46 protein-coding genes, 1 tRNA gene and 8 pseudogenes (2 of these 55 running past the window's edge) are annotated in these 57671 nt (G+C 64.6%); 33 read left to right on the top strand and 22 right to left on the bottom strand.

Annotation, left to right across the window (positions count from 1 at the left end; genetic code table 11):
* The 5 genes from CKW46_RS22480 to murI all read left to right on the top strand — a co-directional run.
* On the top strand, positions 1-953 hold the 3' portion of the coding sequence (locus tag CKW46_RS22480) for a P1 family peptidase (RefSeq protein WP_011741603.1). Its footprint begins 136 nt before the window's first position; only the last 953 of its 1089 coding nucleotides appear in the window; the start codon falls outside the window, past its left edge; the stop codon is at positions 951-953.
* On the top strand, positions 907-1368 hold the full coding sequence (locus CKW46_RS22475; protein ID WP_015356681.1) for a M67 family metallopeptidase: 462 nt from the start codon (positions 907-909) through the stop codon (positions 1366-1368). The genes CKW46_RS22480 and CKW46_RS22475 overlap by 47 nt, the downstream gene beginning before the upstream one ends.
* A gap of 21 nt (positions 1369-1389) precedes the next feature.
* Positions 1390-1662, top strand: a complete 273-nt coding sequence (locus CKW46_RS22470) for a MoaD/ThiS family protein (protein WP_012395650.1) — start codon at positions 1390-1392, stop codon at positions 1660-1662.
* A 138-nt stretch (positions 1663-1800) separates the two neighbouring features.
* Positions 1801-2511, top strand: coding sequence for a rhomboid family intramembrane serine protease (locus CKW46_RS22465; protein WP_482052423.1), 711 nt, complete (start codon positions 1801-1803; stop codon positions 2509-2511).
* Positions 2508-3323: a glutamate racemase gene (gene murI, locus CKW46_RS22460; RefSeq protein ID WP_117435502.1), complete on the top strand. Its 816-nt coding sequence runs from the start codon at positions 2508-2510 to the stop codon at positions 3321-3323. Before CKW46_RS22465 ends, murI begins: the two co-directional genes overlap by 4 nt.
* Positions 3324-3365: 42 nt before the next feature.
* Here the strand turns inward: murI and CKW46_RS22455 are convergent, their stop codons facing one another.
* From CKW46_RS22455 to CKW46_RS22420, 8 genes and pseudogenes are all read right to left on the bottom strand, one after another.
* Positions 3366-4097 (bottom strand): Rv1363c family protein, encoded by a 732-nt coding sequence (locus CKW46_RS22455; RefSeq protein ID WP_015356680.1) that lies wholly within the window; start codon positions 4095-4097, stop codon positions 3366-3368.
* Entirely contained in the window at positions 4064-5521 is a 1458-nt protein-coding gene (locus tag CKW46_RS22450; protein ID WP_482052422.1) for an MCE family protein, read from the bottom strand. Before CKW46_RS22450 ends, CKW46_RS22455 begins: the two co-directional genes overlap by 34 nt.
* A gap of 1 nt (position 5522) precedes the next feature.
* A pseudogene (locus CKW46_RS22445) lies at positions 5523-6668 on the bottom strand (virulence factor Mce family protein).
* On the bottom strand, positions 6665-7996 hold the full coding sequence (locus CKW46_RS22440; RefSeq protein WP_482052421.1) for an MCE family protein: 1332 nt from the start codon (positions 7994-7996) through the stop codon (positions 6665-6667). The pseudogene CKW46_RS22445 and the gene CKW46_RS22440 overlap by 4 nt, the downstream one beginning before the upstream one ends.
* Positions 7993-9309, bottom strand: a complete 1317-nt coding sequence (locus CKW46_RS22435; RefSeq protein WP_015356676.1) for an MCE family protein — start codon at positions 9307-9309, stop codon at positions 7993-7995. Before CKW46_RS22435 ends, CKW46_RS22440 begins: the two co-directional genes overlap by 4 nt.
* Positions 9306-10337 (bottom strand): virulence factor Mce family protein, encoded by a 1032-nt coding sequence (locus CKW46_RS22430; protein WP_482052420.1) that lies wholly within the window; start codon positions 10335-10337, stop codon positions 9306-9308. Before CKW46_RS22430 ends, CKW46_RS22435 begins: the two co-directional genes overlap by 4 nt.
* A gap of 79 nt (positions 10338-10416) precedes the next feature.
* On the bottom strand, positions 10417-11877 hold the full coding sequence (locus CKW46_RS22425) for an MCE family protein (RefSeq protein ID WP_482052419.1): 1461 nt from the start codon (positions 11875-11877) through the stop codon (positions 10417-10419).
* A gap of 4 nt (positions 11878-11881) precedes the next feature.
* Positions 11882-11998 (bottom strand): annotated as a pseudogene (locus CKW46_RS22420) (ABC transporter permease); the annotation flags it as partial.
* 143 nt (positions 11999-12141) lie between these two features.
* Between CKW46_RS22420 and CKW46_RS22415 the strand changes: the two are divergent.
* Positions 12142-13344, top strand: a pseudogene (locus CKW46_RS22415) (ISAs1-like element IS2404/ISMul1 family transposase).
* A gap of 18 nt (positions 13345-13362) precedes the next feature.
* Here the strand turns inward: CKW46_RS22415 and CKW46_RS22410 are convergent.
* Both CKW46_RS22410 and CKW46_RS22405 read right to left on the bottom strand, forming a co-directional pair.
* Positions 13363-14222: pseudogene (locus tag CKW46_RS22410) on the bottom strand (ABC transporter permease); the annotation flags it as partial.
* A gap of 623 nt (positions 14223-14845) precedes the next feature.
* A pseudogene (locus tag CKW46_RS22405) lies at positions 14846-15121 on the bottom strand (CAP domain-containing protein); the annotation flags it as partial.
* 492 nt (positions 15122-15613) lie between these two features.
* Here CKW46_RS22405 and CKW46_RS22400 point away from each other — a divergent pair.
* Positions 15614-16816 (top strand): annotated as a pseudogene (locus CKW46_RS22400) (ISAs1-like element IS2404/ISMul1 family transposase).
* A 47-nt stretch (positions 16817-16863) separates the two neighbouring features.
* On the opposite strand, the gene CKW46_RS22395 reads toward CKW46_RS22400, so the two are convergent.
* Positions 16864-17352 carry an Lrp/AsnC family transcriptional regulator gene (locus tag CKW46_RS22395; RefSeq protein ID WP_012395638.1) on the bottom strand — a complete coding sequence of 163 codons (489 nt, stop codon included), beginning with the start codon at positions 17350-17352 and terminating at the stop codon, positions 16864-16866.
* Positions 17353-17490: 138 nt separating this feature from the next.
* On the opposite strand from CKW46_RS22395, the gene CKW46_RS22390 reads away from it, so the two are divergent.
* Entirely contained in the window at positions 17491-19818 is a 2328-nt protein-coding gene (locus CKW46_RS22390) for a thiamine pyrophosphate-binding protein (protein WP_482052418.1), read from the top strand.
* 266 nt (positions 19819-20084) lie between these two features.
* Here CKW46_RS22390 and CKW46_RS22385 read toward each other — a convergent pair whose 3' ends face one another.
* Positions 20085-20816, bottom strand: coding sequence for an Rv1363c family protein (locus tag CKW46_RS22385; RefSeq protein ID WP_012395636.1), 732 nt, complete (start codon positions 20814-20816; stop codon positions 20085-20087).
* A 198-nt stretch (positions 20817-21014) separates the two neighbouring features.
* Between CKW46_RS22385 and CKW46_RS22380 the strand changes: the two genes are divergently transcribed.
* The 5 genes from CKW46_RS22380 (at position 21015) to rdgB (ending at position 24438) form a co-directional block, all read left to right on the top strand.
* The gene (locus tag CKW46_RS22380; RefSeq protein WP_012395635.1) at positions 21015-21194 is read left to right on the top strand and encodes a hypothetical protein; all 180 of its coding nucleotides are present in this window, start codon (positions 21015-21017) and stop codon (positions 21192-21194) included.
* A complete protein-coding gene (locus CKW46_RS22375) occupies positions 21194-21967 on the top strand; it encodes a cyclic nucleotide-degrading phosphodiesterase (RefSeq protein ID WP_011741585.1) in 774 nt (257 codons plus the stop codon). Before CKW46_RS22380 ends, CKW46_RS22375 begins: the two co-directional genes overlap by 1 nt.
* A gap of 101 nt (positions 21968-22068) precedes the next feature.
* A complete protein-coding gene (gene rph, locus CKW46_RS22370) occupies positions 22069-22848 on the top strand; it encodes a ribonuclease PH (RefSeq protein ID WP_117437069.1) in 780 nt (259 codons plus the stop codon).
* Positions 22849-23137: 289 nt separating this feature from the next.
* The gene (locus CKW46_RS22365) at positions 23138-23671 is read left to right on the top strand and encodes a DUF4395 domain-containing protein (RefSeq protein ID WP_117437093.1); all 534 of its coding nucleotides are present in this window, start codon (positions 23138-23140) and stop codon (positions 23669-23671) included.
* 152 nt (positions 23672-23823) lie between these two features.
* Positions 23824-24438 (top strand): RdgB/HAM1 family non-canonical purine NTP pyrophosphatase, encoded by a 615-nt coding sequence (gene rdgB, locus CKW46_RS22360; protein WP_482052417.1) that lies wholly within the window; start codon positions 23824-23826, stop codon positions 24436-24438.
* A gap of 19 nt (positions 24439-24457) precedes the next feature.
* Here the strand turns inward: rdgB and CKW46_RS22355 are convergent, their stop codons facing one another.
* The gene (locus CKW46_RS22355; RefSeq protein ID WP_012395630.1) at positions 24458-24820 is read right to left on the bottom strand and encodes a DUF3817 domain-containing protein; all 363 of its coding nucleotides are present in this window, start codon (positions 24818-24820) and stop codon (positions 24458-24460) included.
* The gene (locus CKW46_RS22350) at positions 24817-25209 is read right to left on the bottom strand and encodes a hypothetical protein (protein WP_015356666.1); all 393 of its coding nucleotides are present in this window, start codon (positions 25207-25209) and stop codon (positions 24817-24819) included. The genes CKW46_RS22355 and CKW46_RS22350 overlap by 4 nt, the downstream gene beginning before the upstream one ends.
* Before the next feature lie 149 nt (positions 25210-25358).
* Here CKW46_RS22350 and CKW46_RS22345 point away from each other — a divergent pair.
* The 4 genes from CKW46_RS22345 (at position 25359) to CKW46_RS22330 (ending at position 31478) form a co-directional block, all read left to right on the top strand.
* Positions 25359-25442 (top strand) — tRNA-Leu (locus CKW46_RS22345).
* Between the two features lie 503 nt (positions 25443-25945).
* The gene (locus tag CKW46_RS22340) at positions 25946-28570 is read left to right on the top strand and encodes an ABC transporter ATP-binding protein/permease (RefSeq protein ID WP_482052416.1); all 2625 of its coding nucleotides are present in this window, start codon (positions 25946-25948) and stop codon (positions 28568-28570) included.
* A complete protein-coding gene (locus CKW46_RS22335) occupies positions 28567-30306 on the top strand; it encodes an ABC transporter ATP-binding protein (protein WP_482052415.1) in 1740 nt (579 codons plus the stop codon). Before CKW46_RS22340 ends, CKW46_RS22335 begins: the two co-directional genes overlap by 4 nt.
* 53 nt (positions 30307-30359) lie before the next feature.
* Positions 30360-31478, top strand: a complete 1119-nt coding sequence (locus CKW46_RS22330; RefSeq protein ID WP_482053461.1) for a phosphotransferase family protein — start codon at positions 30360-30362, stop codon at positions 31476-31478.
* Here CKW46_RS22330 and CKW46_RS22325 read toward each other — a convergent pair.
* Positions 31430-32593 (bottom strand): acyl-CoA dehydrogenase family protein, encoded by a 1164-nt coding sequence (locus tag CKW46_RS22325; RefSeq protein ID WP_482052414.1) that lies wholly within the window; start codon positions 32591-32593, stop codon positions 31430-31432. The two genes, CKW46_RS22330 and CKW46_RS22325, sit on opposite strands and share 49 nt — an antisense overlap.
* A gap of 118 nt (positions 32594-32711) precedes the next feature.
* On the opposite strand from CKW46_RS22325, the gene fabG reads away from it, so the two are divergent.
* From fabG to CKW46_RS22295, 6 genes and pseudogenes are all read left to right on the top strand, one after another.
* Positions 32712-33458 carry a 3-oxoacyl-ACP reductase FabG gene (fabG, locus tag CKW46_RS22320; protein ID WP_015356660.1) on the top strand — a complete coding sequence of 249 codons (747 nt, stop codon included), beginning with the start codon at positions 32712-32714 and terminating at the stop codon, positions 33456-33458.
* Positions 33455-34678, top strand: a complete 1224-nt coding sequence (locus tag CKW46_RS22315; protein WP_117437074.1) for an acetyl-CoA C-acetyltransferase — start codon at positions 33455-33457, stop codon at positions 34676-34678. The genes fabG and CKW46_RS22315 overlap by 4 nt, the downstream gene beginning before the upstream one ends.
* Before the next feature lie 2 nt (positions 34679-34680).
* Positions 34681-35937, top strand: a complete 1257-nt coding sequence (locus tag CKW46_RS22310) for a CoA transferase (RefSeq protein WP_482052413.1) — start codon at positions 34681-34683, stop codon at positions 35935-35937.
* A pseudogene (locus CKW46_RS22305) lies at positions 35907-37101 on the top strand (acyl-CoA dehydrogenase family protein). Before CKW46_RS22310 ends, CKW46_RS22305 begins: the two are co-directional and overlap by 31 nt.
* Before the next feature lie 13 nt (positions 37102-37114).
* Positions 37115-37828: a GntR family transcriptional regulator gene (locus tag CKW46_RS22300; RefSeq protein ID WP_012395620.1), complete on the top strand. Its 714-nt coding sequence runs from the start codon at positions 37115-37117 to the stop codon at positions 37826-37828.
* Between the two features lie 200 nt (positions 37829-38028).
* A complete protein-coding gene (locus CKW46_RS22295) occupies positions 38029-38394 on the top strand; it encodes an Rv1352/Rv1906c domain-containing protein (protein ID WP_015356655.1) in 366 nt (121 codons plus the stop codon).
* A 316-nt stretch (positions 38395-38710) separates the two neighbouring features.
* Here the strand turns inward: CKW46_RS22295 and CKW46_RS22290 are convergent.
* The 6 genes and pseudogenes from CKW46_RS22290 to CKW46_RS22265 form a co-directional block, all read right to left on the bottom strand.
* Positions 38711-40237 (bottom strand): annotated as a pseudogene (locus tag CKW46_RS22290) (class I adenylate-forming enzyme family protein).
* The gene (locus CKW46_RS22285; protein WP_117437096.1) at positions 40230-41828 is read right to left on the bottom strand and encodes a class I adenylate-forming enzyme family protein; all 1599 of its coding nucleotides are present in this window, start codon (positions 41826-41828) and stop codon (positions 40230-40232) included. Before CKW46_RS22285 ends, CKW46_RS22290 begins: the two are co-directional and overlap by 8 nt.
* Positions 41818-43299 carry a class I adenylate-forming enzyme family protein gene (locus CKW46_RS22280; RefSeq protein ID WP_482052412.1) on the bottom strand — a complete coding sequence of 494 codons (1482 nt, stop codon included), beginning with the start codon at positions 43297-43299 and terminating at the stop codon, positions 41818-41820. The genes CKW46_RS22285 and CKW46_RS22280 overlap by 11 nt, the downstream gene beginning before the upstream one ends.
* Positions 43299-44114, bottom strand: a complete 816-nt coding sequence (locus CKW46_RS22275) for an enoyl-CoA hydratase/isomerase family protein (RefSeq protein WP_117437078.1) — start codon at positions 44112-44114, stop codon at positions 43299-43301. The genes CKW46_RS22280 and CKW46_RS22275 overlap by 1 nt, the downstream gene beginning before the upstream one ends.
* Complete coding sequence (locus CKW46_RS22270) at positions 44105-44917, bottom strand: enoyl-CoA hydratase/isomerase family protein (protein WP_117437097.1); 813 nt, start codon at positions 44915-44917, stop codon at positions 44105-44107. The genes CKW46_RS22275 and CKW46_RS22270 overlap by 10 nt, the downstream gene beginning before the upstream one ends.
* A gap of 2 nt (positions 44918-44919) precedes the next feature.
* On the bottom strand, positions 44920-45738 hold the full coding sequence (locus CKW46_RS22265; RefSeq protein WP_015356650.1) for an enoyl-CoA hydratase-related protein: 819 nt from the start codon (positions 45736-45738) through the stop codon (positions 44920-44922).
* A gap of 119 nt (positions 45739-45857) precedes the next feature.
* Between CKW46_RS22265 and CKW46_RS22260 the strand changes: the two genes are divergently transcribed.
* Together CKW46_RS22260 and CKW46_RS22255 are read left to right on the top strand one after the other, a co-directional pair.
* Complete coding sequence (locus tag CKW46_RS22260) at positions 45858-46532, top strand: hypothetical protein (protein WP_015356649.1); 675 nt, start codon at positions 45858-45860, stop codon at positions 46530-46532.
* The gene (locus tag CKW46_RS22255) at positions 46529-47425 is read left to right on the top strand and encodes an enoyl-CoA hydratase/isomerase family protein (RefSeq protein WP_482052411.1); all 897 of its coding nucleotides are present in this window, start codon (positions 46529-46531) and stop codon (positions 47423-47425) included. The genes CKW46_RS22260 and CKW46_RS22255 overlap by 4 nt, the downstream gene beginning before the upstream one ends.
* A 12-nt stretch (positions 47426-47437) precedes the next feature.
* Here CKW46_RS22255 and CKW46_RS22250 read toward each other — a convergent pair whose 3' ends face one another.
* Positions 47438-48241, bottom strand: coding sequence for a TetR/AcrR family transcriptional regulator (locus CKW46_RS22250; protein WP_117437081.1), 804 nt, complete (start codon positions 48239-48241; stop codon positions 47438-47440).
* Between the two features lie 953 nt (positions 48242-49194).
* Here CKW46_RS22250 and CKW46_RS22245 point away from each other — a divergent pair.
* The 8 genes from CKW46_RS22245 to CKW46_RS22210 form a co-directional block, all read left to right on the top strand.
* On the top strand, positions 49195-49839 hold the full coding sequence (locus CKW46_RS22245; RefSeq protein ID WP_117437083.1) for a hypothetical protein: 645 nt from the start codon (positions 49195-49197) through the stop codon (positions 49837-49839).
* The gene (locus CKW46_RS22240) at positions 49836-50393 is read left to right on the top strand and encodes a GNAT family N-acetyltransferase (RefSeq protein ID WP_252872571.1); all 558 of its coding nucleotides are present in this window, start codon (positions 49836-49838) and stop codon (positions 50391-50393) included. Before CKW46_RS22245 ends, CKW46_RS22240 begins: the two co-directional genes overlap by 4 nt.
* A gap of 541 nt (positions 50394-50934) precedes the next feature.
* Entirely contained in the window at positions 50935-51771 is an 837-nt protein-coding gene (locus CKW46_RS22235; protein ID WP_020786595.1) for an enoyl-CoA hydratase, read from the top strand.
* Positions 51772-51799: 28 nt separating this feature from the next.
* Positions 51800-53005, top strand: coding sequence for an amidohydrolase family protein (locus tag CKW46_RS22230; protein WP_117437085.1), 1206 nt, complete (start codon positions 51800-51802; stop codon positions 53003-53005).
* A 19-nt stretch (positions 53006-53024) separates the two neighbouring features.
* The gene (locus tag CKW46_RS22225) at positions 53025-54659 is read left to right on the top strand and encodes an acyl-CoA synthetase (RefSeq protein ID WP_482052410.1); all 1635 of its coding nucleotides are present in this window, start codon (positions 53025-53027) and stop codon (positions 54657-54659) included.
* On the top strand, positions 54656-55492 hold the full coding sequence (locus CKW46_RS22220) for an amidohydrolase family protein (protein WP_015356642.1): 837 nt from the start codon (positions 54656-54658) through the stop codon (positions 55490-55492). The genes CKW46_RS22225 and CKW46_RS22220 overlap by 4 nt, the downstream gene beginning before the upstream one ends.
* Positions 55489-56553: an acyl-CoA dehydrogenase family protein gene (locus CKW46_RS22215; protein WP_015356641.1), complete on the top strand. Its 1065-nt coding sequence runs from the start codon at positions 55489-55491 to the stop codon at positions 56551-56553. The genes CKW46_RS22220 and CKW46_RS22215 overlap by 4 nt, the downstream gene beginning before the upstream one ends.
* Positions 56554-56567: 14 nt before the next feature.
* Positions 56568-57671: the 5' portion of an acyl-CoA dehydrogenase family protein gene (locus CKW46_RS22210; RefSeq protein WP_482052409.1), read on the top strand. It continues 78 nt past the right edge of the window; the window shows 1104 of its 1182 coding nt (coding positions 1-1104); it begins with the start codon at positions 56568-56570; its stop codon lies beyond the right edge, outside the window.

The following is a 57671-nucleotide window of genomic DNA, read 5'->3' as shown; positions in this document are numbered from 1 at the left end:
ACTGTCGCGGTGGCGCGCCCGGAACCCGTGAGACCGATTTACTGGACCCGGTCAACAGCGTGCGCTTCGTGGACGCGGTGCTATTGGCAGGTGGCAGCGCCTACGGTCTGGCGGCCGCTGACGGTGTCATGCGCTGGCTGGAGGAACATCAGCGCGGTGTGGCGATGGGCACCGGTGTGGTGCCGATCGTTCCGGGCGCAGTAATTTTCGATCTGCCCGTCGGCGGGTGGGGGCAGCGTCCCACCGCCGAATTCGGCTACTTGGCCTGTGACGCGGCGGTCAGCGATCAGGACCCGGGCGCCACTGCGTCGCTGGCGGTCGGGACAGTTGGCGCGGGCGTGGGGGCGCGCGCCGGCGTCCTCAAGGGTGGCGTGGGGACCGCGTCGGTCAAGCTGCCCTCCGGTGTGACAGTCGGTGCCGTGGTGGTGGTGAACTCCGTCGGCAATGTCGTGGATCCGGCCACCGGCCTGCCGTGGATGGCGGAACTTTCCGGCGAGTTCGGTCTCACCCGGCCACCGGCCGATCAGCTCGATGAGCTCGCCCGGCTGCCTTCTCCGCTGGATCCGCAAGACGCGCCCCAAGATCGGCCGCTGAACACCACCATTGCGGTGGTCGCCACGGATGCCGCGCTGAGTCCGGCGGGTTGCCAGCGGGTGGCGATCGCCGCCCAGGACGGGTTGGCCCGCACGATTCGTCCCGCGCACACACCGTTGGACGGGGACACCGTTTTCGCGCTGGCCACCGGCGCGGTGCAGGTACCCCCTGATCCCGCCATTCCCGCCGCGTTGTCTCCCGAGACCGGGCTTCTCACCGCGGTGGGGGCTGCCGCGGCTGATTGCCTGGCCCAGGCGGTGCTGGTCGGTGTGATTGCCGCGGAGTCCGTTGCCGGAATACCGAGCTACCGCGATGTGTTGCCCGGAGCGTTGCAAACATCGGGAACAGAAAGCCGCTGAGGTGTTGGTGGTCCGTGCCGACCTGGTCGATGCGATCCTCGCCCATGCGCGCCGCGATCATCCCGACGAGGCGTGCGGAGTGCTGGCCGGGCCGCAGGGATCCGACCGTCCCCACCGGCACATTCCGATGACCAACGCCGAGCGCTCGCCGACCTTCTACCGTTTCGACTCGGGCGAACAGCTTGCGGTGTGGCAAGAGATGGAAGGCGCCGGCGAGGTGCCGGTTGTGATCTACCACTCGCACACGGCCACCGACGCCTACCCGAGCCGCACTGATATCGATCTGGCCGCCGAGCCGGCGGCGCATTATGTTCTGGTCTGCACGCGCGATCCCGACCGCGATGAGTTGCGCAGCTATCGGATCATCGCTGGTGCTGTGACCGAAGAACCCGTCAATGTCGTCGAGCGGTATTGAACTGTCCCTGGAGAGGCCGTCATGAGCGTCACCGTGTCCATCCCGACCATCCTGCGACCGCAGACCGGTGGCCAAAAGCGCGTCACGGCCAGCGGTGACACCCTGGGGGCGGTCATCGACGACCTCGAAGCGAACTACTCGGGTATCGCTGAGCGGCTGATCGACAACGGCAAGTTGCACCGGTTCGTGAACATCTACGTCAATGACGAGGACGTGCGGTTCTCCGGCGGCTTGGACACCGCGATCGCCGACGGTGACACGGTCACCATCCTGCCGGCCGTGGCAGGTGGATGAATCGCAGACCACGGTGCGATACGACTCGCTGCTGTTTGGCGGGCATCGCCACCGGCGCGGTGCTGCAGGCGGCGCTCCGACGGTGGGTGGGAGTATCTGTCCACCTGGGTCTACGCAGGTAGCCTGGATGAGGCCGGAATGCTCTGCAAGGGCACTAAGCGACGAGGAGGAGCGGCGGGTATGGCTAGACATCCGCGCACGCCAGCGACGCAGCCCGAGGAGCGGCCGCGCTGGGTGACCGGCGGAGCGACAATTCTGACCTTTGTCGCACTGCTGTATCTCGTTGAATTGATCGACCAGCTGACTCGGCATTCCCTGGACCTCAACGGCATCAGACCGCTGCAAACCGATGGCCTCTGGGGGATCATCTTCGCGCCGCTGCTGCACGCCAACTGGGCGCACCTGATGGCCAACACGGTTCCGCTGCTGGTGCTGGGTTTTCTGATGACGCTGGCCGGGTTGGCCCGGTTCGTCTGGGCCACCGCGATCGTGTGGATCCTCGGCGGGTTTGGCACTTGGCTGATCGGCAACGTCGGCAGCAGCTGCGGGCCCACCGATCACATCGGTGCCTCGGGTCTGATCTTCGGCTGGCTGGCTTTTCTGTTGGTCTTCGGATTGTTCGTCCGCAAGGTGTGGGACATCATCATCGGTCTGGCGGTGTTGTTCTTCTACGGCGGCATCCTGCTCGGCGCGTTGCCGCGGCTGGGAGTGTGCGGTGGCGTCTCCTGGCAGGGCCATCTGTGCGGTGCGCTCGCCGGCGTCGTGGCGGCGTATTTCTTGTCCGCTCCGGAACGCAAGGCTCGGGAGCTGAAAAAGGCCGGTGAACGGCCGTCAAGCCCGAAGACATGAGCTCGCCGCTGGCGCCCGTCGGAATCTTTGATTCCGGCGTCGGCGGACTGACGGTCGCACGGGCCATCATCGACCAACTGCCCGACGAAGACATCGTCTACGTGGGCGATACCGGCAACGGCCCGTACGGTCCGCTGACCATCCCCGAGGTTCGCGCACATGCCCTGGTCATCGGTGACGACCTGGTCGGCCGGGGCGTCAAGGCGCTGGTGATTGCCTGTAACACGGCATCGGCAGCGTGTCTGCGCGATGCCCGGGAGCGATACGACGTGCCCGTCGTCGAAGTGATCCTGCCGGCGGTACGCCGTGCAGTGGCCACCACCCGCAACGGTCGCATCGGGGTGATCGGCACCCGCGCGACCATCACCTCGCACGCCTACCAGGATGCGTTTGCCGCCGCGCGCGACACCGAGATCACGGCGGTGGCTTGCCCACGGTTCGTCGATTTCGTCGAGCGGGGCGTGACGAGCGGTCGTCAGGTGCTGGGATTGGCGGAGGGCTATCTGGAGCCGCTACAGCGTTCCGGGGTCGACACCCTGGTACTCGGCTGCACGCACTATCCGTTGCTGTCCGGGTTGATACAACTGGTGATGGGGGACAACGTCACGCTGGTCTCCAGCGCCGAGGAGACCGCCAAGGAGGTCCTGCGGGTGCTGACCGAGCGGGACATACTGCGCCCGCACGATGCGCCGCCGGCCACTCGATTGTTCGAAGCCACCGGCGATCCGGAGGCGTTCATGGCGTTGGCGGCGCGCTTCCTCGGGCCGGCGCTAACCGGGGTGCAGCCGGTTCGCCCCTCGGGCATGCACTAGCTTCGCGGCATCACCCTGACGGAGCCGCACCCGTTGAGCGGGTTACGGCACGAACTCCACGTTGGCTACCTTGGCCTCGTCGCCGACCTGCTGCACGGTGATGCGCATGCGCCACGCACGAGGCCGTTGTTCGGGCGCTGCGGCCGTCGTCGTCTTGACGCTCACCGCCACCAGGACCTGTGCCGCGTCGTCGGACTCCGACTCCAGTGCGGCGGCGGTGATCGTTCCCACGGATTTCGACTGGAAATGCTGAACGACCTGGATGAACGGCTTGGATCGGCGTTGGAAGTCGTCGTAGAAAGTGCCGGTGGCCGAGTTGAGGATGCGCTCGATATCGGCGTCGACATGCTCCCAGTCGATGGTGGTGAGGTTGATCGCGCCCTGTCTGGCGACCTGAACATAGAGCTTGCGCTGTTGGTCGGCCTGATGCGATTGGTAGGCGTGGAACCCGAACCAACTCGCCAACGCCGCCATGGCCACCACCGCGGCCAGCCCCACCACGATCGCCAGCCGCACCTTTGAGGGCGCTGGCTTGGGCGACTCCTGCTCGCCGTCGCTGGCTTGCGCGTCGTCTTCGCCCGCCTCGGGATCCGCGTCGGCGTCTTCCTGGGTCTCGTCCGCGGTCTCGTCTTGGTCTTCGTCGCGCGGCTGGGCCTCGGGCACGCCTGCTTGGCCGGATTCGCCTTCGGGCTCAACGACCTCGGCAGGCTCCGGTTGCTCCTCGAGAGTCGTGGAATCACTCACTTCTTCGGGGGCAGCAACATCGTCTGCCATGTTTGCTCCTCTGGGACGGTCTGGCCCAGATTAGCTTGCGTGTACAGGTGTCCGTCGGGGCCCATATAGGTGCCGGTTGCCGGGTCGTACTCGGCGGCGGCAATCGGGGCTGGCGGTGCCGGACCCGGCGGGGCGCTCTGTTCGAGCGGCGGCTCCGGGGGCAGTTGCGGAATCGGTTGCCCGGACAGCGTGGAGTTCGGATCCCCCTTCCAGTTGTAGCCGTCGTTGAGCGGCACGTAGACCTCGTTGCTCTCGCACAGCTTCGCCGTCGGCGCGCGCTTTCCTGGCACGGTCACGCAAGGCAGATTTCGTGCGCCGCGGACGCTGAAGGGCGCATCCTGTGGCACTCGGCAGTACAGGTCACCCGGCGCACGGTTCGGGTAGTCCTCGAAGGTGGGTACCCGCTGCTGCTGGGCCGGCAGGAAGCCGGTGGTGCACGGCGGCGGCAGGTTCAGGTTCAGGTTGAAGACCAGATAGTCGCCCTTGTAGTCCTGGATGGTGTTGCGCTTGGCAACGCCGACGGCCTGCGTTACGGCAGTTCCCTGAGGAAACAGCACCAGCAGTTGCTCGAGACTCGGGTGGTAGGCGACGGCCACCTCACCGACGCTGACCAGGTTGGCCAGCACGATCGGCAGTGTGGGGCGTAGTCGGTTGAACAGCGCGCGCACCTCATCGGCTGCCCCGGGACCCTGATCCAGCAACCCGGCCAACGACGAGTCCTGGCGCTGCAGCTGGTCGGTGATGCTGGCCAGATTCGACGCCCACGAGCGGATGGCGCCCGCGGTGTCGGTCTGGGTGTCCAACACCGGCTTGGACTGGTCGATCAACAGGGTCAGCTCGTCCAGGTTCGCGCGGGCGTCGATGGCCAGCTTGCTGCTCCCGGTGATCAACCGCCGAAGCTCGGGCCCCAGTCCGCCGACGGCGACGGCCGCCTCGTCGACAACCGTCTTCAGGTTCTCGCGGGGGATCGCCTGCAGGCCGCGGCTGGTTTCGTCCAGGATCGTGTTGATATCGGTTGGAACGCGGGTGCGGCTACTCGGGATCACGTCGCCGTCCTTCAACGACGGACCTTGGCCGCTACGCGGAAGCAGCTGAACGTACTGCTCGCCGACCGAGGACACGCTGTGCACCTCGGCCTCCACATCGGCGGGAATCTTGACATCGGAGTTCAGCGACAGGACCGCGGCCACACCCGTGTTGGTCAAGTGGACGCTCTTGACGGTGCCGACCTCGACGCCGCGATAGGTGACGTTGCTGCGCGGGTAGAGGCCGCCTGCCTCGGGCAGCTCGACGGTCACGCGGTACTGCCCGATGCCGACCATGGCCGGCACTCGCATGTACCCGAAGACCATGATCAACAGCGCGGTGGTGGCCACGATGGCGAAGATCGCCATCTGGATGAAGATCTGCCGAGTCAGACGCATGTCACGGCCCCTGGTCCCATCGGTACGGAACGATCAACGGGTTACCCACGGTGTAGGGGCTGGGCATCTGCCCGATGGTGCGGCCCCACTGCAGCTCGAGCTCGGTCAAGTCGCCTTCCCATCGCGTTCCGGTGAAGAATCCGGCGTCGATACGGCTCAACGTCATATCGATGATGAGGGTCAGGTTGGCGTAGTCGCCGCGCATCCAGTTGGTCAGCGTCTCCTTGGGAAATGGGTAGGTGGGTAGGAAGCTCAGCGCGCGCGTTAGCGCCGGACCCGCGTTGGCCAGTGACTCCAGCGTCGGCCCAAGATCTTTGAGCTCTTGCACAAGCGCGTCCTTGGTCTGGTTGACCGAGTCGGCGGCCAGCGCGCTGAATCTGCCCAGCTGGGTGAGTGCATCGGCCAGGTTCTCGCGCTCGTTCTTGAGCACGGCGAGTGCATCCGGAATCGTCCGCAACGCCTTGTCCAGTACCGGCCTTTGTGCGGCGAGCTGAGCCATCAGGTTGTTCAGGCTCTCGGCAGCGGCGATGATGTCGCCTTTTTGGTCGTCGAGGTGTCCGATGGCCTCGTCGAGCTGCTCGATCAGGCTGCGCAAGTCGTTCTCGCGTCCGGTGAAGGCGGTGCTCAGGGCTTCGGTGATGTCGTAGATGTCCCCGATCCCGCCGCCATTGAGCAGCATCGCCGTTGCGGCGAGTGCCTGTTCGGTGTTCGGATATGCCTTCGATCAGGACAACGGGATCAACGAGCCCTCGCGTAGGTTGCCCTCAGGCGGCACGTCGGTAGGCGGTGCCAGCTCGATATGCAGCGACCCCAGCAAGCTGGTCTGACCGAGTGTGGCGGTGGCATTTGCCGGCAGCTCGACATTGCCGTTGAGTTTCATCGTGACCAGCGCATGCCAGCCCTGGCGCTCGATCTTGGTGACGGTACCGACATTGACGTCACCCACCCGGACGCGCGAATTCGGCTCGATGTTGTCGACGTCGGGCATCTGAGCCTGGATGGTGAACGAGCCGGGTCCGCCGCCCTGAACACCTGGCAGCGGAAGCGAGTTCAGGCCGCGCCAGCCACTGCAGCCCGATACGGCTACCGCTAGGGCGGCGATTCCCGCCGCGATGCGTATCCGCGTGGTCCACCCGGCCCGCATCATGAGCCCACCCCTTGGGGCACCATGATCCCGCGAAGGCCGGCAGCCGGGTCGGGTGTGGCGGGCGCTTCGGCCGGCAGCGGGAGGCCCACGGCGGGCGGCGGTGCTTGCGCCGGAGGCGCCGCGGCCGGCGGTGCTTGCTGCGGCGGAATGGCTTGCGGTGGAATGTAATCCGGGCGTAGCCAGTCTTCGCTGTAGGTCAGCTCATTGGGTCGCGCACTGGCGCCGACGAAGAGGTTCTGGCCAAAGGGCAGGAAGTTGTACTGACGGTTCTTGATTATCGGTGCCAGGTATTGCACGCATAGCTTCGCGGACTGTTCATAGCCCAGTCGCGATGCGGCCTGAATGGCGCCGCACAGGAAGGAAATCGGATTGGCGAAGTTGTTGAGCATCGGCACGGCACTCACCGCGCCCTGGGCCGGCTGCCAGATGTTCACATAGTTCTGCAAGGTGTTGGGCGCCACGTGCAGGAACTGTTTGACGTCGTCGAGGCTATCGTTCAAAGCCTGGCTGACCCCCGCCAGCTTGTCCGATGTGGTGCCCAGCGCTTCGCGATTGTCGGCCACAAATCGCTGCACCTCACCGACCGTGTCGCCGAGGTTGCGCACGGCGTTGGCGACCTCGTTCGGGTCGTTGGCCAGCAGGCCGGTCACCGTCGCCAGGTTCTGGTTCAGCTGGCGCATCAAGTTGGTGCTGTCCTGCAGCGCCGACACCAGAATCGCGAGATTCTTCACGGTCGAGAAGATGTCCGTGCTGTGGTCGCCGAGGACAGAAAAGGCCTGAGACAACTTGATCACCGTGTCGCGGATGTTGGCGCCCTCGCCGCGGAGGTTGTCTGCCGCGGTATTGATCACCGACCCCAGGGGGCTGACGCCGCCGGGCTCGGTCGGCTGCAACTCCTTGGTCAGCTTCGCCAATTGCGCACGGACGTCGTCCCACTCGACCGGAACGGCGGTGCGCTGCCGTGGAATGACCGCGTTGTCGGACATCGCGGGCCCGCCGGTGTAGGCGGGGGTGAGCTGAATCGCCCGTGAGGTCACCAGGGTCGGCGACAGGATCGCGGCTTTCGCGTCCGCCGGCACTATGCACTTGCTGTCGTACCAGAATGAGACCTTGACCGACTCGGGCTGCGGTTCGATCGAGGTGATCTTGCCGACGGGCACACCAAGGATGCGAACTTCATCCCCGGTGAAGACGCCGTTGCTGTTCTCGAAGTACGCGACGACATTGGTGCGGTTGACCACTTCGGTGGTTCGCAGCAGCACCACCACTCCAGCGGCCAATAGTCCGACCAACAGCACGGCCAGCCAGGTCTTGGTGCGCCGGATCATCGTCCGGCCCCCGCGGTCTGGGGTGCTGAGACCTCGCCCGGCGCGGGCACCAATACCGATGACGGCGTTGGCTGCGGGATGGAAGCCAACTCGGGAGGCGCCGGCGCGGGCGGCCCCGGTGGTGGCCCGCCCGGGGGTGGGGCGGGCAGCGGCTCGCGGTAGGGATACCGCGGGTCATCGGGGTTGCCGGTGATCGCGTCGGGAAGCTTCAGATGTGGTTCGCCGCCTTGGCCCGTCCGCGGGAAGGGCAACGGCAGCGGCGGTGTGCCCGGCTGGCCGATCGGCGGGTCGGTGCGTTGCGACGGGAGCAGCACATTGGGATCCAGGCCGAGGTCGGAGAATGCCGCGTCGATGAATGGCTGCACGAATTGTCCCGGCGCCAGGTTGGCGACGTAGGTCTTGAAGAACGGACCGGAGGACACCGATTCACCCAGCGACATCGTGTAGTCGTCGAGCAGCTTGATCGCCTTCTGCAGCCGTTCCTTGCGGTTGTCCAGGATGGTCAGTACGCCGTTGAGTTTGTCGAGCGCGGGTCGCATCGTCGCCTCGTTCTCCGCGATCAACCCATGCAGTTGTTGACCGAGTGCGGCGATGTTGCCGGAGATGTGATCCAGGGCGGCGCGTTGGGTTGTCAGCTCGGCCAGCAGCGCGTTGGTGTTGGCGATCAGGCTGACGACTTGGTTGCTGCGCTCGGCCAGCACGGTCGTGGCCTTGTTGGCGTTGGTGAGCAGACCGCGCAGCTGCGCGTCGCGCTCGTCGAGGGTCTGCGAGAAGCGTGCCACTCCCTCGATCGCGACGCGTAGTTGTGGCGGGGTGTCGGAAAAGGTGTCCGCCAGTACCCGCAGCGAGTCCGATAGCTGGTTGGTGTTCAGGCCGCTGATCGTGGTGGCCAGGTCACCCAGCGCGTCGGGTAGTTGGTACGGCGACCGGGTGCGGTCGAGCGGAATCGTGCCCTGCAGCTGGCCGTCCCCGCGGGAGATGACCTCGAGCATCTTCGTGCCCAGCAGGCCCCGCGTCTTGATCGCCGCCTCGGTATGGTCGCCGAGGCGGATGTGCTTGTCGACAGTGAACTTGACCAGCACCCGCGGTCCGTCCAACTCGATGGACGAGACCTCACCCACCCGGAATCCCGAAACTTGCACGCGCACGCCGGTTGTCAGCCCACCCGCATCAGCGAAGTAGGCGGAATACTGCTTGCCGGATTGGAAGAACGGCAGCTTGTCGTACTGCAGCGATTCGACCACGATGCCGATGGTGATCGCCAATCCCACTGCACCGACGACGATCTGGTTGCGTTCAGCGAAGGATTTCACCGCGGTGCGCACCCCCCGGTGGGCTGACCGGCGACCTTGACGTACACCGGCTGGCCACCCCTGCCGTTGAGCTTGAGCACGACATCGCAGAGATAGAAACTGAAGAAGTCACCGTAGATGCCTTGGCGCGACAGCGCTTGATAGGCATCTGGCAGCGTGTTGATCAGATTGTCGAAGTATTCGTGGTCTGCCAAGACAATTGCCGATGCGCGATCCGTCTCCTGGACGGTCTTGGCCAGTGGCGGGCGTGCCTGCGACAACAGGTCCGCGATGCTCGAGGCGGCGGCATTGGTGTAAGCCACGCCCTTGGTGATGTCTTCCTTGCGGGCCTGCAGGCCTTCCATGAGTTCGGCGAGTGCGTCGACCGCTTTGGCGAATTGCTTGTTTTGGTCGCCGAGCGAACCCAACACGACGTTCAGATTGATGATGACATCCCCGATCAGCTGATCGCGATCGGCCAGCGTCGTCGTCAACGCGGCGGTCTGGGCAAGAAACGAGTTGATCGTCGCGCCTTCGCCCTGCAGCGCCCGAATCAACTGGCCGGACAGGGCATTGACCTGGTCGGGATCCAGCGCCTTCAGCAGCGGACGGAACCCGCCAATCAACGCATCCAAGTCCAGGGCGGGCGAGGTGTGTGTCATGGGAATCGTGTCACCGGGCTTGAGCTGTTTGGGGCTGCCGGCGCCTTCCTCGAGTGCCAGGTATCGGCCACCGATCAGGTCGTCATAGCGGATCACGGCCCGGCTGCCCTGGGTCAGCACCACCGAACTATCGGCCGTGAACTCGACCAGCGCCGTTGTGTCGGGCTGAATCGCAACCTTTTTGACTTGTCCGACCTCGACACCGGCGATGCGCACGAAGTCGTTTTGCTCCAGTCCGGTCACATTGCTGAACTCGGCTTTGTAGGTGCTGGTTTTCTCGCCGAAGCGCAGCTGCCCGAAGACCGCGAACAAGCCGATGACGCCCAAGAAGCAGACCAGCAAGAAGGTGCCCAGTCGGATCGCATCACGGATGAGCCGGGCTCTCATGCGCGGTCACCTTCGTTGGCCCAGCGGTCGGCCGAAAGGTCGGTCGAGGGCCGGCTGAGGGGAGGTCGGTACCAGGTGTTCATGGTGACGGAGCGACCTCCTGTGGCAGTGGAGCCGGCGGCAGCGGGGTGGGCTGTGCCTGCGCGGGCGCGGGGACCACGAAGGGCTCGGAGCCCGGCGTGGGTCCCGATTCCCTGGGGGCGCCCGGTGGCGGCGCCGGCGGTAGCCCCGGCCACAGCGGGGTACCGTCTGGCGCGTACAGCTCCGCGCCGTAGGGCGGGGCCCCCGGATAGGGGATCGGTCCTGGCGCAGGTCCACCGAAGAGGTTGCGGATGCTCGGTGGTTCGGGCGTTCCGCGGGTGACCGGGAAGTAGTTGGCCCAGCCCGGGAATCCGATGCCGGGGTTGGGGCGCCAGTCCATTCCCGTGCCAAAGCCGGTGTTGGTGACGAGGTTGCGCACCGGCCAGTTGTTGTCGACGATCGGCAACGAGCCGCAGCCCGGTTTGCCGCCAGGCCCGCCCTTGGCGCCGATGATGGGCAGGTTGTCCGGAAAACGGTAGGGGTCATCACCGAGCGCCAGGGCCGCATCGAGTACCAGTGACCGCCCATTGCCGCCGGGTGCTTCGTAGCCCCCGTGGTCCAGCAAGTACTTTGCGCCCTCCAACAGACAGGTGTACTCCGGGCTGTACTTGTAGAGCAGGTTCGTCGTGGGCTCGAGTGCGTTGATGGCTTTGATCAGGTTCGCCTGATTGGGTGCCAGCAGGCTGATACCGGTGTTGGAAAGTCCGATGGTGGCCAGCAGCAATGCGTCCAACTGGGTGGAGTGGCTGGTGATGGTGGTGCTGGTCGTGCTCAGCGCGTTGAGCGTGTCCAGAATGTCCTGCGCCGCAGCGCTGAAGGTGTCGTTGAAGTCCTTGACGGCCCGCAGGTCGGCGGTCACGGTTTCGTAGCGCGGATTCAGCTCGAGCAGGACCTGGTTGGCATCGGTGGTCGCTTGTCCGATGAGCGGACCTTGACCGCGTAGGCCCTCGGCAAGGGCGGAAAGCGCGGCATTGAGCTTGGCCGGGTCGATCTGATCCAGCACCGCCACCAGGTTCTGGAACACGGTGTTGGCCTCGCTGGTCACATTGCGCGACATGAGCACCTGGCCGGCCTTCAACCGTTGCGGGCTGGGGTCTTCGGGGTAGATCAAATCGACGAACTTGGCGCCGAACACGGTGGTGGCCCGAATCTCGGCCTGGACATTCGCCGGGATGTAGCGAATCTGGTCGGAATCGATCTCGAGCGTGAGGGCCACCGGCGTCGCGCCCTTTCCGCCGCCGACAATCGAAGCGACCCGCCCGACCTGCACGCCGCGCAATTTGACCTTGGCGTTGGTCTCCATCACCAGGCCGGAGCGTTCGGAGGTCAACGTGACCGGCACGACCGACCGCAGCGAGCCCATGAAAAGTGCGTAGGTCACCCACATCGCCGCAACGAAGAGCAGCACCAGGATCAGCGTGTGCCACGCGGGGTGCAGGCCTTCCTTGCGGTCATCCATGGTGCTATCCCGCCAAGTTGAAATTGCCGGATTGCCCGTACACCGCCAGCGAGATCATCACCAGCACGAACGCCGAGAAGATCAGCGACGTGCGCACCGCGCGCCCGACGGCCTCGCCCACCAGGGCTCCGGCGTTGTTGATTAGCAGGCTTGTGAGCTGGGTTGATGATCTTTGGTGCCGCGCTATTGGGGCCGGAGTGTAGGCACGGGCTATCTGGAGAACGATCGAGTTGGTTACTGTTCGTCGTTGGTCTGGAGTTGCCCGTGCCTACCGTTTCAGTATTGCCTGTGTCGTCGGTTCCAGAGGTGTTCGACCGCTGGAGTCCTGGTGAGCGCAGCGAGCTCATCGGATCGGAGTTTCTCGATGTGTTGGTCTCGGTGCCAGACCCGAGGGACCCACGCGGTCGGAGGTATTCGCTGATGGCTTTGTTGGCGATCGCGGTTCTGGCCACTGCCGCGGGGATGCGCGGCTATGCTGGTTTTGCTACATGGGCGGCCACCGCTCCCGATGATGTGTTGGCCTAATTAGGGGTCCGGTTCCGGCGGCCCAGTGAGAAGACCTTCCGCGCTGTTTTGTCTCGGCTAGACCCCGCCGACCTCAACGCCAGGATGGGCAGTTACTTCACTGCACACGTGGCCAGCAGCGACCCCAGTGGATTGGTGCCGATCGCGTTGGACGGCAAGATGCTGCGTGGTGCTTTACGCGCCAAAGCGACAGCCACGCATCTCGTGTCGGTGTTCGCCCACCGTGCCCGATTGGTGCTCGGTCAACTCGCTGTCGCCGAGAAAAGCAATGAAATTCCCTGCGTACGTGCCCTGCTCACGCTGCTGCCGGGTAGCTTGCGGTGGCTGGTCACCGTGGATGCGATGCATACCCAGGTCGTCACCGCGAAGTTGATCTGCGCCACCTTGAAGTCGCACTACCTGATGATCGTCAAGTCCAACCAAGCCAAAATACTTGCGCGTATCACCGCGCTGCCCTGGGCCGAGGTGCCCGCAGCCGCTACCGACGACTCCCGCGGCCACGGCCGTGTCGAGACCCGCACCCTGCAAATCATCACCGCTGTACGAGGAATCGGCTTCCCCTACGCAAAACAAATCATCCGGATCACTCGTGAACGCTTGATCACCGCCACCGACCAGCGCAGCGTGGAGGTGGTCTATGCCATCTGCAGCCTGCCGTTCGAGCACGCCCGCCCTACCGCGATCATGACCTGGATGCGTCAACACTGGGGAATCGAGAACAGCCTGCACTGGATACGCGACGTCACCTTCGACGAAGACCGTCAAAGGGCACATACCGGAAACGGCGCACAGGTCCTAGCAACGCTACGCAACACCGCGATCAATCTGCACCGCCTCAACGGCGCCGACAACATCGCCGAAGCCTGCCGGATCACCGCTTTGACCGCTAACCGCCGCCTAGACCTCCTCAATCCACAATTCCCCAGCTCACAAGCCTGCTAATCAACAACGCCGGAGCCCTGCCTCGCCCACCCCCGCGGGCCCGCCCCTTGCGGTATAGCCGTAATAGGTGTGCACGAGCATGATCACCAGCGACAGGGCGATGCATTGCACGAACGACCAGACCAGGTCGGTGGGGTTCAGGAACGTCCTGAAGTAGTGGTCATAGACACCGGTCGCCTGACTGTAGAGACCTGACTGTAGAGAACGGTCGTGCCGAATCGCGCGGCCCAGAACGACGCCAGCACCCCGACGCAATACAACGGGATCACCACCAGCAGTCCGGCGACCACCCGGCTGGCGGCCAGGAAGGCGATGGTGCGGATACCCATCACTTCGAGCGCGTCGATCTCGTCGTTGATCCGCATGGCGCCGAGCTGTGCCGTGGCGCCCGCGCCGATGGTGGCCGACAGCGCGATGGCGGTGGTTGCCGGCGCGATCAGCCGGACGTTGAAAAAGGCCGAAGCGAATCCGGTCAGGGCCTCCACGCCCAGTTCGGAGAAATCGCTGTACCCCTGCACCGCCACCAAAGCCCCGGTGGTCACCGTGAGGAAGCCGACGATCGCGACCGTCCCGCCGATGACCATCATCACAATCGGTCCGATCTGTCGCACCGAGCCGAGCGCGGCCCCGGTGCCGGAGAAGTCCGCGGCACCGATCTCGGTCAACAGGATGTTCTCGATGAAGGTCAACAACACCGTGTACGGGATGGTCAACATCAGCGTCGGCAGCAGCGACACCCGCGCCACAAACCAGGCCTGCGCAATGTATTCGCGCCACGCAAACGGAGGATGGACCATCGCCACGAACGTGTCGAGCGCCATCGAGTAGAAGCCGCCAAACGCCCGCAGCGGCTTGGCCACGGCAACAGGAGCAACCATCAGCGAGTGCCCGCCTGCCCGCTGACGACAGGTATTGACTGCTGTTTTTCTTCGGTGAGCACCGTCCCTCCGAGAACACCGCAGCGATGTAAATGTGGCTGACGTTAACACTTGTGAACGTCAGAAAGCGATGGCCTTTGGACCTCATCTTGGTGTTTTTGGTGTGGTTTGATCGAGGTGTCGCGGTTAGCGCGAGTCCAGCGATGCAATCCGCGTGGCGAGGAAATGAGCATCCGATGCCCACACAGCCATCGACACCCCGATCGGGAGCCAGCCCGCAAAGCGGCCTTTCTGCCATGCGGTCCTGGCTTCCCAAACGATCGGCCATGACCGGGTTGTTGGCGGTTCTGATTGGCACAGCCGCGCCTTCGGCGTTGAGCTGGGCCACGCCACCACGAACGCCTGCCACACCCGGGCCGGCGGCGTCCTGCTCGTACCGCCTGGACCCGCCACGGCGTACCACCCTCGCGTCCGGGGTAGCCGCGGTCACCTCCAGCATCGTCGCGACCAGCTGTTCGGGCGACGCCCAGCCGGTGCGGGTGACTGCCTGCATTCGGGCCGACGGCGTGGGCACGCAATGCCACGCCGAAGCCGGTTGGACCGCGGCGGAGTTGAACTTTCGCAGTCGACCCATCCGATCCGATATCTCCGTCTAGGGCACGATTTCCCAGCACATCGTTGGTATGCCACTCCGCGGCCAATTGCAGGCGCGGATCAATTCGCAACTCGCTGGTGCACCCGGCCTGGTGTTGGATGGTGTAGACGTTGGCCACTACACCGTCGTTGAGTCGCTTGTTGTCGGCGTGCGCCGCCGGAGCCGTCGACAATGCCGCGCTCAGCAGCGCCAGGCCGATCATTACCGGCAGCGGCATCTGCTTTCGCAGGTGTCCACCTGCCATCCGAGGACCTCCTGTCGCCCCGCTGCCTACGGCACCACCGGCGGGCAGTTCATCGGCGCACCAGCCTCCGGTCCGCCGACTAGCTCGGCGGACCGCACGCCAAGTATCGAAATGAGGGCAGTTCCGTTTGAGCTCAATGATTGGAGTTCTCGTTCAATTGTCTGATTGGTGCAAGAATGGCGCTTGCGGTGCAAGTGTTGCACAGTTTCAGCCCGAATCAGCAGCATGCGCCGGCAGATGTGCGGCGATGCGTGCCGGGCCATTGCCGGTGATGACGCGCGGCCGATGCGCCCGACGTTCGGTTGGTCCGGTGCAACAGCATCGAACAAGTCGAGGCCGTCTTTCGGATCAGGGCTCCGGCGTTGTTGATTAGCAGGCTTGTGAGCTGGGTTGATGATCTTTGGTGCCGCGCTATTGGGGCCGGAGTGTAGGCACGGGCTATCTGGAGAACGATCGAGTTGGTTACTGTTCGTCGTTGGTCTGGAGTTGCCCGTGCCTACCGTTTCAGTATTGCCTGTGTCGTCGGTTCCAGAGGTGTTCGACCGCTGGAGTCCTGGTGAGCGTAGCGAGCTCATCGGATCGGAGTTTCTCGATGTGTTGGCCTCGGTGCCAGACCCGAGGGACCCACGCGGTCGGAGGTATTCGCTGATGGCTTTGTTGGCGATCGCGGTTCTGGCCACTGCCGCGGGGATGTGCGGCTATGCTGGTTTTGCCACATGGGCGGCCACCGCTCCCGATGATGTGTTGGCCTAATTAGGGGTCCGGTTCCGGCGGCCCAGTGAGAAGACCTTCCGCGCTGTTTTGTCTCGGCTAGACCCCGCCGACCTCAACGCCAGGATGGGCAGTTACTTCACTGCACACGTGGCCAGCAGCGACCCCAGTGGATTGGTGCCGATCGCGTTGGACGGCAAGATGCTGCGTGGTGCTTTACGCGCCAAAGCGACAGCCACGCATCTCGTGTCGGTGTTCGCCCACCGTGCCCGATTGGTGCTCGGTCAACTCGCTGTCGCCGAGAAAAGCAATGAAATTCCCTGCGTACGTGCCCTGCTCACGCTGCTGCCGGGTAGCTTGCGGTGGCTGGTCACCGTGGATGCGATGCATACCCAGGTCGTCACCGCGAAGTTGATCTGCGCCACCTTGAAGTCGCACTACCTGATGATCGTCAAGTCCAACCAAGCCAAAATACTTGCGCGTATCACCGCGCTGCCCTGGGCCGAGGTGCCCGCAGCCGCTACCGACGACTCCCGCGGCCACGGCCGTGTCGAGACCCGCACCCTGCAAATCATCACCGCTGTACGAGGAATCGGCTTCCCCTACGCAAAACAAATCATCCGGATCACTCGTGAACGCTTGATCACCGCCACCGACCAGCGCAGCGTGGAGGTGGTCTATGCCATCTGTAGCCTGCCGTTCGAGCACGCCCGCCCTACCGCGATCATGACCTGGATGCGTCAACACTGGGGAATCGAGAACAGCCTGCACTGGATACGCGACGTCACCTTCGACGAAGACCGTCAAAGGGCACATACCGGAAACGGCGCACAGGTCCTAGCAACGCTACGCAACACCGCGATCAATCTGCACCGCCTCAACGGCGCCGACAACATCGCCGAAGCCTGCCGGATCACCGCTTTGACCGCCAACCGCCGCCTAGACCTCCTCAATCCACAATTCTCCAGCTCACAAGCCTGCTAATCAACAACGCCGGAGCCCTGTCTTTCGGATGCTCTGGTCGCCGACGTTCACTTGCCGGTCGACTGGGCGGAAGCCAGCAACGGGCTGAGCCGATAGTCGACCAGGCGCCTCATCACCAGCCCCGTTGTGGTCTTCTCGACGCCGTCGATGTCAAGGATCTGACCTGCGATGCGGTAAAGGTCCTCGGCGTTGCGGGCGACGATGTGGACCAGCAAGTCGGTGACACCGCTGAGCCCGTGGACTTCGAGAACCTCGGGCACACCCTCGAGTGCATTGCCGATCTCGCCCAGTTTGCGTTGCGTGACGGTCACCATGATGAAGGCGGTCAGCGAATAGCCAAGTGCGGCAGGATCGATGCGGCGCTCGAAAGACTGAAGGACGCCGTCCGCTTCCAGCTTGGCCAACCGTGCGTGAATCGTGTTGCGGGCCAACCCCGTAGTGTGCGCCAGCGCGACTACGGCCGCGCGCGGATCCTTGATCAGGGCGTGCAGGATTTGCGTATCGATGTCATCGATGAGGTGATCCCGCTTGGGCATATTGCCCTCCTTGAGGCCGAATTAGCACATCCCACGTGAGCATATTGCTCAGATTTCATCGACCTACTTGCCGAAATTATATGAGACCGTTGCACTTGCTGATTCATCTGCACAAGCCAATCTCCTAGGCGGGGCACCATGAACTCGACCACCTCAGTCGATACCAGTCGTGGAATCGTCAGTGTCGACACACTCGAGGCCATCGCCGAGCGGGTGCTGTGGCTGTCGACGTCGATGGTCCATCACGCCAACCGGGTGCGGTCGGATAGCTCGGGATTGAAGGTCGGCGGCCATCAGGCCTCGAGCGCGTCAATGGTGACCATCATGACTTCACTGTGGTTTCAACAACTGCAGGCCGGGGATCGGGTGTCGGTCAAGCCCCACGCCTCACCGGTGTTGCATAGCATCAATTACCTGCTCGGCGCGCTGGACGAAGAACACATGACCACGCTGCGTGAGTTCGGTGGCCTGCAGTCCTATCCGAGCCGGTCCAAGGATCCGGATCCGGTGGACTACTCGACCGGGTCAGTCGGGATCGGGGCAACCGCCCCGATCTGGGGGGCAGTGGCGCGCCGTTACGTCAACGCCCAGTTGGATGCCGGCGGCAACGGTCGGCAGTACTCTCTGGTCGGCGACGCCGAACTCGACGAGGGTGCGGTGTGGGAGGCCATACTGGATCCCGGGATCGCCGAACTCGGCGAAGTCGTCTGGATCGTCGACCTCAACCGCCAGTCCTTGGACCGAGTGGTGCCCAACATCGCTGCGCACCGACTCGAGACAATGTTCGACGCGGCAGGCTGGCAGGTCATAACAGTCAACTTTGGCCGACTTCTCCGGTCCCTGTTCAGCCGTCCCGGAGGGGAAGCGGTGCGCCGGCGCATCGTTGCGATGGAAAACGCGGAATACCAACGTCTGCTGCGCTGCGATGCCGAGCAGATCCGCCAGCGACTCCCCGGTGACGGTCCACTTTCCGGCGAAATCGCCGCGTTGATCGCCGACATCGATGACGCGACGCTCACGGCGGCGATCCGCAATTTGGGCGGTCACGACCTGGCCGCCCTGATCGAGGCATACCAACAGATCGATGACACCCGACCCACGGTCATCATCGCCTACACGATCAAGGGTTTCGGCCTGCCCACAGAGGGCCATCCACAGAACCATTCCGCCCTGCTCAACCATGACGAATACGCCGCTCTGGCAGCACGACTGGGAATGAACCCCAATAGCCCTTGGCAACGCTTCGCGCCTGAGGGCCCGATGGGGCGGCTCTGCGCCGAGACCGCAGAGCGGCTGCGGCGCGACCCGATTCCGGCCGCCGAATCCCCAACCGTCCCGAGCGACATCGGTCGTACTCCCAAAGGCACCGCAACGACCCAGGCCGCTCTCGGCCGTGTCCTGCTCGACCTGATCCGCGAGGCACCCGACGCGGCGAAGCGTGTCGTCACGGTCAGCCCTGACGTCAGCTCGACGACCAACCTGGCTGGATGGGTGAACAAGGTCGGGGTGTGGTCGGCGAGCGAGCGACACAACTGGTTCGCCGATGATGCCCAGACTCTGATGCACTGGAACGAACGTCCCAGCGGGCAACATATGGAACTCGGCATCGCAGAGACGAACCTGGTTGGCCTGATCGGCGAACTGGGCGCCACGTGGAGTCGTTGGGGACAAACGCTTTTCCCTATCGGGGTGCTCTACGACCCATTCGTCGAGAGGGCGCTCGAACCATGGTCTTTCGGGATCTACGCGGGCGGCCAGTCCATCCTCATCGGCACTCCGTCAGGGGTCAGCCTCGCCGCCGAAGGCGGTGCACACCAGTCCATCAAGACCCCATCAATCGGGCTCGAACAACCGGGCTGCATCAGCTATGAGCCAGCGTTCGCGATCGATGTCGAATGGACCCTGCTGGCCAGCCTCGCCCGGCTCGGAAGACCCGATGGAACGTCGGCCTACCTGAGGTTGTCGACTCGGCCTGTGGACCAGGCCCTGGCCGCCGTACCGGATGACCCCGCCGCCCGCGAGCGTCGTCGCCGCCAGGTGGTTGCGGGTGGCTATCCGTTGCGGCGCCCAGACGGCGCGAAAGTGACCATTGCGGCGATGGGTGCGGTGATCACCGAGGCCCTTGCCGCGGCCGACCGGCTCAATCGGGCCGGGGTGCCGGCCGACGTGCTCTGCATCACCAGCCCCGGCCTGCTGTTTCAAGCGTGGCAGGCGCGTCAGGGCAGGAGATCCGCCGATACCTGGATTCTGGATCAGCTCTTCCCCGCCGACCGTGCGACACCGATGGTCACCGTCCTCGACGGACACCCTCACGCCCTTGCTTTCCTGACCAACATCCAGCAGGTCCGTTTGACCGCGTTGGGAGTATCCGGATTCGGCCAGGCCGGGACGCTCGAGGACGTCTACCGCTACCACGGCATCGATACCGACAGCATTGTGCGAGCGGCCCTGGATGTGGCTACCTAAAACCAAACGTGGGATCGCATCGATGAATGAGCGCTGCTGACGTCGATTGCGGCTTCGAATGGTTTCGGTTCGCCCGATATACCGGCAGTCACCGGAGGCCCCGTCAAATTGGTGCGCGGGCACGCGGTAAGGCCCAGACGGGCAACCTCAGGGGCGGCTGCTGGGCCGATCGCGATGATCACTCATTGCTCACAATGCCCACATTGGCCACCAGCAGAGCCGTCACGCTCTTGCGATATTCAAATGCGCTAGCGCACTTGTAGATCTCAAATGGGTTGGAATTCGGAGATCAGCCAACGGTCGCCGACTTTGTCGAGTTTCACTCGCACCGTCGATGCCATATCGGTGGGTGGGTCGTCGCCGATGACCGTGGTCTGATCCACGAAGACAAGCACCACGGCATGGCCCCAATCCGCCGATACGGTGGCGGCCGCGGGCACCCGAGCCACCGCCGAAATCCGTTGCTGTTTGGCGCCGGGGATGACCACGTCTTTGGTCAGCTGGGTGTAGGAGTCGCGGAAGGTTCCGGTGAGGTGGTCCTGGGCGGCGGTCAGGTCCTTTTCGACTGTCTCGGGCTTGTACGACAACATCGCCACCGTGCCCTCCCTGGCGGCCTGCAGCGCTTGGACCCCGGCGATCTGGGCGTAACGCATCGTGTCGTACTGCCAGCGGAGGACACCTGCGGTGATTGCCAGCAGCAGCGCGAGGCTCGGCAGCACGACCCAGGCCAACACGGCGGCCCAACTGGACTTGGGGTGGGGTCGGCGGCGTCGTGGCCGCGAGTCCTCTGGTTGGGAGGCGTCCTCGGTTTCGGCCGGGGCGTCCGCGTCGGGCTCGCCATCCGATTCCGAGTCGGGTTCGGTGTCGGGCTCTGCATCGGAGTCGGAGTCGGAGTCAGCGCCGGCCGGGTTTGATTGCGCTTCGTCCCCGGGTTCGTCCGCGGGCAGCGGCTTGCCGGATACTTCGTCGCCCGATGTTTCGGCAGACCCCTTAGCCACGGCGGCTACTTCTTCTCGCCGAGCGGCACGCGTCGGCGTGCCCGGGCGTGGAGGGTCCGTCGGGCACGGGCCTCGACATTGTTGAGGTCAATGGTGGCCACTCCATCGGCACAGTGTCCCTACCTTCCGGTGCGTGCGGCCACATTACCTTGGCACGCGAAGCCCGCTTAGGGAATTTCGCGGCGATAGACCTCGGCTTTGACCGCGAGCGGTCCGCGCCGTCAGGTCCCACATCGTCACGCCGACGCGACCGGTAGCCGCGCAGCGAAACGCCGCCGCGTTGGCAAGCTGAAAGTGCAGAACGGCATTCTCGGGAAGATTCTGATCAACGAATGCGGCGATGTTTTTCTCATCGAGGTAACGGGCATGGCACAGTAGTGTCTGTGCGAATAACGGTGCTCGGATGTTCCGGAAGTGTCGTAGGTCCGGACTCGGCGGCGTCGGGTTATCTGCTCAGGGCTCCGGACACTCCACCGATCGTCATCGACTTCGGTGGGGGAGTGGTGGGCGCGCTGCAGCGGCATCTGGATCCCGCATCCGTGCATGTGCTTTTGTCGCATCTGCACGCCGATCATTGCCTCGATATGCCGGGGTTGTTCGTGTGGCGGCGTTACCACCCGTCGCGCCCCAAAGGTAAGGCGTTGCTATACGGCCCGAGTGACACCTGGTCTCGTTTGGGCGCGGCTTCATCACCCTTCGGCGGAGAGATCGACGATTGCTCGGACATCTTCGATGTGCGCCATTGGGTCGACGGCGAACCGGTGACCCTTGGCGGCGTCACAGTGGTGCCGACGGTGGTCGCACATCCCACTGAGTCCTACGGCATGCGCTTCACCGATTCCACCGGCGCATCGCTGGCGTACAGCGGTGACACCGGAATGTGTGATCAGCTCATCGAGCTGGCTCGCGGCGTTGACGTTTTCTTGTGCGAGGCGTCCTGGACGCACTCGCCGGATCGCCCGCCGGACTTGCACCTGTCCGGGACTGAGGCCGGGAGAGCCGCGGCCCGCGCCGGTGTTCGCGAACTGTTGCTGACCCACATCCCGCCGTGGACGTCGCGTGAGGACGTGATCAGCGAGGCCAAAGCGGAATTTGATGGCCCCGTGCACGCGGTGGTGTGCGACGAGACTTTCGAAGTCAGCCTGGGCTGAACTGCTGCGGCGGGCTCGCGGGTGGCCCGGATCGTCAGCGCCGCCCGTGCGTGTCGGGCGCCCTCGGATTGGTCTCTGTCGGTCGAGCTAGGGTTGGCGTCGTGTCCAAACGAGAAGACGGCCGCCGCGACGACGAGCTTCGCCCAGTGGTCATCACCCGAGGGTTCACCGAAAACCCCGCGGGTTCGGTACTGATCGAATTCGGTGGCACCAAGGTGATGTGCACGGCCAGCGTCACCGAAGGCGTGCCGCGCTGGCGCAAGGGGTCCGGGCTGGGGTGGCTCACCGCGGAATACGCGATGCTGCCGTCGGCAACCCACATCCGCTCAGACCGGGAATCGGTGAAAGGGCGGGTCGGCGGACGCACCCAGGAGATCAGCCGGCTGGTCGGCCGGTCGCTGCGGGCATGCATCGACTTGGCGGCGCTGGGGGAGAACACCATCGCTGTCGACTGTGACGTGTTGCAGGCGGACGGCGGCACCCGTACCGCGGCCATCACCGGTGCCTACGTGGCACTGGCAGACGCGGTGAACTACTTGGCGGCGGCCGGCAAGCTGTCGGATCCGAGGCCGTTGTCCTGCGCCATCGCTGCGGTCAGCGTGGGTGTGGTCGATGGCCGGGTTCGGGTGGACCTGCCTTACGAGGAAGACTCCCGCGCCGAGGTCGACATGAATGTCGTTGCCACCGACACCGGGACGCTGGTTGAAGTGCAGGGCACCGGTGAGGGTGCGACGTTCCCGCGGTCGACCTTGGACAAGCTGCTGGACATGGCGCTGGGGGCATGCGACACGTTGTTTGCCGCCCAGCGTGATGCCTTGGCGCTGCCGTACCCGGGTGTATTGCCCGAAGGGCCGCCGCCGTCGAAAGCGTTCGGAAGCTGAGCCTGCCAACCTGGCCTCCCGGGCCATCGAATCCGCGTGGATTCGGGGTGGAAATTGGTCGGCCGTGGGCACGTCGCTGCCGCTGGCTCGCCTTGGCTTTCGCTGACTTTAGTTGACTCAAAGTGGCTGGTCAGCGTTCCGTGCCATGCCGTTATGGTAAACTCGCGACGTCAAATTGAGTTTTGCCAAAACCAATGTTCCGTCACGTTTCTAGGATCAATTAATGGTTAGTCGGCGAGTCCCACTCGAGCATGCCTTTCTCAATATCCCGTGGTGGGCAATGGGGCAGATGACGCATGGACATGCGGAACCACGCATCAACGAAGTCGCGACGCGCGCGCGGGCGGGTTTGCTGAACATCATCTCGGCAATCACCATCGCGTTGCTTTTGCTGCGGCCGGAAACCGATCCGGTGATCATCGTTGGTCCGTTCGTGCTTTTTGACATGTTGGCCGCGGCGGCCACGGGACTAACACCGTTGAGCCCAACCGGAATTCTGGGCACGGCGTTGACGATGGGTACTCGCCCGGTGTGGAAACCGACGCGGCCAAAACGCTTTGCGTGGTTGCTCGGTGCCGCCTTGGCGGCGACGTGTCTTGCCATGCGGCTGTTGGGGGCCTCGCCCGTGGCGATGGCGGTTGCTGTCGCGATCTGTTTTGTCCTGACCTGGTCGGAGGCCACGCTCGGATTTTGCGTGGGCTGCTACATGCACAAGTTAATTTGGGGTTGTGAGGATTGCGAGGTCCCTTACGTCAGGGGAATCGCGACACGACCGGAAATCAACCAGGAAAGTCCAGCAATAAACTTGGAAAGTCGCGCGTAGGTTCGCGACCCTGGCCGCGCGCTCGGCCAGCGCTGGGCAGCACCCAACAGACGCTGCGGATGCGATGACCCTCCGCGTCTGCAGCCGGCACCCGCGAGACGGGAGCGAGCCGAGATCGTTTCTGCAGAGGAGATGACCATGTTTCGGAGTGAGTGGTGACCAAGCTGCTGGTGGCCAGTCGCAACGCCAAGAAGCTGGCCGAACTTCGCCGGGTGCTCGATGCCGCCGGATTGTCGGGGGTGACCCTGGTGTCCCTCAATGACATCGCGCCGTTTGATGAAGCGCCCGAAACCGGCGCGACATTCGAGGAAAATGCGCTGATCAAGGCGCGCGAAGCGTTCTCTGCGACCGGTCTGTCCAGCGTCGCCGACGACTCCGGTTTGACGGTGGCCGCGCTCAACGGGATGCCCGGCGTGCTCTCCGCCCGGTGGTCTGGCAACCACGGGGACGACGCCGGCAACACGGCGTTGTTGCTGGCCCAGTTGCGCGACGTACCCGAGCAGCGCCGCGGCGCCGCGTTCGTCTCGGCGTGCGCACTGGTCTCGGGCTCGGGCGAAGTTGTGGTGCGTGGCGAGTGGCCCGGTGCCGTTGCGCAGGAGCCGCGCGGCGCCGGCGGGTTCGGTTACGACCCGGTGTTCATCGCCGACGGCGCGAACCGCACCGCCGCCGAGCTGAGCCCGGCGGAAAAGGACGCGGTCTCCCATCGCGGGCGCGCGTTGACACTGTTGCTACCCGCACTGCGGGCCCTGGTGACAACCCAACCCTGACCCGGGGGCCGCGGGGGGCTTACACGGCGAAGCGCGTCTTGATGTCCTTGGTCTGAAAGTGCTCGACGATGATGCCCAACAGCGGGATCGTGCCGGAGAGCAGCACACCCACCGTCTTGCCGATCGGCCACCGGACCTTGACCGCCAGGTTTGCGGTGAACAGCAGGTAAGCGAAGTACACCCAGCCGTGGACTACGCCGATCCAGGTGGGCGGGTTGTCCACCTTGACGACGTAACGCACCACGATCTCGTAGCACAGCGCGATCAGCCAGATCCCGGTCGTCCACGCCATGATGCGATAGCCGACGAGGGCGCTACGGATCTTCTCGACCGGAAAGGTCGTTGTGGTCTGCTGTGCTTCGGGGGTTTCGGGTGTGGTCATGCGGTAGTCCTGTTCTGCTTTTCGGCATCATCTTCGGCCAGTGCGGCAAGGTAGGCGTTGTACTCGCGCGATGCGGGGTCGTCGGGCGCAGCCTGATCGGGCGTGGTTCGCTGCGGCAACAGTCCGGCGGGAATCTCCGTTACCGCTGCTGGGTCGCGCGGCTGCGGGGGCGTTTCCTCATAGCGCACGAACTTGCGGTAGGCATAGACGCAGAACCAGGCGAACATGGGCCACTGCAGCGCGTAGCCGAGATTTTGGAAGCTGCCCGAGGTCGACTCGAATCGGGTCCACTGCCACCAGCCCAGCGCCAGGCAGCCGCTGGCCGCAATGATCACCAGGGCGATCAGCGCGGGCCGGCGCGCGCGGCGGCGGGGGGTGGTGGTGGACACCCCTTGACGGTACCGCGCGGGCCCGGTAGGGAGCTGATGCCGCCCGTCGCGATCAACGGCCCGACGGTCGAGTCCGCACCCGATGTCACGGTGCGTTCGGTACCGCTGACGTCTCGTGTGATGGCTGACTGGGTAATATCGCTAGGCGCGCGGGCGTGATGAAATTGGCAAACATGCCGGCTTTAGGTGCCGGTGCTCGAAAGAGCTTGAGGGTTCGAGTCCCTCCGCCCGCACCGTTGTGGTTTCCCGGGCTGACGCCCGGTGGTGCCGGTCGCGTCTGGCCGGGGTCGTTCTATCTCCTTCTGTACGTCCGGACCAGGGGTGGGCCGACGAGCGCGAAGACGTGGGGCTCTAAGGTAAGGTAACCCTTATTCTTTAAAGTAAGGCAACCCTTATTCGGTGGGGGTCCTAGGTCTAGGTGCGCATTCGATGAAAACCATGACGTCACGTATGGGCGGGGGAACGCCGCTCAACGCGATGGACGACACCATTCGAGTTGGTCGCGCGCCCGGGCCATCGCGGTCGGGTGCCGACGCGACGATCCCGGTGTCCGTGGCGCCGGCCGGACACGTGAGGTGATCGTGCTGCAACGGACCGTTGCCCATCGTCGGGTACCTACGGAGTTGGTGCGGCCGTCGTCGGCCGCGTTGATCCGCGGGCCGGTAGCGAAGACTGCGCCGGGTCGCCGGATCGGGAAAGTCGCGGTGGGGCGCACCGTCTCGAGAGAGGATCGCTGATGGCACGCGGGTTGCAAGGCGCAGTGTTGCGCGGTTTCGGCGCTCGGGATCACACCGCAACGGTGGTCGAAACGGTGTACATCGCACCGCATTTCCTGCGGATCCGGATGGTCTCGCCGACGCTTTTCGAGGATGCTCAGGCCGAACCCGCGGCCTGGCTGAGGTTTTGGTTCCCGGACCCGAAGGGGTCCAACACCGAGTATCAGCGCGCTTACACCCTCTCCGAAGCCGATGTGGCTTCCGGCCGCTTCGCGGTCGACGTGGTGCTGCACGAACCGGCCGGCCCCGCATCGCAGTGGGCCCGCACCGTGCAACCCGGCGCCACGATCGCAGTGATGTCGCTGATGGGTAGCTCGTCGCGCTTCGACGTACCCAAGGAGCAACCCGCCGGCTATTTGCTGATCGGAGACTCGGCGTCGATCCCGGGGATGAACGGGATCATCGGAACGGTTCCCGACGACGTACCAATCGAGATGTATCTCGAACAACACGACGACAACGACACGCGCATCCCCATCACGGCACATCCCCGATTGCGGGTGCATTGGGTTCGCCGCCGAGACGAGACATCGTTGGCCGAAGCAATCGAGACCAGGGACTGGTCGGACTGGTATGCGTGGGCGACGCCGGAGGCCACCGCCCTCAAACACGTTCGCAAGCGGCTGCGCGACGCATTCGGATTCCCCAAGTCCGTGGTGCACGCCCAGGCGTATTGGACCGCCGGCCGCGAGATGGGCACCTGCCGTGAAGGCGTGCCAGACGCCGCCGCAGGCGGTGCTTCGACTTGCCTCGATGACCAACCCGAAGTCGCGCTGGCGCAGGCCGAAACCCCGGAGCCGGTAGCCCAATCGCCGGTGGCGGCCACGCCGCGCGGCAGTTGGCGTGCCCAGGCCGCGGGCCGGTTGCTCGCGCCGCTACGTTTCGCCCTGATTCTGTCCGGGGTGCTGCAGGTGGTGGCCACCCTGGTGCAGCTGGCCCCGTTCGTGCTGCTGGTTGAGTTGGCCCGAATATTGTTGTCGGGGGCCCAAGAATCCCGGCTCTGGCACGTTGGGCTGGCCGCCGTTTCGCTGCTGGGCCTTGGCACGTTGCTTGGTGCCGCCCTCACGCTGTGGCTGCACGTGGTTGACGCCCGCTTTGCTCGCGGGTTGCGCGCGCGGCTGCTGGGCAAGATGTCTGGGCTGCCGTTGGGTTGGTTCACCGGGCGCGGTTCAGGTTCCATCAAGCAACTGGTGCAGGACGACACGCTGTCGCTGCACTATCTGGTTACGCACGCGATTCCGGACGCGGTCAACGCGGTGGTTGCCCCGGTGGCGGTGCTCGTCTACCTGTTCATCGTCGACTGGCGGGTTGCCCTGGTTCTGCTCATCCCGGTGCTGATGTATCTGGTGATGACGTCATCGCTTGCGGTCCAGTCCGGCTCGCGCATGGTTGCCTCGCAGCGCTGGGCCGAGCGGATGAACGATGAGGCCGGGGCCTATCTGGAGGGCCAGCCGGTGATTCGCGTCTTTGGCGGCGCCGCGGCATCGAGTTTCAAACGCCAGCTCGACGAGTACATCAAATTCCTGGTCACCTGGCAGCGTCCGCTGGTGGGCAAGAAGACCATGATGGACCTTGCGACCCGGCCTTCGACGTTCCTGTGGCTGATCGCCGTCACCGGCACGCTGCTGGTGATCAATCACCGAATGGATCCGGTAGATCTGCTGCCGTTCTTATTGCTGGGCACCACGTTCGGTGTCCGACTACTCGGCATCGCCTACGGAATCGGCGGCATCAGCGCCGGTGTGCTGGCCGCTCGCCGGCTGCAAATCACCCTCGATGAACCGGTACTGGAACAGCACACCGGGCTGGCCGAGGCCGACTCGGCGGCGATGGTGGTGTTCGACAAGGTCAGCTTCGGGTACCGGCCGGGAGTGCCGGTGATCCGGGACGTGTCGCTGCAGCTGCGTCCGGGCACCGTCACCGCGCTCGTCGGGCCTTCGGGCTCAGGCAAGTCCACCCTCGCCGCCCTGCTGGCTCGGTTCCATGATGTCGAGCAAGGTTCGATACGAGTTGGGGGACAAGATATTCGGTCGCTGAGCGCCGATGAGCTCTACGAGCGGGTCGGGCTGGTGCTGCAGGAGACTCAGCTGGTGCACGGGACTGTTGCCGAGAACATCGCGCTGGCCGTTCCCGATGCACCGGCCGCGCAGATCCAGGCCGCGGCCGGCCAGGCCCAGATCCATGACCGCGTGCTGCGGTTGCGCGATGGCTACGACACCGTGCTGGGAGCCGGCGCCGCGTTGTCGGGCGGCGAACGGCAGCGTCTTACCATCGCCCGCGCCATCCTGGCCGATACACCGGTGCTCATCCTCGACGAGGCCACCGCGTATGCGGATCCCGAATCGGAATACCTGGTGCAGCAGGCGCTTAATCGGCTGACCAAGGATCGCACCGTGCTGGTCATCGCGCACCGACTGCATACCATCACCGGAGCCGACCAGATCGTGGTCCTCGATCGTGGCCAGATCGCCGAGCGCGGTACCCACGATGAACTGCTCGCCGCCGACGGGCGCTACCGGCGGTTGTGGGAGACCGGTTGTGGCAATCAGGTGGAGCTGGCCGCGATCCAGGAGGGCGCACGATGATCCGCACCTGGATAGGGCTGGTGCCGGCGGACCGCCGCGGCAAGTTGATCCTGTGCGCCGCGGTTGGGGTGCTTTCGGTTGTGGTCCGCGCGATCGGCACGGTGCTGCTGGTTCTGCTCATTGGTGCCCTGTTCAGCAGCACCCCACAGCAGGCGTTGGTGTGGCTGGGCTGGCTGACCGCTGCGACGGTATCCGGGTGGGTGATCGATGCCATCGGCGCACGCGTCGGTTTCGAGCTGGGTTTCGCTGTGCTCGACCATTCCCAGCACGGTGTGGCAGACCGGCTGCCCGGTGTGCGACTGGACTGGTTCACCGCAGACAACACGGCGACCGCCCGCCAAGCGATCGCCGCCAGCGGGCCCGAACTGGTGGGACTGGTGGTCTACCTGCTGACGCCGCTGGTCTCGGCGGTCCTGCTGCCACTGGCCATCGGGCTGGCGCTGCTTCCCATTTCCTGGCAGCTGGGATTGGCCGCGCTTGCCGGTGTGCCCCTGCTGCTGGGTGCGCTGTGGGCGTCGGGGCGATTTGCTCGACGTGCCGACAAGGTCGCCGACGAAGCCAATATTGCGCTCACTGAGCGCATCATCGAGTTCGCCCGAACCCAACAGGCGCTACGTGCCGCGCGTCGTGTCGAGCCTGCCCGCAGCCTGGTCGGATCCGCGCTTGCGCGCCAGCACGGCTCGTTGATGCGGTTGTTCGCCATGCAGGTTCCCGGCCAGCTGCTGTTTAGCATCGCCAGCCAGCTGGCGCTCATCGTGCTGGCCGGAGCGACCGCGGCGCTGACCGTGGGCGGCACGCTGACGGTTCCCGAGGCGATCGCCCTGATTGTCGTGATTGCCCGTTACCTGGAGCCCTTCACCGCCGTGAGCGAGCTCGCTCCCGCGCTGCAGAGTGTGCGCGCCATGCTCGATCGCATCCGGTCGGTGTTGACGGCGCCGGCCGTGGCGGCCGGGACCGCCACGCTGGATGACGGCCCTGCGGCGGCGCGGATCGAATTCGACCACGTCGCATTCAGCTACGACGGCGCCACCGAGCCGGTGCTTGACGGGGTCAGTTTTTGCTTGCAGCCGGGTACCACGACTGCGATCGTGGGCCCCTCGGGATCGGGAAAGAGCACGATCCTGGCGCTGATTGCGGGTCTGCACCAGCCGACCGGAGGCCGCATCCTGATTGACGGAGCCGACGCCCCGACGCTGGATGCGCACACCCGTCGCACGCTGTCGAGCGTGGTGTTCCAGCATCCCTACCTGTTTCATGGCTCGATCCGCGAGAACGTGCTGGCGGGAAACCCGGGTGCGGACCAGGATCAATTGGGGCGGGCGATCCGCTTGGCGCGGGTTGACGAGCTGATCGACAGGCTGCCGGACGGCGCTGACACCGTTGTGGGCGAAGCCGGTTCCGCGCTGTCGGGCGGTGAGCGCCAACGGGTCAGCATCGCGCGCGCCCTGCTCAAGGACGCCCCGATGCTGCTGGTCGACGAAGCAACCAGCGCGCTGGACACCGAGAACGAGGTCGCGGTGGTCGATGCACTCACGGCCGATCCGCAATCACGCACCCGGGTGATCGTCGCCCACCGACTGGCGAGCATTCGTCATGCCGACCGCGTGCTCTTCGTCGAGGATGGTCGAGTGGTCGAGGACGGATCGATCGATGAGCTGCTCGCCGCCCAGGGGCGCTTCCATGAGTTCTGGCGACAGCAGCACGATGCCGCCGAATGGCGGATCCGCACCGGCTAGATCAGGTCGGCCGAAACTGATGCCGTATGGCTTACAGTTGCTAGGTGGCCGCCTTGGTTTCCATCCCTCGCCACCCCACCGACGTAACCCCGCCGTGGCTGGCGGCGGTCCTTGGCGAACGCGGCACACCGGTCGGGGTATCGGGAGTCGATGTGGTCCCGATCGGCACCGGGCAGACCGGAGCCACCTATCGGCTGACCGTCACCTATGACCCGGATCCGGCGGGTCTGCCGGACACCTTTGTGATCAAATTGCCGGCTCAGGATGACACCGTGCGGGACCGAGTCGTCGTCGGTTATCGCAGCGAATGTGCGTTCTATTCTTCGGTTGCCGATCGGGTCCGGGTTCCGACCCCCCGCTGCTTCTACTGCGAGATCACAGAAGATGCAATGGATTTCGCGCTGCTGCTGGAGGATCAGGCGCCCGCGGTGCAGGGCGACCAGCTCACGGGCTGCGGCGAACGGGAGGCGCGGCTGGCCGTCGTTGCGCTGGCCGGGCTGCACGGGCCTAGCTGGTGTGATCCGGTTTGGCTGGACCAGCCCGGGATCGCATTCCCTTTCCCGGATGAACCTTTCGCCAACGGTCTTGGTGAGGTGGCGCGGATGAGTGCGGAGATCACCCTGGACAAGCTCGGTGATCGGCTCAGCGCCGCCGACCGAGAAACCTTCACCGAGACCATGAATCTGGTGACGCCGTGGTTGCTCGCCGAGCGGGACCGGTTTGCGCTGCTGCACGGCGACTACCGGCTCGACAATCTATTGTTCGACCCTGACCTGCGCCGCGTCGCCGTGGTCGACTGGCAAACCCTTGGTATCGGCCTTCCGGCTCGAGACCTTGGGTACTTCACGGCAACCAGCCTGAATTCCCAGCTGCGTTCGGACATCGAGGAAAGCCTGGTCGATGACTACCACCGAAAGCTGTTGAGCTACGGCGTCACCGGATATGACTGGGAAACATGCTGGCGCGACTACCGACTGGGCATGCCGCACACGGTCCTCATCTCGGCCCTCGGATTTGCTTTCGCCACCGCCACCGAGCGTGGCGACGAGATGGTGTTGACCATGCTGGGGCGAGGTTGTCAGGCCATCCGGGATCTAGAGACGCTAGAGCTGATCGGCTGCGGTCATCGATTCGCGGCCTTGATCAGGTTGGACCCGATGATCAGTTGCTGAATCTCGCTGGTGCCCTCATACAGCCGCAGCAGACGGACATCGCGGTAGATGCGCTCGACCGGAACTCCGCGCATGTATCCACTGCCGCCGTGAATCTGCACCGCGAGATCGGCCACCTTACCAGCCATTTCGGTGCAGAATAGTTTCGCCGCCGACGGCGCGATCCGCCGATCCGCTCCGGAGACCCACATCCGTGCGGCGTCGCGCACCAATGCGCGGCCCGCCAGCACGCCGGTCTGCTGGTCGGCGAGCATCGCCTGGACCAGTTGAAAGTTGCCGATCGTCACACCGCCCTGGGTTGCGGTGGATGCGTACGCCACGGACTCGTCGAGCGCACGTTGTGCGGCGCCCACCGCGATCGCGGCTATGTGTACCCGGCCGCGGGCCAACGAGGTCATTGCGGCTCGATAGCCGATGTCCTCGCTGCCGCCGACCAGCGCGGCGTCGTCAACCCGGACGTCGGTGAAGCTGACGTCAGCGGTCCACGCGCCTTCCTGGCCCATCTTGGCGTCCTTGGCGCCCACCTCGACACCGGCGCTCTGCGCGGGCACCAGGAACACGGCGATGCCCGGGCTCTTGTCGCTGGCGGGCCGAGTGCGCGCGAACACCACGAACAGGTCGGCGACGGGCGCATTGGTGATGAAACGCTTTTGCCCCGTAATCAGCCAATCATCGCCGTCGCGAACGGCTTTGGTGCGCAGGCCGGCGGGGCTGGATCCGGCTCCCGGTTCGGTCAGGGCAAAAGAGGCGACGACGTCGCCGGACGCGATGGGCTCCAACCAGCGCGCCTTCTGCTCATCGGTGCCGAACCCGACTAGCACTTGCCCGGCGATGCCGTTGTTGGTGCCGAACATCGACCGCACTGCCAGTGAGGTGTAGCCCAATTCCATGGCCAGCTCGACGTCCTGCACCAGATTCAGCCCAAGACCGCCCCACTGCGGCGGTATCGCGTATCCGAACAGTCCCATCTGTTTGGCCTGGTCACGTAGGTCTTCGGGAACCCGGTCCTCGTCGAGGATCTGCTGCTCACGCGGCAGCACAACCGAGCGAACGAAGTGGCGGGTCTGGGCCAGGATCTGCGCAAAGTCCTCGTCGGATACCTGGGGGTCGGTCATGGGCGGATGCTCCTTCTGAGGTGGGCGCCTGGGCACCGCTGTCACGGCAAGATCATCTATGAAATATGATATTTGACTGACCGAGCCCTCCGAGGGCCAGAAGACGTAGGGAAGTGTGATGTCGGTGTCGTTGCTGAACGGTCAGATCGCGGTAGTTACCGGTGGGGCCCAGGGCTTGGGCTTGGCGATCGCGGAGCGGTTCGTTTCCGAGGGTGCTCGGGTAGTCCTTGGTGATGTGAACCTCGAGGCGACTGAGGCTGCGGCCAAGCAGCTGGGCGGCGGGGAGGTCGCGGTGGCGGTGCGGTGTGACGTGACCAAGGCCGACGAGGTCGAGACGCTGCTGCAGGCCGCGCTGGAACGGTTCGGTGGCTTGGACATCATGGTCAACAACGCCGGCATCACTCGTGACGCGACGATGCGCAAAATGACCGAGGAGCAGTTCGATCAGGTCATCGATGTGCACCTGAAGGGCACCTGGAACGGCATCCGGCTGGCCGCGGCCATCATGCGTGAAAACAAGCGCGGCGCAATCGTCAATATGTCGTCGGTGTCGGGCAAGGTGGGGATGGTCGGCCAGACCAACTACTCCGCCGCCAAAGCCGGGATCGTCGGGATGACCAAGGCGGCCGCCAAAGAACTCGCCCACGTCGGTGTCCGGGTCAATGCCATCGCTCCGGGCTTAATCCGCTCGGCGATGACAGAAGCCATGCCGCAACGTATCTGGGACCAGAAGTTGGCTGAAGTGCCGATGGGGCGAGCCGGCGAACCCAGCGAAGTCGCTAGTGTTGCCTTGTTTTTGGCCTGCGATCTGTCCTCGTATATGACCGGCACCGTGCTGGACGTGACGGGAGGACGGTTCATATGAGTGCCGCTATGCGCCAGGCTGTCATCTGCGAACCCGTCCGCACACCGATCGGTCGCTACGGCGGAATGTTCAAGTCATACAGCGCTGTTGATCTGGGCGTCGTCGCGCTGCGCGGACTGCTCGATCGCACCGGCCTGGCGCCCGCTGCGGTCGGGGATGTGATCCTCGGGCACTGCTACCCCAGTAGCGAGGCCCCGGCCATCGGACGGGTGGTGGCGCTGGATGCCGGCCTGCCGGTGACGGTTCCCGGTATGCAGGTCGATCGGCGCTGCGGATCCGGGCTACAAGCGGTGATTCAGGCCTGCCAGCAAGTCAGCAGCGGCGATAGCGACCTCGTCGTTGCCGGAGGCTGCGAAAGCATGAGCAATGTCACTTTCTATTCCACCGATATGCGCTGGGGCGGTGCCCGCGGCGGAATACGCGTGCACGACGGACTGGCTCGCGGCCGCGTCACCGCGGGTGGAAGACACTACCCGGTGCCGGGCGGGATGCTGGAGACCGCCGAGAATCTACGGCGTCAGTATGGTATTTCGCGTTTGGAGCAAGACGAGCTGGCGGTGACATCGCATCAGCGTGCGGTCGCAGCCCAGAAGGATAGAATTTTCGCCGAGGAGACCATTGCCGTTCCGGTGCGAACCCGCCAAGGCGAGGAAATGATCGACACCGACGAACATCCACGTGCCGACACCTCGGTGGAGGCCCTGAGCGGGCTCAAACCCGTTCTGCACCGAGATGATCCCGAAGCGACGGTGACGGCGGGCAATGCCAGCGGGCAAAACGACGCCGCATCGATGTGCGTGGTGACCACACCGGAGAAGGCCGACGAGTACGGGCTGAGACCTTTGGTGCGTTTGGTGTCCTGGGGCCTGGCCGGGGTGGCGCCCGACGTCATGGGCATCGGTCCGGTACCAGCCACCGAGGCCGCGCTCGCCAAGGCGGCTCTGCGCTTGGCCGACATCGATCTGATCGAACTCAACGAGGCGTTTGCCGCCCAAGCGCTCGCGGTGATGCGGGAATGGAACTTCGGCGCCGCCGACCGCGACCGAACCAACGTGCACGGGTCGGGTATTTCGCTGGGCCACCCGGTGGGCGCGACCGGTGCCAGAATGCTGGCCACCCTGGCTCGTGAACTCACTCGCCGTCAGGCGCGCTACGGGCTGGAGACGATGTGTATCGGTGGCGGCCAGGGCCTGGCGGCGATCTTCGAGCGGGTCGGGTAGCCATGCCTGGGCCGGACTTGCCGCTGAGCGGCATTAGCGTTGTAGAGGTATCCAGCTTCGTCGCGGCGCCGCTGTGCGGCATGACGCTGAGCCAGCTGGGTGCGCAGGTTATCCGCGTCGACCCGATCGGCGGTGCCTCCGATATCCGCCGCTGGCCCCTGGCGGCCAGCGGCACATCGATCTACTGGACCGGGCTGAACAAGGGCAAGCGTTCGGCCACCATCGATCTGCGCTCGGCAGCAGGACAGCGGCTGGTCCAGCGCCTCGTCCTGGAAGGCGACGGAGTCGTGGTGACCAATGCCAGCCTGCCCTGGCTCAGCCACGAAGTATTGGCCGCCACGCGTTCTGACGTCATCCATCTGCAGTTGCTGGGACGGCGAGACGGCGGTACCGGGGTGGACTACACCGTCAACGCGGCGACCGGATTCCCGCTCGTCACCGGTCCGGCCGACCATGCCGGCCCGATCAACCATGTGCTGCCCGCGTGGGACGTTAGTTGTGGGCTCTACGCCGCGCTCGCAGTGGTTGCCGCGCTGCGCCGCCGCGACCAGACCGGGGCGGGAGCGCAGATCAGTTTGGCGTTGGAGGACGTGGCGCTGGCCACGGCGGGGAACCTGGGCCTGCTGACCGAGCCGCAGGTCAACGGTACCCAGCGTGAGCGGCTGGGTAACTCCATCTACGGCCAGTACGGCCAGGACTTCGCCAGCCGCGACGGGACATCGTTCATGGTCATCACGCTGACCCGTCGGCACTTTCGCGATCTGGTCGACGTGACCGGCACCGGTCCGGCGGTAACGGCGCTGGCCGAGGCGCTGGGGGTGGACTTCGATGCCGAAGGCGATCGATACCGATACCGCAGCGTGCTCAATGGTCTGTTCGCCGCCTGGTTCGCCGATCACACGGCCGAGCAGATCGGCGCGGCATTGTCAGCCACGACTGTGCTCTTCGAGCGGTACCGAACTTTCGCGGAGGTGGCAGCCGATCCGAAAGTGACTGCCAACCCGTTGTTTTCTCAACTGAGCCAGCCTGGTGTGGGGGACTACCTTGCTCCGGGCCTGCCGACCGCTTTCGACGGGTGTCGCCCCACAGGTGCGCCCGCCCCGGCGCTCGGAGAACACACCGCCGACGTGTTGACCGAGTACCTGGGTTTGACGACGGCAGATATCGCCCGTTTGGCCAGCGCCAAGACGATCGGCGGTCCAGACGGCCAGCAAGATAAGGAGTACGCGTGGCCAAACTCGCTCAGACACTGGGCCTAACCGAACTACAGGCCGAGATTGTCGCGACGGTAAGGCAATTCGTCGACAAGGAAGTGATTCCCAACGCGTCCGAGCTGGAACGCAAGGATGCCTATCCGCACGAGATTGTCGAGCAGATGCGTTCCATCGGCCTTTTCGGCCTGATGATTCCGGAGCAGTACGGCGGGCTGGGCGAGTCGCTGCTGACCTACGCGTTGTGCGTGGAGGAGCTGGCCCGTGGCTGGATGAGCGTGTCAGGTGTGCTCAACACCCACTTCATCGTGGCCTACATGCTGCGCCAGCATGGCACCGAGGAGCAGCGGCAACGCTTTCTGCCGCGGATGGCCACCGGGGAGTCCCCGCGGTGCGTTCTCGATGTCAGAGCCCGAACTGGGCTCCGATGTTGCCGCGATCCGCACCCGGGCCACGCGTGGCGCGGACGGCAACTACACCATTGACGGGCAGAAGATGTGGCTGACCAACGGTGGCAGTTCGACATTGGTAGCGGTGCTGGTGCGAACCGACGAAGGCGCTGCCCAGCCGCACCGCAACCTGACCGCATTTCTGGTCGAGAAGCCAACCGGGTTCGGGGAAGTGTTGCCGGGCCTGACAATTCCGGGAAAAATCGACAAGCTGGGCTACAAAGGCATCGATACCACCGAACTCATATTCGATGGCTATCGGGCAACCGCTGACGACATCCTCGGTGGCACCCCGGGACAGGGTTTCTTTCAGATGATGGACGGAATCGAGGTCGGCCGGGTGAACGTATCGGCGCGAGCCTGCGGGGTTGGCCTGCGCGCCTTCGAGCTGGCGGTTCGCTACGCGCAACAACGCCACACCTTCGGCAAGCCGATCGCCGAGCACCAGGCCATTTCATTCCAGTTGGCAGAGATGGCGACCAAGGTCGAGGCGGCACACCTGATGATGGTCCACGCGGCGCGGCTGAAGGACTCCGGTGAGCGCAATGACGTCGCGGCTGGAATGGCTAAATATCTTGCCAGCGAATATTGTTCGGAAGTCACCCAGCAGAGCTTCCGCATCCACGGCGGCTACGGATACTCAAAGGAGTACGAGATCGAGCGGCTGATGCGTGATGCACCATTCCTGCTCATCGGCGAGGGCACCAGCGAAATTCAGAAGTCCATCATCAGCAAGCGGCTACTGCACGAGTACCGAGAGTAGGGCTAGTAGGGCGATGACTGATCCGGAATTCGCGGCGCGGCCACAACTTTCCGACGACGTTGCGCGATACGTCCGCAAGAGGATATACGAAGGCAACTACGCCGCGGGCAAATACATACGGCTGGACCAGTTAGCGGCCGAGTTGGGGATCAGTGTCACACCGGTGCGTGAGGCGCTGTTCGCACTTCGCGCCGAAGGCCTGGTTGCCCAACAGCCGCATCGCGGCTTCGTGGTGTTGCCGCTGACCAAGCGCGACCTTGCCGATGTCGCATATGTGCAGGCTCACGTTGGCGGCGAGCTGGCGGCGCGGGCCGCGATCAACATCGGCGCCGCGCAGCTAGCTGAACTGCAGCAGATACAAGCGCAGCTTGAGGAAGCCTACGCCGCTGACGACGACGAGCGGACGGTCCGGTTGAACCACGAGTTCCACCGCGCCATCAATCTTGCTGCGGATTCTCCGCGGCTCTCCCAACTGATGTCACAGATCACCCGCTACCAACCCGAATCGGTGTTCCCCGGCATCGAGCACTGGCCCGCCCGGGCGGTCAAAGACCATCGGCGGGTGTTGGTGGCGCTGAAGAAACACGATGACAAGGCTGCCCGAACCGCGATGTCAGAACACCTCGCCTCCAGCGCAGTTCCGTTGATCGACCATCTCATCGCCCGGGGAGTGGTTGCGGAGTCGGCGCCGTCCGGGTCCGCGGCCGAGCGGGCCCGAGGGGGCTAGCGCCCGGTGCTGGCTCGGCCCCGTGGGCCGGACGGGAGGGTCACCCTTCGCGCGCCAGGCCTGCCGGTTGCTGCCCCGGTGTGGTGTTTGCTGGGTCCGGTCGAATATCCGCACCCAGTTTGGTGCGATCTGTTGTTGCCCGAGTGCGTCGGGGAATACGCTGCGTATAGGGCGGGCAACGCTACCGGGAGAGGAACACCATGGCCCTAGCGTCTTTGTCCGGCGCAACCGCCGGAATTGTTGCCTGTATGACAGCCTGCGTGTTCGCCGCACCGACCGTTGCCGATCCAGGTGATCAGATACCCGGGAATGGGGTATTTCTCGTCGGCACCGACATGCTGCCGGGCACCTACCGCACCGAGGGGCCGGCCAATCCGCTCATCTTGGTCTTCGGACGGGTATCGGAGCTTTCGACCTGCTCGTGGTCGACTCCCAGCACACCCGCGGCGAGCACCGATGACATCATCGACACCAATACCTCCATGGGGCCGATGTCGGTGGTGATCCCGCCAACGGTCGCGGCCTTTCAAACGATGAACTGCAAACTCTGGATGCGGGTCGGATAGCCCCACCCGAGCTGCGGTCAATGTTGGAGAATCGTTTTGCGCCTGCGTAGATCGCCTCGTCCGTCCAGGCGTAAGTGGTCTGCATCGGCAACGGGCCCCGGGCCGTGCGCATCACGAATCGGTGGGCCGGGTCCAACTCGAGTGGCTTTGGCATCTGCCACCGCACAGCTTTGATGTTCGCATACCACTGGGTGGCGTTGTCCGGACTGCAGCAGTGCTCGGCGACTACGGTGCGTCCCGGTCGATCACGATGTCGACGGCAACATCGACCGACGTCATTTCCGGGATCCTAGATGTCGGCCGGAGCTCGCAGGCGTCATGCGGTGTTGGCCAGCATGTCGCGCAGCCGCTGGAGATCGACCTTGCCGGTCGGGCCGCGTGGAATATCAGCGTCGTCGGCCAAGAGCAGCCACACCGTCGGAACCTTGAAGGCGCTCAGCACCTGGCCCGCCGACGTTCTGAGGTCCTCGGAGGTGAGTGCCGGGGTGCTGCACACCACCGCTGCAGCCAGCCGTTGGCCCTGGGCGCCAGCCACGTTGGTGACGAAGGCGTTGGAGACGCCGTCGATTGTCCGCAAGGCGGTTTCGACCTCCACGGGGTAGACAGTGGCACCGCTGACCTTGAACATGTCGTCGGACCTGCCGTGGTAGAACAGGTAGCCGTTCGCGTCGAGGTGGCCGAGATCGGCGCTGCAGTAGTAACCATCAGCGGTGAAGACCTCTTCGCGGCTGCGCCGGCAGAGGCCGCGTAGCGTGTGCGGCCCCCGGATCTGGATCTGGCCTATCGTTTCCGCGGGGACTCGGGTGCCGGTTTCGGGGTCCACGATGCGGATTTCCATTCCGGGAAAAGGCTAGCCGCAGCTGCCCCACGCGGTGGGGGGCATATCGGTGTCGGCGCGGTAGCCGCAATACGGTCCGAATGCTTCTGTCATGCCGAACAACCTCGCCCGTGCCTCGGGCTGGGCACGTCGTTCAGGTGGTAGTAGTGCCTGTAGGCTGCCGGGCTGCAGAGCCGAAAGGTCAACGTCGACACTGCTTGGGTGCCGCGCGAGCGCCTCGGCCTGATCAGGCCACCCACGAAACATCGTGACGCGCTCTGCCTCCAGCAGGCGCAAGGTGTTCTCGGGGAACGGCCGCGCCTCGGTCACCAGGGTGGCTCCCGCGAGCAGCGCAGAGAGGATTCCGCCACCAAACCCGCCCACCCAGAAGAACGGCATCGGCAGATACAGCCGGGTGGCCGAGGTGATGCGGCGCGCGGTCAGGCCCGATCGCACCGCGCCCAAAGCGGCTCCATGGGAATGCAGGACCCCTTTGGGGGCTCCGGTGCTGCCCGAGGTGAACATGATCACCAGGGTGTCCGCCGCGGTGACTGTTTCGGCGATCGGCTCGACCATCCGGAGTGCCCGGGCACCGGCATTGGAAGAGCTGACTTGGTCGTCCGCCCAAACCCGTTGCAACGCTAGAAGTTCGGCTCTAGGTACCGACTCGACCGCGTCGAGGTATCGGTGGCCACGGAACTCCGGCACGCTGATCAGGAACTGCACCGCGGCCGAACGAAGTTGCGATGCCAACTCGCGGGGGCGCAACAAAGTGCTCAACGGAACCAGCACCGCACCGATGCGGGTCAGCGCTATCGCGATCTGTACCCAGCGCACACCGTTGGGCATGATCAGGCCAACGCGAGTGCCCATGTCGGCACCCGCTTGGATGAATGCCGCAGCCAAATCCGATGTGGAAGAATCAAGTTCGCGGTAGCTTAGTCGACTTGCCTGATCGATCACCATGGGCTTGGCGCCGTGCCGGGCGGCCTGCGACCGCACCAGGTGGTCGATGGTGTCAGGCATCGAAGCACTTCTTCAGTTGGTGCGTATCGACCTTGCCGCTGGACAGCAGCGGGATCTCGCTGGGGGTCAAGGTGGCGAGGCGGGTCGGAATCTTGTAGGCGGACAACTCCGTCTCGAGTCGTTCGCGCAGCGCCAGCTCGTCAAGCGCTCCGACACCGTCTGCAACGACGAGCACGGCGGCCACCACCTGTCCGCGCTGGGGATCGGGGATGCTCACGACATGAGCCACCATGCCCAGCTTGGCGATCGCCCTTTCGACCTCGGCCGGCGACACGTTTGCGCCCGCGGTTTTGATCAGCGAGCTCAGACGGCCGGTGAAGTACATGTATCCGTCTTGGTCGGCCCGTACCAAGTCGCCGGTATGGAACCAGCCGTCGGCATCGAAGCATTCCTCGCGGCTACGTTTGTAGTAGCCCTGCATGACGAAGGGCCCACGAATGCACAGTTCGCCAACCTGGCCGACGTTGACGACTTCCCCGGTGCCGGGCTCGATGATGATGGTGTCGAATCCGGGTGCGGGTTTACCGAACGACCCGCGCCGGGATTCGGGCTGGTCTGACTCGTCGGCGCTGATCAGCACGATGCTGCCGGCTTCGGTCATCCCCAGCATGTTGTGCCGCAGTTCGGGATCTACCGGTCTGGCTTCGGGTGCCATGATCGGATACAGATTGCCGCGGCGCATCGATGAAAGGTCCCGTCTACCAAAGCTAGGATGGTTGGCTAGCCGTGCGACTGTGGAAGCGAAACCGTTTGTCATGGTCGGCTTTTCCCGCTCGAGCAGGTCAAGGGTGGTAGCGGCGTCGGCGTTGGAACACACCAGTGTCGATCCGGCGAGCAGTGTGGCCAGCAGCCCAAAGGCGAACCCGCCGATCCAGCAGAATGGCGAGTTGCAGAACAACTTGTCGTCGGTGCCCAGTCCGCGAATGACGTTGAGATTCTGCTGATGTCTCAACAGCGCGCTGTGGGTGTGCACGACTCCCTTGGGGGCACTGGTGGTGCCCGACGTGTACACGATCGCCAGTACATCAGAGCCGTCGACGTCATCTTCCAGTGCGCGCAGCATTGTGGGGTCGATGGTCTGGCTGAGGCGGTAGACGCACTCGATACTGCGGGTTCGTCGTGGTGCCCCGCGACGATAGCTGACCCAGGCCGTCCGCAACTGCGGGATTGCCCTTGAGAATAGCCGATCTTCTCCGTCGAAGCCGGTGTCGCCAAGTAGTTGCCTCAATCGGCCCGCGTAGTCGTGGGAGCGGAATGTATCGGCGCTCAATAGGATCTGGGTGTCGCTGTCGACCAGCTGCTCGTGCAGCTCCCGGGGCGTGACGAAGGTGGAAATCGGGATGACCACCGCGCCGATTCGAGCCGCGGCGAGCATCCCGATGACGAAGTCGGAGCCGTTCGGGTAGAGCAACCCGACATGTGCTGCCTTGCCGATGCCCAGGGCGATCAGCCCGCGGGCCAGCTCCGCCGAACGCAGATCGGCCTGGGCGTAGCTGATCCGGTCGCTATCGCACACCAAGAACGGGTGATCTGGGCGACAACGGGCTTGGCGGCGCAGGATCTGCGCGACCGTCGGGGAGTCAGCCGCCATGATCCGTGCGGGAACCGGCGGCACCAAAGTAATGCCGGATTGCGCCGAGGTCAGGCTTGCCCGACGCTGTTCTCGGAATTTCGGCGACGATCGAAATCTGGGTTGGGATCTCGTAGCCGGACAACCGCGTTCGCAGATACTCCACCAGCTCGGCACCGCCGATGTCGGCGGAACCGCGCAGTTCGACCATGGCAACCGGAGTTTGACCGAGGCGCTGGTCGGATCGGCCCACTACCGCGGCAGCTGCCACCGCCGGATGGCTCTCCAACGCCGCTCGCACATCGTCGGGCAGCACCTTGAAACCTCCACGAATGATCGCCTGATCGGCTCGCCCGACAATCCAGACAAAGCCATCCGCGTCGATTCGGGCGACATCGGTGGTACGCACCCACGGGGCCGAAACGCCCAACTGGGCTGGCTTGACCTCGAGTAGGCCCAGGCTAGCCCGCTCGACCGGGGCGCCCTCGGTATCGACGATCCGAAGTTGCGTACCCGGGTTGGCCCGGCCGACGCTACCGCGTTTGGTGTGCCAATATCGCGAGTGATCTGCGAGGGTCCAGCCGGCCACGCCGCCGCCGAACTCGGTTGCCGCATAAGAAGTCAGCACGGGAATGCCGTACTTCTCGGTGAACGCATCGGCATCGTCGGGGGCCAGGGGGGCGGTGCCGCAGGTGACGGTGCGGACGCTGGCGAGGTCGGCGCGGGTGAGGTCGGAGTGCAGCACCGTCCGCAACGCGGCAGGCACCAGCGATACGGTGCGGGGCCGATGTTTGCGTACCGCCGCGGCCCAGGCGTTCAGCTCGAATCGGTCCAGCAGCACAAAGGGGCGGGCTTGCGCGATGCACTGCAGCACTCGGTAGACACCGCCGATATGCACCAGCGGTGAGTTCACGATGGCAACTCCGCGTCGGGGTTCGGTGGGCGCCGGGTCGCGATCCGGGGCTGGGCCCATGACGCTGCGGGCGAGCATGTCGTAGCTCAGGTCGACCCGGTTGGGCGGACCGGTTGTGCCGCTGGTCAACATTCGCACCGCGACGTCCGCACCGGCGCCGCGGGTGGTGTGGTCGCCGGGTTCGCCGGGGTGGTCGAACAGATCCGATAGGGACACGGTGGCGCTGTCCGTCGTATTGGTCACCAGGAGCCCAAGGTCCTCGTCCGATCCGGCGATCAGCGGCAGCTCCAAAGCGGCGATGTCGGCTCTGGTGCGTTCGTCGCCGCGTGACGGGTTGATGGTGACCACGGTGGCACCGGCGAGTAGGACGCCGAGGAACGCGGCCATCTGTGCGGGACGATTACGCAACAGTATTCCGATTTCAGGGCTCGGTTGTTTGGCGGCGAGTGCGGCCACTCGCCGGGGCGCAGCGCCGAGTTGTCCCAAGGACAGCCAGGCGCGGTCGTACTCGACAGCGCGGGCGTCTGGTTGCAGGTCCAGGGTGACGGCGATGCGTTGACTCAGGAGGTGATTCGACATCAACGAGTCTTCGGTTCGCTGCCGTCAGGACGGGGCGGTAGGTCGGCCAGTTCGGCCCTGCCCAGTGGGTTGCCCAGTCGGGTGTAGATCAGCCCCTGCTCCACCGCGGCGCGGTAGGGCTTGTCCAGCGACTCCCAGATCGCTTTCACGGTGCCCTGCGTCGCGGAGGGCGGCTTGGCGGCGATCGTCGCCGCGATCTCGTGTGCCCGCTCCCACAACCGCTGTGGCGCGACCACTTCGGATACCAGACCGATCCGTAGTGCGGTTTCGGCGCCGACCCGTTCGTCGTTGCCCATCAGGGCGATTCGCAGCGTTTCGCCCAGGCCGATCCGCCGCATCAAGCCAATCGGCTCCAGCGCGCAGACCAGACCGGCCGAGACGTGCGAGTCGAAGAATGTTGCCCCTGTGGAGCAGATGACGACGTCGGACTCATTGATGAAGTAGAACGCGCCCGCGGTGCACGTGCCCTGAACGGCGCACACCACGGGCTTCCACATCTTCTGCCATTTCGGGCTCAGGAACTCGCCGGGATCCTCATGGTTCCAGATATTTTTGGGTTGTCCGTACGGAGTCTTGATGTCGAGACCCGCACTGAACGCGCGGCTGCCGGCCGCCCGCAATACCACCGCGTGCACCGATTCGTCGTGTTTGATCAGGTGCCAGGCCGCTGCCATCTCTTCGCACATGGTGCGGTTGAACGCGTTGAGTTGGTCGGGCCGATGCAACGTGATGGTGGCGACGTGGTCGGTGGTGTTGACGTCGACCAGGATGGTTGTGAAGTCCGGTTTCTCGGATCGCTGCGGTGTCACTGGCATTGCCAATCCGGGTCTCGCTTCTCCGCGAAGGCTCTGGGGCCTTCGAGCGCATCCCGGGTCCGCAGTACCCGCTCGCGGAATGCCTCGGCGAGCATCTCGGCTTCGGGTAGCGGAAGGTCGATCCCTTTGAGGATGGCCAGGCGAGTACCCCGGACGGCCAGCGGGGCATTGCGGTTGACCATGTCGGCGATCTCGTGTGCCCGCTCGAGCAGCCGGTCGTGCTCGACCACCTCGCTGATCAAGCCGAGGTCGAAGGCGCGCCTTGCATCCATCCGCTCGTGCTTGCCGACCAGCGCCATCCTGAGCACGACCGATCGCGGTAGCACTCGGGCCAGCCTTACCAGCTCACGCCCGGCCACCAGGCCGATGCTGACGTGTGGGTCGAAGAACGTTGCCGTCTCCGACGCGATGACGATGTCCGATGTAGTGACCCAGTCCAGTCCGGCGCCGCAGCAGATGCCGTTTACTGCGGTCAGTACGGGTTTGGCCATGCCGCGAAATGGCGGCGTACCTTCTTGGGGCGCCTCCCACTGTTCGTAGGTTGCCAGGTAGGGCCGCTCGTAGATCACCTTGCCGTCGCCTGGAATGGCCTTCACGTCCGCCCCGGTGCAGAAGGCGCGACCCGTGCCGGTGACGATGGTCAGCCACACCCGGTCGTCACCTTCGGCTTCGGCGTAGGCGGCTCGCAACTCGGTGATCATGTGCGGACTCAGCGCGTTGAGGGCGTGAGGTCGGTTGAGCGTGATGGTGGCGGTGTGTCCGTCGAGCTCGTAGCCGATGGTGTCGAACGCGTCGCCAGGCATGGTCATCGTCCCTCGAATTTCGGCGTGCGATGTTGCCGGAATGCGGTCAAGCCCTCTTTGAAATCGGAGGTCCGACAAGTTAGTTCGAGGTTGAACAGTTCATGTGTCATCGACTCGGTCAGGGTTGCGTGCTGGCCGTGGTTCAGGGCCTGCTTGGCAAGCCCGATCGCAACAGTCGGCCCGCGAGCCAGTCGGGTGAGCAGCTCGTCGACCGCGCTGTCGAGGTCCGTCGCATCGACGACTTGGTGGATCAAGCCCCAGTCGGCTGCCTCGGGCGCGGTCACCTGCTCGCCAAGCAGCAGCATCCGCCGGGCCCGGGCCAAGCCAACCAGGCGCGGCAGCAGCCAGGTAGATCCCGAGTCCGGGCTGAACCCGCGGACTACGAAAGGTTCCCAGAACGTGGCATCACTGGTGGCCACGGTGAAGTCGGCGGCGAGCGCCAGGTTGGCGCCCAGCCCGGCGGCCCACCCTTGGACACCGCACACGACCGGGAGGTGGATGGTGTGCAGGAGTTCGATGACGCGGTGCGCGGCGTGCGGAATTCGCCTTAGCAGGTCGCCGGTGCGAGGGCGTTGGGTGCCGGTGCTGGCCGCGACCCAATCGGCGCCGGCGCAGAAATCGGCACCGGCACCCCGGATCAGAATCGCACGCAGCGAGTCGTCAGTGGCGGCGCCGCCCAGCGTATCGAGCAACATCTCGATCATGTTCTGAGTCAACGAATTACGCCGTGAAGGTCGATCGAGCGTGATTCGCAGCAGGGTGCCATCGCGGCGCGATGTCACCGAACCCTCGGGCCCGGCCGAGTCGGCCTCGAGACTCACCGTCGAATCCGGCCTTTCTCCGCCATATCGTTATCCATACAGTAGGCAATACGATTGCTACGCTGTATAAGTTAGCAAGGAAACATTGCTGACGGAACATCCCGGTGAAAGAGGGACGCATGGCCCAAGGCGAACCTCGGGCGGCTGCCGGTGATGCCAGGTTCGGCGAGTCGCCGCTGGCCCAGACCGTCGCCGCCGCGGGTGTCATCCGTCGCCTCACCTCGCTGTTGCTGGCGATGGAACACCCACATCCCACGGTTGATGCCATGCTCGCGCAGTGCTGCGAGTGGGAACGTGAGCTGGCCGCGGCCGCCCCGGACAATGCCGCGCGCATCGGTCCGGATGCGGACGGCAACCGCGTCTACCTCAATCACGCGACTGACATCGGCGCCTACAACCCGTGTTTTCCCGAATACAAGTTCGATCAACTCGATCCCGAGCGCGCGGCCGGCGGGGTCAATTTCCCGTTGGTCTACGAGGGCCCGCCGGGTCTGGTGCACGGCGGATTTCTTGGTGTCTTCTTCGACTGCGTCATCCAGCATCACAACTGCGTCAGTGGGCTTTCCGGCAAGACCCGCTCCCTGGCACTGACCTTCCGCAGACCTACACCAATACTGACCCACCTGCGGTTCGACATCACGAGATCGGTGACGGACCAAGGCATCTCCTCGAAGGCGCGGCTGATGGTCGATGAACAACTGCTCTGCACCGGCGAAGTCCAGACATTGGCATCGCGACCGGAAGAGTTGGCGACGTATCAATTCGGGCGACGGCGAAAGGTGTCTGGCTCATGACCGCCGCAGACGGCCCGGATGACCGTATGCAGTTCGAGGCGGAACCGGGTACGAGAATCGCGACCATCACGCTGAACAACCCCACGAGGCGCAATGCATATGACGCGGCGATGCGTGATGCCATTGCCGGCTACCTGGACCGCGTTGCCGCGGATGACGATCTCACCGTCGTCATCTTGCGTGGCACCGGCGGGGTCTTTAGCGCCGGCGCTGACATGAACAACGCCTACGGGTGGTACGGCGAGGCTGACGCCCCGGCCGCGGATCCGCCAACCCAGCGGCGCCCTAGCCAACGTCGCCGACTTACCGTGGACCGCAGGTCATTCAGCTTCTACCACAACCTCATGGGCTTTCCGAAGGTCACGGTGGGTGAGATCGCGGGCCATGCGCTGGGGGGAGGTTTCGAGATGGCCCTGATGACCGACATCTCAGTGATCGCGCGCAACGCCCGAATCGGTATGTCGGCAACGCGATTCCTGGGGCCTGCGCTGGGCAGTCTGCACATGTTCTTTCACCGGCTGGGGCCGGTGTTGGCCCGCCGGGTACTGCTCACCGGTGACATTATTGAAGCGGGTGACGTCGAACATCTTGGAATCTTCACCGACACCTGCGATTGCGGCGCCGTGGCGGCCCGAGCCCGGTACTGGGCAGAGAAGGCGGCAAAGATGCCCGCCGACGGCATCGTCATCGCCAAAGAGGCCTTTCGGCTGGTTGAGCAGACGCAGGCATACGCGGGTGAGGAAGTCGCCAGCTATCTCTTCCACGCCTTCGGCACCAACTTGCAGTTCGCGCCGGGGGAGTTCAATTTCGTCAAAACGCGGGCCGAGCACGGAACGAAGGAGGCATTCCGGCTGCGTGACGAGCACTTTCACGTGCCCGAGCCCGAGTCCTGATATCCGAAAGGTCTAACGCGTCGTAGCCTTTGCCCGGGTTCGCGGCGCTGGTGGCTTGGCCGCCTTGCGCGGCCGCGACGGGGCCGACTTGGCGGCTTTGGCCCGTTCGTCGATCAACCTGCCGGCGTGGTCGAGAATGCAATCAAGGCCGTATTCGAAGTTGGCCTCATCGGGGGTCGCGATCCGGTGTCCCTTTCCGCTGACTTGCGCAAGCAGCGGTGTGGTCAGCGGGTCGATGTTCATGGCGTCTTCGATTGCCCGCGGGCCGCTGTCGGCCGACTGGGTCTTCTCGTAAAGCCGGTGCAGCACCACTGATCCGCGCACGTGTATCGAGACCGTGGCATAGGTGTCGAAGGCGTCCTCGGGGGATAGCCCCGCCTCCACCAGATTCGCGATTGCCCGCTCCATCTCTTGCGCGCCCAGTCGGGCGGTCTTGGGACTCAGGGCTGACCTGATCAGAATCAGATCGCACAGTATTGGGTTGCCCATGAAGGTCTTACGCATCAGACGGGCGTGGTTGCGTAACGTCTCGCGCCAGTCGCTGGCCTCCACGTAGGGAGTGGCGAACACGTACTTGCTCAAGGCGCGGTCGGTCATCGCATTGAGCAGGTCGTCCTTCTTGCGGAAGTACCAGTAGATGCTGGTAACGCCGACCCCAAGATGTTTGCCCAGCATTGGCATGCTCAGGTTGTCGATCGATACCTGCTCGGCAAGCTCGAACGCGCCGCTGATGATGTCATCGGGATTGATCGAACCGCGTTCGCGTCGTTGACGTTTGTCGGCGGCTGCCCGCTTTGCCACTACCGGCACCTCCATCAATCTCCTGCGTGTGCGATCCCAAGCCGACCACCGGACGAACCTACCGGCAGTTGCACTCCGACCTGTGTATACGATGACGTGTCGTCGCCAAGCCTGACCGTCAACCTTACCGGGGGCGGGCCGATCGCTGAGGGCGACAGCTATGCGGTAATGTCAGGTGGGAGCGTCTCCGCACTGCTTCGGGCGGCCTTACCTTTATTACTGTAATGCCTATCGTAGGCACTTTGGTATCCAGCGGCGCGCGGGTGAACACGATCGAGTGCGGGCGCGGTGGCGCAGTGCGCTGTGCCGGAGGTAACCAAACGACCGCTGCGGCGAAGGCGGTGCCGATCTAGTCGGGGGATTGTGGGTTTGGCTGTCGACAACCCAGTCTGACCCGAGTGCAAGGTTGCCCGCTCAGCTACCGATCCCGCGGCACCGGGACGGTGGGCTCGAGTACGGCCCGATCCGGTCGCTGGTAGGGCGCGCCAGCAGTCTCATTGTACGCAACGAGCGCGTGGTCACCGGTGAATGTACTATCGCCCAGCAGGGCCGCGTCGCCTCCAATGAGGCGCCTTCCCGCGGTGTTGCGCGGGGATGATAGGGCCGAATTTCTTGTGGCGCAACAATGCAGCGGGAAGCTCATCGATATTGGTTGCGTCTTATCGCCGGTGGCGGGCGCCGGCGCAACGGCGATGTGAGGCCGTCGCGGCAGCGCATCCGTGACGAATGCCTCAGCGCGTGACAGCATCTGGTCGTTGGCCCTGGACCGCGTGGTCGTCGGCGACCGGAACAGGTTGACAACCGCGACCGCGGCAAATTCTTCGGTGGGCGACTCGCCGTAGTTCGGCTACTCTGCCCTTATACCCGCCAATGGGCGACGCACGTTTCCTGATCCGCGGATCGGGGTTGCGTCCAGATGCATTGGTACACAGGCCAGGCTGTCAGGATCTGCGAGAGGGCACCCCGAGATGGAGAAGAACCTGGGCAAGTTGCTGGACCATGCACCGGAGCAGGGCGTAGAAGAACCGTGCTGCTCGGTCCCCGATATCGGCACGATTTGGGTTCGCCGTGCGACGCGAGAAGAGCTCCCCGAGCTATATGCGTTGATCAAGCGTGAGGTGGGCGACGTCGCGAGTTTTGAAGTGCTCGAAAGTGTTTTCAATAAGAACGCTGACAGCATTTGGGCCGTCTATCGCTCGAGTGATGACACGCGCGCCGATGCAGAACTGATCGGCTCATACGCCTTCCTTCACTTGAATCAGACCGGCCTTGAGCGCCTGGAATCTGGCACATTTGATGGACGTGATCCCGATCTAGGCCTGATCGTTGGGTCGGGAACCCAGCCCGCAGTACTTTACGTCTGGGTCATGTTGCTGACGGTGCGCGGGATTTCGCGCATCGTGACGTGGCTTTTCGTCAATGCCGCGGGTGCGGAAACCCTGAGTGCACCGATGTTCACGACCGCCGCAACGACGGACGGCGTGAACGCGGCTCAGGGCTACGGCTTTCTGGCCCAGGGGCAGGGTGGCGTATCCGCAGGCCAGCTCTACCGGGTAGAGCGTCCCGAGCGTGCGGTGGGAGTGTCCAACTCGGTGCGAGCTGTATTGCCGTGAACTTGTCCGCCTCCGTGGTTGTCACCCATGATCGCCTGGCAGAAGCTTTTGCGATTCGTTCCGCCGTGTTCATGTCGGAGCAAGAATGTCCTTACGAGGAAGAATTTGATGGCAACGATTTCTGTGCCACTCATATTCTGGGTTTTGTCGAAGGCCGACCGGCCGGGACGATGCGCGTACGCTGGTTCGCGGAGTTCGCAAAGTTTGAACGTGTTTGCGTGCTCCCGCAGTACCGCAATTCTGACGTCGTGAACACGATGATTGAGTTGTCGTTTGATGTGGCGAACCGCAAGGGCTTCACCGCAATCTACGGCCATGCTCAGGTGCGGCTTGTGCACTTTTGGGAGAAGTTCGGGTTCAAGCCCATGCGGAAAGGGGCCAAACTTGTTTTCTCCGATCATGAATATGTGGAAATGATGTGCGAGAAACGGCCGAGGTCCGACGCCATCACGCTGGCGAGCGACCCCTATCTGTTGTTGCGGCCGGAAGGGGCGTGGGACGATCCGGGCGTGCTGGAACGGTCCGCGGCCCGGCCCGCGACCAATCCGTATTAGCCGCCACCGTGGCGCGTGCCGGGGTCCGCGCGCTAGCGCTGAGCTTTTGTGCGGGGCGAGTCCTCGGATGGAATCTATTTGCGTGCAACAGAATTGACCATGGCAATGGTCGACGTGGCGTAAGGGATCCGGAAAAGTAGCCGTGAACTCGGGATTTTGGTGATGTTGCCGTGGGCTAGGCGGGGCGGATTTTGACCCCGATGAGTTCGGCAAGACGTGGGGTGGGGGTCTGGCGGTGGCCCCAAACGTCGATGGATTGGGTCGGCGCGTCAGTCGGTCACACCCCTGGCGCACGTGTGGGTTCGCTGTACTGAGGTGTCCAGGGGGCAAAGTCGATGGTCTGGCCGGGCCCGCCGAGACCGTGGGCGCCGGGGGATCGGGTTCATCGGCATGGTGGCCATAAGTTGTCCTCCGGTGCGGCACAATTCGCTGTTCCGCTGCAGGACGGTGACCTGCGGCGGCGGTTGTAGAATGCGGTACCGATAGGTATACAGTATGCGTATAGGGGTCGCGGTCGGCCGGCAGCGGTGAGGAGATGCGGATGAGCGCTGCTGATGCGCAAGGCGCAGTGCTCTACGAAGCGACGCCGGGCGGCGTCGCGATCATCACGTTCAATCGGGCCGATCGCCTCAACGCCTGGGGGCCCGACCTTGCCGCCGGGTTCTACACGGCGATCGATCGCGCTGAGGCGGATCCGGGTATCAGGGTCATCGTGCTGACCGGGCGGGGCCGTGGCTTTTGCGCGGGCGCCTATCTTGGGTCGGCGGATGCGGCGGCGGGGTACGACAAGACTATGGCGAAGGCGAAGGACGCGAACCTGGCCGATCTGGTTGGTGAACGCCCACCCCATTTCGTGACCATGCTGCGCAAGCCGGTGATCGCCGCGATCAACGGACCATGTGTGGGCATCGGCCTGACCCAGGCGCTGATGTGTGATGTCCGATTCGCCGCGGCCGGGGCAAAGTTCGCGGCGGTGTTCGCGCGGCGCGGCCTGATCGCAGAGTTCGGTATCTCCTGGATTTTGCCGCGTCTGACCAGCTGGGCGGTCGCGCTCGATCTGTTGTTGAGCGGTCGGACCTTTCTGGCCGAGGAGGCCGCCCAGCTCGGGTTGGTCAAGGAAGTCGTCACCCCCGAACAGTTGATGCCACGCGCCCTCGAGTACGCCGAAGACATCGCCCGTTACTGTTCGCCATCTTCGATGGCGGTGATCAAGCGCCAGGTCTACGGCGACGCCACCCGCGATGTCGTGGAAGCCACCTCACACGCCGAAGTGCTGCTGCGTGAAGCGATGCCGAGGCCGGATGTCATCGAGGGAATTGTCAGCTTCCTGGAGAAGCGGCCACCGCAGTTTCCGTCGCTGACCTCATCGGAACGCTGAGCGATTCGGCGTTGCGGGAAGGACGATCATGGACAGCTTGGGTTACAAGGCGATCGACGTCGACAACCACTACTACGAGCCCCTGGACGCGTTCACCCGGCATCTAGACAAGAAGTTCCGCAGACGCGGTGTGCAAATGGTTACCGACGGCCGGCACACTCAGGTGATAATCGGCGACCGGGTCAACCGCTTCATCCCCAACCCGACATTTGACCCGATCATCGTTCCGGGCTGCCTGGACCTGCTGTTCCGCGGCGAGATACCCGACGGCGTAGACCCGGCATCGCTGATGAAGGTCGAGAAGCTGGAACTTCGTCCCGAATACCGGAACCGGGATGCACGCGTCGTCGTCGTCGAAAGCCAGGGCATCGAGACGATCTTCATGTTCCCGACCTTCGGCTGCGGAGTCGAGGAGGCGCTCAAGGCGGACATCGAGGCCACCGCGGCATCGCTGCATGCGTTCAATCTGTGGCTGGACGAGGATTGGGGTTTCGACCGGCCGGACCATCGCATCATCGCGGCACCCATGATCTCGCTGGCCGACCCCGAGAAGGCGCTCCAGGAAGTCGAATTCGTGCTCGAGCGAGGCGCCCGGATGGTGCACGTGCGTCCGGCACCGGTACCGGGTGTCCCCAGGAACCGGTCGCTCGGTCACAGGTCGCACGACCGGGTCTGGGCTCGGTTGGCCGAGGCCAACGTTCCGGTGGCGTTTCACTTGGGCGACAGTGGCTATCTTGAGATTGCCGGAATGTGGGGAGGCAAGGAAACCTTCGAGCCCTTCGCGGCTCCGCCCGACCCGCTGGACAAGATCCTCGTCGACGACCGCGCCATCCACGACACCATGGCGTCGTTGATCGTCCACGGGGTCTTCGATCGTCATCCCACGCTGCGGGTGGCCAGCATCGAGAACGGCTCCGAATGGGTGCACAGGCTGGCCAAGCGTCTGAAGAAACTAGCCAATCAGCACCCGCGCTCGTTCTCCAACGACCCCGTCGATGCGTTGCGCGAGCATGTCTGGATATCGCCCTACTACGAGGAAGATCTCACGGTGCTGGCCGACAGGATCGGGGTCGACCGCATCCTGTTCGGCTCGGACTGGCCACACGGTGAAGGGCTGGAGTCGCCGCTGGCGTTCACCGAAGAGCTAACCGGATTCAGCCGGGCAGAGGTGCAAAAGATCATGCGTGACAACGCCTTGGACTTCCTCGGTGTCACGGTGGCGTCGGTCGCCTAGGTTTTCCGGAGTTGTGGCCGTGACCGAATGGACGATCGGCGCCGTGCTGGACGCTATCGCCGAGGTCGTTCCGGATCGCCCGATGACCGTGTGCGGCCCCCGCCGCACCAGCTTCGCCGAGGCGGCGCAACGAACCAGCCGGTTGGCAAGCTACCTCAACAAACAGGGGTTCGGGGCGCACCGCGCACGAGAGACACTGCAGCGGTGGGAATGCGGTCAGGATCGGGTTGCGCTGATCATGCACAACGACCTCTACCCCGACATGGTGATTGGTTGCTTGAAGGCACGCGTGGTCCCGGTCAACGTCAACCACCACTACTCGCCGCACGAGATCGCGGAGTTGCTGGACTATGTCCGGCCACGGGGCATCATCTACCATCGCGCGCTGGGAGCGCGGTTCGCTGATCTGCTGCCGGCAGCGGGGGCCGACCTCCTGGTGTCCATCGACGACGGGAGCGGCGCCGCAGAACTTCCCGGTGCGGTCTCACTGGATGAGGTGGTGACCGCCGGTGCACCCAACTACCGGCCGACTGGATCACCCGACGATCTGATCATGATGTGTACCGGCGGCACGACGGGTCGGCCCAAGGGAGTCCTATGGCGACAGGGCGACATGTACGTCGCCTCGATGGTCGGTGCCGATCACGCCAACGTCGACGAGATCCGTCAGAAGGTGCGTCTCGGTGGCTCACCTTGGTTCGCGGTTTCGCCGCTGATGCACGCGGCGGGCCTGTGGACCGCGTTTTCGGGTTTCCTCAGCGGGTTTCCGGTGGTGCTGTATGACGACCGCGCCAAGCTCGATGTCCGGTCGGTGTGGGCAACCGCCGAACGCGAAAAGGTTGGCATGGTCACGATGGTGGGCGATGCCTACGCCGGCCCACTGGTCGCGGAGCTGAGCGCTCACCCCTATGACTTATCTGCCCTGCAGGCGATCGGAACCGGTGGCGCGGCAACAAACCCCAAGTACAAACGCGCACTGATGGAGCGGCTGCCGCACGTCACGATCATCGAAGGCTATGGATCATCGGAAACCGGCAATATGGCGTTCGGCCACAGCCGCAATGGCATGGCGAGTGAGACGTTCGCGATGAGGTTCGGCGGAGCGGTCGCGTCGGCTGATCGCAGCAGATTCCTGCAGCCCGGTACGGCTGAGATTGGTTGGGCGGCCCGGATGGGCCGGATCCCGCTCGGGTACTTCAACGATCCAGAGGCCACCCGACGGACGTTCCCCGAGATCGAGGGTCATCGCGTCGTGATTCCCGGGGACCGGGCCGCCATCGAGAACGATGGCACCATCCGACTTTTGGGGCGGGATTCGTTGGTGGTCAATACCGGTGGTGAGAAGGTCTTCGTCGAAGAGGTCGAGGAAGTCCTGCGTGGGCATCCCGACATCGCGGATGCGTTGGTCGTTGGGCGCGCCAGCCAGCGGTGGGGGCAGGAAGTGGTCGAGCTCGTCGCGGCGCGCCCCGGGGTGGATCTGGCCGGCGACGAGCGGGCGCTCTATGCCCTGTGCACTGCGAAGCTGGCCCACTTCAAAGCGCCCAAGGCCTTCATCTTCGTGTCGCACATTCAGCGTCTTGGCAATGGCAAGCCGAACTATCGCTGGGCCAAACAAGCCGCGGCCCAGCAGCTTCCGGTGGGGGGATCCGCATGACTGACAGGGCGATCGACTGCCTGGTGAACGTGCACTTCGGTGAAGCCGAGGCGCAGCCGAACTGGATGCTGAAGGTCCGCGACGACTACTTCAAGGGCCCCGACTCGATGTTCTCGCCGGTTGATCTGGCCCAGCTCCTCGACGAGATGGACGAACAAGGGGTACAACGAGCGATCCTGATGGACTCGTTGGCCAGTCCCTCGATCACCGCACGCAAGTTTGTTCAAGCCAAGCCCGACCGCTTTGCCCTGGCTATGGGAGGCATCAATCTGCTGCGCCCGGTGCGGCCGCTACGGGAACTCACCGCGATCGTTGGGGAACTACCAGTCGCCTATGCCGCGGTGGGGCCTAGCTTTTGGGGCGAAGGACAATACCCGCCCAGCGACGCCGTCTACTACCCGCTCTACGCCAAGTGCGCGGAACTCGAGCTAGCGCTGTGCATCAACACCGGGATCCCCGGGCCGCCCATCCCGGGCGAGGTGCAGCATCCCATGCATCTTGACCGGGTGTGCGTGCGATTCCCTGAGCTTCGGCTGTGCATGATCCACGGTGCCGATCCTTGGTGGGACGTGGCAATCCGGCTGCTGCTCAAGTACTCCAACTTGCGGCTGATGACGTCGGCTTGGTCGCCCAAGCGGCTGCCGGAGAGCCTGCTGCACTACATGCGGACGCGAGGCAAGAACAAGGTGATCTTCGCCTCCGACTGGCCGGTGCTGCGGATGCGCAGGGTGGTGCCCGAGGCGCGCGCGCTCGATCTGCCCGCCGACGTGTTGGCCAACTACCTCTACAACAACGCGCAAGAATTTTTCTTCGGGGAGGAGAGTGGGCGATGAACCGTTTCGAACTGCGCAGGTTGGACTACAGCTTGTCCGAGGACCACTTGGCGCTGCAATCGGCCTACCGGCAGTTTCTTGCGACCCATTGTCCGATTGAAACCGTGCGTGCCGCAGAGCCTTCCGGGTTCGACAAGAACCTATGGGAGCGGCTGTGCGCGATGGGCGCTACCACGATGGCGGTCCCCGAGTCCGCGGGCGGTGACGGTGCGACCCTGGTCGACCTCACCTTGGTCGCCGAGGAGATCGGTCGTGCACTGGCCCCGGTGCCATGGATTGACCATGTCTGCGCGGCCCGACTGCTAGCCCGCCTTGGGACGCCGGATGCCGAGACCGCGGCCGTGACCGAAGGCAAACGGGTTGCCGGACTCGACGCCCGCATCGACAGCGGGTACGGCACCCGGCTGATCCCGACGGGCTCGATAGCCGACCACATCGTCGTTCGCGACGGCGACGCGATTGTGCTGCTCTCCTTCAGCAGTCGGCCGGCGCGGGTCGACAACATCGGCCGATTGCCCATGGCATGGATAGATCCCGGAACAGCCGATCTGCGCAGGGTACTCGCGCAGGGGCCCGATGCCCTCGCCAATTACCAACGTGCGCTGGATGAATGGCGACTATTGAGCGCCGCCGCCCTGGTGGGATTGGTCGAGGCGACGATGGAGATTGCGGCAGAGTTCGCCAAGACCCGCTACACGCTGGGAGTGCCGATATCGACATTGCAGGCCATCTCACATCCTCTGGCGAATATGGCCATCACGGTGCAGGGGGGCCGCAACCTGGCTCGGCGCGCGGCCTGGTTCTTGGACAACGAACCCGAAGCGCGGCCGGAGTTGGGGCTCTCGGCGTTCGTCTTCATGGCCGAAGAGGCCGCGAAGGCGGCCACCATGGCGGTGCACATCCAAGGCGGCCTGGGTGTTTCGGCGGAGGCCGCTGCGACCGCATATCTGGTACGGGCCAGGGGATGGGCACTGGCTGGTGGTGATCCGGGCGTCACCGCCCGCCGAATTGCCGAGATCGTGGCCGGCCGCGAGAGTTCGGAACAGACCGCGGGAGTCTAGGACAGGAGTGGGCGATGGATTTCTCCCGAGTGCAGATTTCAGACGCGGACCGCGAGTTTCGGGAAACGGCGCGTAGCTTCCTGGCCACCCATGTCACCGAGGAGGTTCGCCGGCACGATCGTGAGACCGGTGACAACTTCCATGAAGGTCTGCATCTGGCGTTGGGCGCCGCAGGCTACTTGGCAGCGGAGTGGAAACCAGAGGCCGACGGCGGCTTCAGCCGGGTGCGGCGGCGCATCTGGGAGCTGGAAAAGCGGCGTGCCCACGTGCCGTGGGTGACTTGGGGGACCACCGCCATGGTGGCGCGCTCGGTCGCGAAGTTCGGTTCGCCCGAGCTTGTCGAAGAGGTGCTCCCCTGTGTCTTCAGCGGCCACGTCCGCATGTGTCTGGGGTACACCGAGCCCGAGGGCGGCTCGGACGTCGCGACCTGCAAGACCCGGGCGCTGCGCGACGGAGACAGCTGGCTGATCAACGGATCGAAAATGTTCACCACTGGAGCGCACAACTGCCAGTACGTATTCCTGATCACCAATACTGACCCGCAGGCGCGAAAACATAAGATTCTCAAGATGTTTCTGGTTCCGCTGGACTCTGCCGGCATCGAGATTCAGGGTATCCGGACCGTCGACGGTGACCGAACCAATATCGTCTGCTACAGCGACGTCCGGATAGACGACAAATATCGGCTCGGTGCGGTGAATGGCGGATGGACGGTTCTGCGTGAGCCGCTCAACGTCGAGCACGGCGCGGTTGCGGCGGCTCCCGATGGGCTGCAGGACACCTCGATCATGATGCACCAGGCCGGGTCCATGGCCGAAGCGGTCGACCGGGCCGCAAGCTGCGTGATGCGGCCAGACCCCGATGGACGCCGCCCCATCGACGACACTTCGGTGGCGTATCGGTTGGGGCGCAGTGTCGCCCGGATGGAGGCCGCATTGTCCGCCCCGAGCATTTTTGGCCGGGTCGCGATTGCCCAGACGATGCGCGACATTTCACCGGATCTGATGGACATTCTCGGCAGCGCCGCCGCACTACCGTTCGGGACCGATGGTGCGGTCGATGACGGCGGCGCCGAATACGTCTACCGTTTCGCCCCACTGGTCGGCATTTACGGCGGC

The organism is Mycobacterium liflandii (assembly GCF_022354805.1).
Taxonomy (GTDB): Bacteria; Actinomycetota; Actinomycetes; order Mycobacteriales; family Mycobacteriaceae; genus Mycobacterium; species Mycobacterium marinum.
Note: the sequence above shows the minus strand (reverse complement) of the source record. Positions and strands in the feature narration are given on the sequence as shown.

Coding starts and splice junctions, on each gene's coding strand:
- CKW46_RS22475 (WP_015356681.1), top strand. CDS start 907: ATGTGTTGCCCGGAGCGTTGCAAACATCGGGAACAGAAAGCCGCTGAG.
- CKW46_RS22470 (WP_012395650.1), top strand. CDS start 1,390: ATGAGCGTCACCGTGTCCATCCCGACCATCCTGCGACCGCAGACCGGT.
- CKW46_RS22465 (WP_482052423.1), top strand. CDS start 1,801: ATGCTCTGCAAGGGCACTAAGCGACGAGGAGGAGCGGCGGGTATGGCT.
- murI (WP_117435502.1), top strand. CDS start 2,508: ATGAGCTCGCCGCTGGCGCCCGTCGGAATCTTTGATTCCGGCGTCGGC.
- CKW46_RS22455 (WP_015356680.1), bottom strand. CDS start 4,097: ATGGCAGACGATGTTGCTGCCCCCGAAGAAGTGAGTGATTCCACGACT.
- CKW46_RS22450 (WP_482052422.1), bottom strand. CDS start 5,521: ATGCGTCTGACTCGGCAGATCTTCATCCAGATGGCGATCTTCGCCATC.
- CKW46_RS22440 (WP_482052421.1), bottom strand. CDS start 7,996: ATGATCCGGCGCACCAAGACCTGGCTGGCCGTGCTGTTGGTCGGACTA.
- CKW46_RS22430 (WP_482052420.1), bottom strand. CDS start 10,337: ATGAGAGCCCGGCTCATCCGTGATGCGATCCGACTGGGCACCTTCTTG.
- CKW46_RS22425 (WP_482052419.1), bottom strand. CDS start 11,877: ATGGATGACCGCAAGGAAGGCCTGCACCCCGCGTGGCACACGCTGATC.
- CKW46_RS22395 (WP_012395638.1), bottom strand. CDS start 17,352: ATGCCCAAGCGGGATCACCTCATCGATGACATCGATACGCAAATCCTG.
- CKW46_RS22390 (WP_482052418.1), top strand. CDS start 17,491: ATGAACTCGACCACCTCAGTCGATACCAGTCGTGGAATCGTCAGTGTC.
- CKW46_RS22365 (WP_117437093.1), top strand. CDS start 23,138: ATGACGCATGGACATGCGGAACCACGCATCAACGAAGTCGCGACGCGC.
- CKW46_RS22355 (WP_012395630.1), bottom strand. CDS start 24,820: ATGACCACACCCGAAACCCCCGAAGCACAGCAGACCACAACGACCTTT.
- CKW46_RS22340 (WP_482052416.1), top strand. CDS start 25,946: ATGGCACGCGGGTTGCAAGGCGCAGTGTTGCGCGGTTTCGGCGCTCGG.
- CKW46_RS22335 (WP_482052415.1), top strand. CDS start 28,567: ATGATCCGCACCTGGATAGGGCTGGTGCCGGCGGACCGCCGCGGCAAG.
- CKW46_RS22325 (WP_482052414.1), bottom strand. CDS start 32,593: ATGACCGACCCCCAGGTATCCGACGAGGACTTTGCGCAGATCCTGGCC.
- fabG (WP_015356660.1), top strand. CDS start 32,712: ATGTCGGTGTCGTTGCTGAACGGTCAGATCGCGGTAGTTACCGGTGGG.
- CKW46_RS22315 (WP_117437074.1), top strand. CDS start 33,455: ATGAGTGCCGCTATGCGCCAGGCTGTCATCTGCGAACCCGTCCGCACA.
- CKW46_RS22310 (WP_482052413.1), top strand. CDS start 34,681: ATGCCTGGGCCGGACTTGCCGCTGAGCGGCATTAGCGTTGTAGAGGTA.
- CKW46_RS22300 (WP_012395620.1), top strand. CDS start 37,115: ATGACTGATCCGGAATTCGCGGCGCGGCCACAACTTTCCGACGACGTT.
- CKW46_RS22295 (WP_015356655.1), top strand. CDS start 38,029: ATGGCCCTAGCGTCTTTGTCCGGCGCAACCGCCGGAATTGTTGCCTGT.
- CKW46_RS22285 (WP_117437096.1), bottom strand. CDS start 41,828: ATGGCGGCTGACTCCCCGACGGTCGCGCAGATCCTGCGCCGCCAAGCC.
- CKW46_RS22280 (WP_482052412.1), bottom strand. CDS start 43,299: ATGTCGAATCACCTCCTGAGTCAACGCATCGCCGTCACCCTGGACCTG.
- CKW46_RS22275 (WP_117437078.1), bottom strand. CDS start 44,114: ATGCCAGTGACACCGCAGCGATCCGAGAAACCGGACTTCACAACCATC.
- CKW46_RS22270 (WP_117437097.1), bottom strand. CDS start 44,917: ATGCCTGGCGACGCGTTCGACACCATCGGCTACGAGCTCGACGGACAC.
- CKW46_RS22260 (WP_015356649.1), top strand. CDS start 45,858: ATGGCCCAAGGCGAACCTCGGGCGGCTGCCGGTGATGCCAGGTTCGGC.
- CKW46_RS22255 (WP_482052411.1), top strand. CDS start 46,529: ATGACCGCCGCAGACGGCCCGGATGACCGTATGCAGTTCGAGGCGGAA.
- CKW46_RS22250 (WP_117437081.1), bottom strand. CDS start 48,241: ATGGAGGTGCCGGTAGTGGCAAAGCGGGCAGCCGCCGACAAACGTCAA.
- CKW46_RS22245 (WP_117437083.1), top strand. CDS start 49,195: ATGGAGAAGAACCTGGGCAAGTTGCTGGACCATGCACCGGAGCAGGGC.
- CKW46_RS22235 (WP_020786595.1), top strand. CDS start 50,935: ATGAGCGCTGCTGATGCGCAAGGCGCAGTGCTCTACGAAGCGACGCCG.
- CKW46_RS22230 (WP_117437085.1), top strand. CDS start 51,800: ATGGACAGCTTGGGTTACAAGGCGATCGACGTCGACAACCACTACTAC.
- CKW46_RS22220 (WP_015356642.1), top strand. CDS start 54,656: ATGACTGACAGGGCGATCGACTGCCTGGTGAACGTGCACTTCGGTGAA.
- CKW46_RS22215 (WP_015356641.1), top strand. CDS start 55,489: ATGAACCGTTTCGAACTGCGCAGGTTGGACTACAGCTTGTCCGAGGAC.